The 51,643-nt window shown below is 71.2% G+C and carries 45 protein-coding genes and 4 pseudogenes; 22 read left to right on the top strand and 27 right to left on the bottom strand.

Annotated elements, in window-relative coordinates:
- The 4 genes and pseudogenes from SSQG_RS36325 to SSQG_RS36310 all read right to left on the bottom strand — a co-directional run.
- Positions 1-268: pseudogene (locus tag SSQG_RS36325) on the bottom strand (hypothetical protein); the annotation flags it as partial.
- A 116-nt stretch (positions 269-384) separates the two neighbouring features.
- Positions 385-2,739 (bottom strand): glycoside hydrolase family 65 protein, encoded by a 2,355-nt coding sequence (locus SSQG_RS36320; RefSeq protein ID WP_003994988.1) that lies wholly within the window; start codon positions 2,737-2,739, stop codon positions 385-387.
- Positions 2,736-3,465: pseudogene (locus SSQG_RS36315) on the bottom strand (HAD family hydrolase). The gene SSQG_RS36320 and the pseudogene SSQG_RS36315 overlap by 4 nt, the downstream one beginning before the upstream one ends.
- An 80-nt stretch (positions 3,466-3,545) precedes the next feature.
- Positions 3,546-3,941: a YybH family protein gene (locus SSQG_RS36310; protein ID WP_039934423.1), complete on the bottom strand. Its 396-nt coding sequence runs from the start codon at positions 3,939-3,941 to the stop codon at positions 3,546-3,548.
- Between the two features lie 68 nt (positions 3,942-4,009).
- On the opposite strand from SSQG_RS36310, the gene SSQG_RS36305 reads away from it, so the two are divergent.
- A complete protein-coding gene (locus SSQG_RS36305; protein ID WP_003994986.1) occupies positions 4,010-4,666 on the top strand; it encodes a nucleoside/nucleotide kinase family protein in 657 nt (218 codons plus the stop codon).
- A gap of 37 nt (positions 4,667-4,703) precedes the next feature.
- Here the strand turns inward: SSQG_RS36305 and SSQG_RS36300 are convergent, their stop codons facing one another.
- From SSQG_RS36300 to SSQG_RS36280, 5 genes are all read right to left on the bottom strand, one after another.
- Positions 4,704-6,422, bottom strand: a complete 1,719-nt coding sequence (locus tag SSQG_RS36300) for a hypothetical protein (RefSeq protein ID WP_003994984.1) — start codon at positions 6,420-6,422, stop codon at positions 4,704-4,706.
- Between the two features lie 2 nt (positions 6,423-6,424).
- Entirely contained in the window at positions 6,425-7,327 is a 903-nt protein-coding gene (locus SSQG_RS36295; protein ID WP_039934422.1) for a carbohydrate ABC transporter permease, read from the bottom strand.
- Positions 7,324-8,235 carry a carbohydrate ABC transporter permease gene (locus tag SSQG_RS36290; protein ID WP_003994982.1) on the bottom strand — a complete coding sequence of 304 codons (912 nt, stop codon included), beginning with the start codon at positions 8,233-8,235 and terminating at the stop codon, positions 7,324-7,326. The genes SSQG_RS36295 and SSQG_RS36290 overlap by 4 nt, the downstream gene beginning before the upstream one ends.
- Positions 8,236-8,352: 117 nt before the next feature.
- Entirely contained in the window at positions 8,353-9,681 is a 1,329-nt protein-coding gene (locus SSQG_RS36285) for an extracellular solute-binding protein (RefSeq protein ID WP_039934420.1), read from the bottom strand.
- Positions 9,682-9,954: 273 nt separating this feature from the next.
- On the bottom strand, positions 9,955-11,088 hold the full coding sequence (locus SSQG_RS36280; protein ID WP_003994980.1) for an ROK family protein: 1,134 nt from the start codon (positions 11,086-11,088) through the stop codon (positions 9,955-9,957).
- A gap of 264 nt (positions 11,089-11,352) precedes the next feature.
- Between SSQG_RS36280 and SSQG_RS36275 the strand changes: the two genes are divergently transcribed.
- The 3 genes from SSQG_RS36275 to SSQG_RS36265 all read left to right on the top strand — a co-directional run bounded on the left by SSQG_RS36275 (position 11,353) and on the right by SSQG_RS36265 (position 16,018).
- Positions 11,353-12,252 (top strand): N-acetylglucosamine kinase, encoded by a 900-nt coding sequence (locus SSQG_RS36275; protein WP_003994979.1) that lies wholly within the window; start codon positions 11,353-11,355, stop codon positions 12,250-12,252.
- Between the two features lie 139 nt (positions 12,253-12,391).
- Positions 12,392-14,305 (top strand): phosphatase PAP2 family protein, encoded by a 1,914-nt coding sequence (locus SSQG_RS36270; RefSeq protein WP_039934418.1) that lies wholly within the window; start codon positions 12,392-12,394, stop codon positions 14,303-14,305.
- 21 nt (positions 14,306-14,326) lie between these two features.
- Entirely contained in the window at positions 14,327-16,018 is a 1,692-nt protein-coding gene (locus SSQG_RS36265) for a phospholipid carrier-dependent glycosyltransferase (protein ID WP_003994977.1), read from the top strand.
- A gap of 72 nt (positions 16,019-16,090) precedes the next feature.
- On the opposite strand, the gene SSQG_RS36260 is transcribed toward SSQG_RS36265, so the two are convergent.
- Both SSQG_RS36260 and SSQG_RS42010 read right to left on the bottom strand, forming a co-directional pair.
- Entirely contained in the window at positions 16,091-16,492 is a 402-nt protein-coding gene (locus tag SSQG_RS36260; protein ID WP_003994976.1) for a DUF3662 domain-containing protein, read from the bottom strand.
- Between the two features lie 56 nt (positions 16,493-16,548).
- Positions 16,549-16,710, bottom strand: a complete 162-nt coding sequence (locus tag SSQG_RS42010) for a hypothetical protein (RefSeq protein WP_003994975.1) — start codon at positions 16,708-16,710, stop codon at positions 16,549-16,551.
- A gap of 167 nt (positions 16,711-16,877) precedes the next feature.
- Here SSQG_RS42010 and SSQG_RS36255 point away from each other — a divergent pair, with 167 nt between their 5' ends.
- The 4 genes from SSQG_RS36255 (at position 16,878) to SSQG_RS36240 (ending at position 21,550) form a co-directional block, all read left to right on the top strand.
- The gene (locus SSQG_RS36255) at positions 16,878-17,795 is read left to right on the top strand and encodes a MurR/RpiR family transcriptional regulator (protein WP_039934416.1); all 918 of its coding nucleotides are present in this window, start codon (positions 16,878-16,880) and stop codon (positions 17,793-17,795) included.
- A gap of 262 nt (positions 17,796-18,057) precedes the next feature.
- A complete protein-coding gene (locus SSQG_RS36250; protein ID WP_003994973.1) occupies positions 18,058-18,435 on the top strand; it encodes a hypothetical protein in 378 nt (125 codons plus the stop codon).
- A 48-nt stretch (positions 18,436-18,483) separates the two neighbouring features.
- Positions 18,484-19,050 carry an antibiotic biosynthesis monooxygenase gene (locus SSQG_RS36245; RefSeq protein WP_003994972.1) on the top strand — a complete coding sequence of 189 codons (567 nt, stop codon included), beginning with the start codon at positions 18,484-18,486 and terminating at the stop codon, positions 19,048-19,050.
- A 106-nt stretch (positions 19,051-19,156) separates the two neighbouring features.
- Positions 19,157-21,550: a GAF domain-containing SpoIIE family protein phosphatase gene (locus SSQG_RS36240; RefSeq protein ID WP_425315008.1), complete on the top strand. Its 2,394-nt coding sequence runs from the start codon at positions 19,157-19,159 to the stop codon at positions 21,548-21,550.
- 45 nt (positions 21,551-21,595) lie between these two features.
- Here SSQG_RS36240 and SSQG_RS36235 read toward each other — a convergent pair whose 3' ends face one another.
- The gene (locus SSQG_RS36235) at positions 21,596-22,084 is read right to left on the bottom strand and encodes a flavin reductase family protein (RefSeq protein WP_003994970.1); all 489 of its coding nucleotides are present in this window, start codon (positions 22,082-22,084) and stop codon (positions 21,596-21,598) included.
- Positions 22,085-22,151: 67 nt separating this feature from the next.
- Positions 22,152-22,856, bottom strand: coding sequence for a peptidoglycan-binding domain-containing protein (locus SSQG_RS36230; protein WP_039934413.1), 705 nt, complete (start codon positions 22,854-22,856; stop codon positions 22,152-22,154).
- 159 nt (positions 22,857-23,015) lie between these two features.
- Here SSQG_RS36230 and SSQG_RS36225 point away from each other — a divergent pair, with 159 nt between their 5' ends.
- Both SSQG_RS36225 and SSQG_RS36220 read left to right on the top strand, forming a co-directional pair.
- The gene (locus tag SSQG_RS36225) at positions 23,016-23,726 is read left to right on the top strand and encodes a TetR family transcriptional regulator (RefSeq protein ID WP_003994968.1); all 711 of its coding nucleotides are present in this window, start codon (positions 23,016-23,018) and stop codon (positions 23,724-23,726) included.
- A 153-nt stretch (positions 23,727-23,879) separates the two neighbouring features.
- Positions 23,880-24,293: a Zn-ribbon domain-containing OB-fold protein gene (locus SSQG_RS36220; RefSeq protein ID WP_003994967.1), complete on the top strand. Its 414-nt coding sequence runs from the start codon at positions 23,880-23,882 to the stop codon at positions 24,291-24,293.
- Positions 24,294-24,300: 7 nt separating this feature from the next.
- Here the strand turns inward: SSQG_RS36220 and SSQG_RS36215 are convergent, their stop codons facing one another.
- The 3 genes from SSQG_RS36215 to SSQG_RS36205 all read right to left on the bottom strand — a co-directional run bounded on the left by SSQG_RS36215 (position 24,301) and on the right by SSQG_RS36205 (position 27,349).
- Complete coding sequence (locus tag SSQG_RS36215; protein WP_003994966.1) at positions 24,301-25,650, bottom strand: Gfo/Idh/MocA family protein; 1,350 nt, start codon at positions 25,648-25,650, stop codon at positions 24,301-24,303.
- A gap of 64 nt (positions 25,651-25,714) precedes the next feature.
- Positions 25,715-26,101, bottom strand: coding sequence for a PPOX class F420-dependent oxidoreductase (locus tag SSQG_RS36210; protein ID WP_003994965.1), 387 nt, complete (start codon positions 26,099-26,101; stop codon positions 25,715-25,717).
- Between the two features lie 69 nt (positions 26,102-26,170).
- Complete coding sequence (locus SSQG_RS36205; protein ID WP_003994964.1) at positions 26,171-27,349, bottom strand: MalY/PatB family protein; 1,179 nt, start codon at positions 27,347-27,349, stop codon at positions 26,171-26,173.
- A gap of 24 nt (positions 27,350-27,373) precedes the next feature.
- On the opposite strand from SSQG_RS36205, the gene SSQG_RS36200 reads away from it, so the two are divergent.
- Both SSQG_RS36200 and SSQG_RS36195 read left to right on the top strand, forming a co-directional pair.
- The gene (locus SSQG_RS36200; RefSeq protein ID WP_003994963.1) at positions 27,374-28,369 is read left to right on the top strand and encodes a hypothetical protein; all 996 of its coding nucleotides are present in this window, start codon (positions 27,374-27,376) and stop codon (positions 28,367-28,369) included.
- 116 nt (positions 28,370-28,485) lie between these two features.
- Positions 28,486-29,826, top strand: coding sequence for a S1 family peptidase (locus tag SSQG_RS36195; protein WP_003994962.1), 1,341 nt, complete (start codon positions 28,486-28,488; stop codon positions 29,824-29,826).
- Positions 29,827-30,120: 294 nt separating this feature from the next.
- On the opposite strand, the gene SSQG_RS36190 is transcribed toward SSQG_RS36195, so the two are convergent.
- Both SSQG_RS36190 and SSQG_RS36185 read right to left on the bottom strand, forming a co-directional pair.
- Positions 30,121-30,306 (bottom strand): hypothetical protein, encoded by a 186-nt coding sequence (locus tag SSQG_RS36190; protein ID WP_039934410.1) that lies wholly within the window; start codon positions 30,304-30,306, stop codon positions 30,121-30,123.
- Positions 30,307-30,406: 100 nt separating this feature from the next.
- On the bottom strand, positions 30,407-31,567 hold the full coding sequence (locus SSQG_RS36185) for an ROK family transcriptional regulator (protein WP_039934408.1): 1,161 nt from the start codon (positions 31,565-31,567) through the stop codon (positions 30,407-30,409).
- A gap of 170 nt (positions 31,568-31,737) precedes the next feature.
- On the opposite strand from SSQG_RS36185, the gene SSQG_RS36180 reads away from it, so the two are divergent.
- From SSQG_RS36180 to SSQG_RS36165, 4 genes are read left to right on the top strand one after another with little or no spacing between them, the layout of a single operon-like run.
- Complete coding sequence (locus SSQG_RS36180; protein WP_003994959.1) at positions 31,738-32,703, top strand: carbohydrate ABC transporter permease; 966 nt, start codon at positions 31,738-31,740, stop codon at positions 32,701-32,703.
- 18 nt (positions 32,704-32,721) lie between these two features.
- Positions 32,722-33,639 carry a carbohydrate ABC transporter permease gene (locus tag SSQG_RS36175; RefSeq protein ID WP_003994958.1) on the top strand — a complete coding sequence of 306 codons (918 nt, stop codon included), beginning with the start codon at positions 32,722-32,724 and terminating at the stop codon, positions 33,637-33,639.
- Between the two features lie 10 nt (positions 33,640-33,649).
- Positions 33,650-34,993, top strand: coding sequence for an ABC transporter substrate-binding protein (locus SSQG_RS36170; RefSeq protein WP_039934406.1), 1,344 nt, complete (start codon positions 33,650-33,652; stop codon positions 34,991-34,993).
- A gap of 29 nt (positions 34,994-35,022) precedes the next feature.
- Positions 35,023-36,222 carry a Gfo/Idh/MocA family protein gene (locus SSQG_RS36165; protein WP_003994956.1) on the top strand — a complete coding sequence of 400 codons (1,200 nt, stop codon included), beginning with the start codon at positions 35,023-35,025 and terminating at the stop codon, positions 36,220-36,222.
- Between the two features lie 27 nt (positions 36,223-36,249).
- On the opposite strand, the gene SSQG_RS36160 is transcribed toward SSQG_RS36165, so the two are convergent.
- From SSQG_RS36160 to SSQG_RS36145, 4 genes and pseudogenes are all read right to left on the bottom strand, one after another.
- Positions 36,250-36,945, bottom strand: a complete 696-nt coding sequence (locus SSQG_RS36160; RefSeq protein ID WP_003994955.1) for a L,D-transpeptidase family protein — start codon at positions 36,943-36,945, stop codon at positions 36,250-36,252.
- A gap of 142 nt (positions 36,946-37,087) precedes the next feature.
- A complete protein-coding gene (locus tag SSQG_RS36155; protein ID WP_003994954.1) occupies positions 37,088-38,002 on the bottom strand; it encodes an SDR family oxidoreductase in 915 nt (304 codons plus the stop codon).
- A gap of 89 nt (positions 38,003-38,091) precedes the next feature.
- Positions 38,092-38,721: an MBL fold metallo-hydrolase gene (locus tag SSQG_RS36150; protein ID WP_003994953.1), complete on the bottom strand. Its 630-nt coding sequence runs from the start codon at positions 38,719-38,721 to the stop codon at positions 38,092-38,094.
- Positions 38,721-39,807, bottom strand: a pseudogene (locus SSQG_RS36145) (S-(hydroxymethyl)mycothiol dehydrogenase). The gene SSQG_RS36150 and the pseudogene SSQG_RS36145 overlap by 1 nt, the downstream one beginning before the upstream one ends.
- Before the next feature lie 157 nt (positions 39,808-39,964).
- Here SSQG_RS36145 and SSQG_RS36140 point away from each other — a divergent pair.
- Together SSQG_RS36140 and SSQG_RS36135 are read left to right on the top strand one after the other, a co-directional pair.
- Positions 39,965-41,719, top strand: coding sequence for an ABC transporter ATP-binding protein (locus SSQG_RS36140; protein ID WP_003994951.1), 1,755 nt, complete (start codon positions 39,965-39,967; stop codon positions 41,717-41,719).
- Between the two features lie 110 nt (positions 41,720-41,829).
- Positions 41,830-42,192, top strand: coding sequence for a nuclear transport factor 2 family protein (locus SSQG_RS36135; RefSeq protein ID WP_003994950.1), 363 nt, complete (start codon positions 41,830-41,832; stop codon positions 42,190-42,192).
- 13 nt (positions 42,193-42,205) lie between these two features.
- On the opposite strand, the gene SSQG_RS36130 is transcribed toward SSQG_RS36135, so the two are convergent.
- Together SSQG_RS36130 and SSQG_RS36125 are read right to left on the bottom strand one after the other, a co-directional pair.
- Complete coding sequence (locus tag SSQG_RS36130) at positions 42,206-43,204, bottom strand: CU044_5270 family protein (protein WP_003994949.1); 999 nt, start codon at positions 43,202-43,204, stop codon at positions 42,206-42,208.
- On the bottom strand, positions 43,197-43,745 hold the full coding sequence (locus SSQG_RS36125; protein WP_003994948.1) for an RNA polymerase sigma factor: 549 nt from the start codon (positions 43,743-43,745) through the stop codon (positions 43,197-43,199). Before SSQG_RS36125 ends, SSQG_RS36130 begins: the two co-directional genes overlap by 8 nt.
- Before the next feature lie 105 nt (positions 43,746-43,850).
- Between SSQG_RS36125 and ctaD the strand changes: the two genes are divergently transcribed.
- Positions 43,851-45,458: a cytochrome c oxidase subunit I gene (gene ctaD, locus SSQG_RS36120; protein ID WP_039934403.1), complete on the top strand. Its 1,608-nt coding sequence runs from the start codon at positions 43,851-43,853 to the stop codon at positions 45,456-45,458.
- Positions 45,459-45,463: 5 nt separating this feature from the next.
- Entirely contained in the window at positions 45,464-45,805 is a 342-nt protein-coding gene (locus SSQG_RS36115) for a hypothetical protein (protein WP_244299379.1), read from the top strand.
- A gap of 4 nt (positions 45,806-45,809) precedes the next feature.
- On the opposite strand, the gene SSQG_RS36110 is transcribed toward SSQG_RS36115, so the two are convergent.
- A complete protein-coding gene (locus SSQG_RS36110; protein WP_039934401.1) occupies positions 45,810-46,691 on the bottom strand; it encodes an NAD(P)-dependent oxidoreductase in 882 nt (293 codons plus the stop codon).
- Positions 46,692-46,841: 150 nt separating this feature from the next.
- Here SSQG_RS36110 and SSQG_RS36105 point away from each other — a divergent pair, with 150 nt between their 5' ends.
- Positions 46,842-47,831 carry a helix-turn-helix domain-containing protein gene (locus SSQG_RS36105; RefSeq protein WP_106434322.1) on the top strand — a complete coding sequence of 330 codons (990 nt, stop codon included), beginning with the start codon at positions 46,842-46,844 and terminating at the stop codon, positions 47,829-47,831.
- Position 47,832: 1 nt separating this feature from the next.
- Here the strand turns inward: SSQG_RS36105 and SSQG_RS36100 are convergent, their stop codons facing one another.
- Entirely contained in the window at positions 47,833-48,492 is a 660-nt protein-coding gene (locus SSQG_RS36100; protein ID WP_003994943.1) for a TetR/AcrR family transcriptional regulator, read from the bottom strand.
- A 146-nt stretch (positions 48,493-48,638) separates the two neighbouring features.
- Between SSQG_RS36100 and SSQG_RS36095 the strand changes: the two are divergent.
- Positions 48,639-49,890, top strand: a pseudogene (locus SSQG_RS36095) (YncE family protein).
- Here the strand turns inward: SSQG_RS36095 and SSQG_RS36090 are convergent.
- Positions 49,883-51,643 (bottom strand): cellulase family glycosylhydrolase (locus SSQG_RS36090; protein ID WP_003994941.1); only part of this gene is annotated, 1,761 nt, incomplete at its 5' end. The pseudogene SSQG_RS36095 and the gene SSQG_RS36090 sit on opposite strands and share 8 nt — an antisense overlap.

Here is a 51,643-nt window from a genome sequence, read left to right as displayed (position 1 = left end):
CCACGGGCGCCACGAGCAGGGACACGCCCCGGGAGCGCGGCGCGCTGAAGAAGGCCGCCGGGGTGTGGGGGGTGACCTGGCTGACGTAGACGATCTCGTCCCAGCCGAGGCCCAGTACAGGCCGGACCAGGACGAGCTGGGCGAGGGTGAAGACGGCGGCGAGCACGGCGAGCGGCCGGTTGCCGCGCGCCGTGCGGGTCGTGCCCGACCCGCGCGGCTGTTCGCGTCTTCGCCCGCGAACGAGGATGGCGTTCGCGCCGTCAGCCATGTTCCGCCCCTTACCCCGATTGACCCGATGATCAGAAATCCCGATCAAGCTAACCCGTCGGGTGGGGACGTGCAGGGCGGAATACGGCCAAGTGTCCGACTCGGGGGGGGTGAGGCTCAGCGGACGTTCGGGGCGCGGTGCGGTGGCTGGCTCGGGGCCGGTCGCTGGGGCGGTGGAGGGACGGGGCGGGAGACGGGGGTGTCCTCCCGCACCGTCACCTCGGTGCCGTGGTGACGGATCGTCAGGGGCGGGCCCGAGCGCAGGGTGTAGGTGGCCTCTCCGCCGGTCAGCTCGACCCGCAGGCGGCGGCCGAGGAACGCCACCGTGAACGCCAGACGGCTGAACTTCTCGGGCAGACGCGGCGCGAACCGGAGACCGCCGTCGGTGCACCGCATGCCGCCGAACCCGGCGACCAGCGCCATCCAGGTGCCGGCCAGCGACGCGATGTGCAGTCCGTCGCGGGTGTTGTGCTCCAGGTCTCCCAGGTCCATCAGCGCGGCCTCGGCCGTGTAGGCGCAGGCCAGGTCCAGATGGCCGGTCCGGGCCGCCATGACGGCCTGGACGCAGGCCGACAGGGAGGAGTCCCGTACGGTGATCGGCTCGTAGTAGGCGAAGTTGCGGGCGATCTGCTCCTCGTCGAAGTACTCCTCGAAGAAGCTGCCGCAGGTGTACATCGCCAGCACCAGGTCCGCCTGCTTGACGACCTGCTTGCGGTACAGGTCGAAGTAGGGGAAGTGGAGCATCAGCGGGTACTGGTCCGGCCTGGTGCGGGCGAAGTCCCAGCGCTGGTAGCGGGTGAAGCCGGCGTGCTGTTCGTGCACGCCGAGTTCCTCGTTGTAGGGGACGTGCAGGGCCTCGGCGGCGTCCCGCCAGGCGGCGCTCTCCTCCTCGTCGGCGCCGAGCCGTGCCGCCTCGTCGGGGTGGCGTTTGCAGACGTCGGCGGCGGCCAGCAGGTTCGCCCGGGCCATGAGGTTGGTGTACGTGTTGTCGTCGGCGATGGCGCTGTACTCGTCCGGTCCGGTGACGCCGTCGATGTGGAAGACGCCCCGGTCGTCGTGGTGGCCGAGGGAGCGCCACAGCCGGGCCGTCTCCACCAGCAGCTCCACGCCGACCTCGCGTTCGAACTCCTCGTCGCCGGTGGCCGCCACGTACCGCACCACGGCGTCGGCGATGTCGGCGCCCACGTGGAACGCGGCGGTGCCGGCCGGCCAGTACGCGGAGCCCTCCGAGCCCTCGATGGTGCGCCAGGGGAAGGCGGCGCCGCGCAGGCCGAGCTGGGCCGCGCGCTCCTGCGCGGCGGGCAGGGTGTCCAGGCGCCAGCGCAGGGCCTCGGCGGCCGCCGCCGGCGCGGTGTAGGTCAGCAGCTGCAGCACGAACGCTTCGGTGTCCCAGAAGGCGTGCCCGTCGTAACCGGAGCCGGTGAGTCCCTTGGCCGGTATGGCGCGCTGCTCGGCGCGGGCACCGGCCTGGAGGACGTGGAAGAGGGCGAAGCGGACGGCCTGCTGGATCTCCTCGTCACCGTCGAGCTCGACGTCGGCGCGCGCCCAGAAGTCGTCGAGGTACTCCCGCTGGTCCGCGAGCAGCCCCGTCCAGCCGCTGTGTGCGGCCGCCGCGAGCGCCGCCTCGACCTGGTCGCTCATCGCGGGCCGGGACCGGGCGCCGGACCAGCCGTGCGCGACCAGTTTCTCCACCCGAAGCCGCTCCCCCGGCTCCAGGACGGAGGTGACGGTCAGCCGGGCCACGTCCACGTTGCTCTCGCTGCTCGTCGTGGTCCGCTCGGGGCCGTCGACGACGTGATCGGCGGCCACGGCGACCCGGAGGCCGCTGCGGCGGGTGCGGTGGACCAGCCGCAGCCGGCTGCCGGAGGCCAGGTCCTCTTCCGGCTCCAGCGGCGACTTCAGCGCCATGGCGGCCCGCGGGTCACCGTCCGGCTCCGGCAGGCTCTCGTTGGCGACCAGTTCCGACTGGACGACCACACGGGTACGGCGGTCGACGGGCTCCACCTCGTACGCCACGGCGGCGATCGCCCGCTGGGTCAGGGAGACCAGCCGGGTGGAGCGCACCCGGACGGTCGAGCCCGCCGGTGAGGTCCACTCGCAGACCCGCTCCAGCACGCCCCGCCGCAGGTCCAGGGTCCGTTCATGGGTGACGAGCCGCCCGTAGCGCAGGTCGAACGGCTCGTCGTCGACCAGGAGGCGCAGCACCTTGCCGTTGGTGACGTTGATGGAGGTCTGGCCCGACTCGGGGTAGCCGTAGCCGGCCTCGGCGTACGGCAGGGGGTGCAGTTCGTGGACACCGTTGAGGTAGCTGCCGGGCAGGCCGTGCGGTTCGCCCTCGTCGAGGTTGCCGCGCCAGCCGATATGGCCGTTGGACAGGGCGAACACGGACTCGCTCTGCGCCAGGACGTCGAGGTTGAGTTCCGTCTCGCGCACGGTCCAGGGTTCGACGGTGTAGGACCGCTGTGCGATCACCGCGTGTCCCCCAGTTCGGCGAGGTCCTGCACCACGATGTCGGCGCCGTGCGCGTACAGCGCGTCGGTCTGTCCGACGCGGTCGACGCCGACGACGTATCCGAAGCGGCCGGCGCGGCCGGCGTCCATGCCGGCCAGCGCGTCCTCGAAGACGGCGGCCTCGTCCGGCCGGACGCCGAGGTCCTCGGCGGCGGCCAGGAACGTGTCGGGGCGCGGTTTGCCGGGCAGCTTGCGCTCGGCGGCGACCACGCCGTCGATCCGTACGTCGAAGAAGTGCTCGGCGCCGATCGAGCGCAGCACGTCCCGGCAGTTGGCGCTGGAGGAGACGATCGCGGTGCTCAGGCCGTGGGCCCGGACCGCCTCCAGGTAGCGGAGCGTGCCGTCGTAGGCCTCGACGCCGTCGGTGCGGATCTTCTCCAGGACCAGGTCGTTCTTGCGGTTGCCCAGCCCGTGGACGGTCTGTGCGCCCGGTGGGTCGTCGGGGTCTCCGTCGGGCAGGTCGATACCGCGGGACGCGAGGAAAGTGCGGACGCCGTCGGCGCGCGGGCGGCCGTCGACGTACTCGTCGTAGTCGCTCGCCGCGTCGAACGGCCGGAAGTCCTCGCCGCCCCGCTCGCGCAGGAAGGCGTCGAACATCTCCTTCCAGGCGGCCGCGTGCACGACGGCCGTCCGGGTGAACGACGCCGTCGAGGTCGAAAGAGGCAGGCGTGATGTCGTCGGAAGACATTCCTGCGTCATAAGGGACCGGTTCCCAAACCGGCGGCGTCCAGTGAGTGGCGCACGCCACATTCCCGGGGGCGCGCGGGGTCAGTCGTGCGGGAACGAGTGGTGTTCGTGCGCCACCAGCCAGCGGCCCTCCTCCTTGCGCAGGCCGAACGTCAGCCGCAGGCGCAGGGTGGGGCGTTCGGCGAGTTCCTCCGGGGTGCCGCAGCGCAGCAGGGCGTGCGCGTAGGCGGTGTCGGTGCCGGCGGTGACGTCGAGGGTGTCGATCTCGAAGCTCGCGCCCTGGGCCTGCCACTCGAGGAACGGGGGCCAGGCCGCCCGGTAGACGGCCAGCCCGTGGAGGCCCTCGTGGGGCGGCGGTACGTCGTACATGACGATGTCCTCGGCGTGGTCGGCGAGGACGCCGTCGAGATCGCCCCGGTGGACGGCTTCGGCCCAGTGGGTGATCAGTGCGCGGATCCGGGCTTCGTCGTCGGACACGGTGCGGCTCCCTTCTCCCCCCCTCCCCGTACCGGACGGCCTGCGCGCAGGGTGACACACTCTGCTGTGTGCCACTCACCTTCGACGACCTCGTCCACCGCGCCCGTGCCCTCCCGCGGGACGGCCGGCGCGCGATCCTCGGCATCGCCGGGTGCCCCGGCGCGGGCAAGTCGACGCTCGCCGAGCGCCTGGTGCGGGAACTGAACGGAACGGGCGAGCCGTGGGTGGCGCACGTCCCCATGGACGGCTTCCACCTCGCGGACGCCGAACTGGAGCGACTGGGCCGCCGGGACCGCAAGGGCGCGCCCGACACGTTCGACGCGGCCGGGTACGCGGCCCTGCTGGAGCGGCTGCGCGAGGAGTCGCACGACGAGCCGGTGTACGCGCCCGGCTTTGAACGCGTCCTGGAGCAGCCGATCGCGGGGGCGATCCCGGTGCCCCCGACGGCCCGCCTGGTCATCACGGAAGGCAACTACCTGCTCCTGGCCACCGGGGCCTGGCCCCGCGTCCGCCCTCTCCTCGACGAGGTGTGGTTCTGCGAGCTGCCCGAGCACGAGCGCGTCCGCCGACTGGTCGTCCGCCACGAGCAGTTCGGCAAGACGCACGAGGAAGCGGTGGCATGGGTGTCACGCTCGGACGAGCGCAACGCCCAGCTGGTCGCGACGACCCGGGGGCGGGCGGACCTGGTGGTGCCGGATTTGGCACCGCCGCGCGTCGAGCTCTGAACACACCGTGCACAGGAGGGGGCGCGGGTCGCCGGAGTCACACGACGGGTGCGCTCCGGCGGGCACGCAGTGCGACGGTCAGGGTGTGCGGGCCGTGTCCACCGATGTAGACGCGGTTCCCCGTCGTCGCGTCGGTGCCGCCGACCACGGTGTAGTCCTGCCCCGGGTCGTACCGCAGCACGTCGCTCCCGTCCGGCCCGGCCAGCGGTTCACCTGCCTCGACCTCGGCCTCGATCCGGATCTCGTCGTCACCGACCCGGTAGGTCATCGGCCCGGTCGTCAGGCACCAGCGCCCCTCGCCGATCGGTACGGCGCCCTCGGGCACGCCACCCGGCCGGAAGGTCAGTTCCAGGGCCCAGGGCACCCGTGGTCCGCTGATGTCGATCCGCAGGTCGGCGCCGTCCTCCCTCAGGTCCACCTCGACGCGGGTCGTGTGGGAGACCTCGTCCCGTGGCCGGTCCGGGAAGGCCATCGCGGCCGAGAAGCGTCCCTCGTCCGCCATGTGGTAGGCGCCGTCGTCGCGTCGCCGGTCGGGCGGCAGCGGCTGGTAGTAGGCGGCCGTGAGGGTTTCGGTGAGCCGGTACCGGTGGTCGGCGTCCTGGTGCACGGCGGCGGCGCGGAACGGGCCCAGGTCGAAGAATCCCCGTGAGAGGCGGACCGCGTCGAGGACGGCGTCGCCGGCGAACAGGCGCAGGAAGGTGGGATTGCAGGCGAGTCCCGAGCGGATGCGCCGGTGCTCGGGCACGTCGGAGCCGCCGTACACCACCGTGTGCGCGGTGGCCGAGGCGCGTGCGGCGAGGCGCGCGGTGGTGAGGTACCGGTCACGCGGAAGTGTCTCCGCGGCCGGTGCCGGCAGGACGTGGCACAGGTCCGGGGTGAGGATGCTCTCGGCGAGCAGGTCGGGATCGTCGATGCCGCCGGCGGCCGCCAGCAGCGCCGCCCGGCTGAAGTCGCCCCGGCCGGTGCGGATGGCGAGCAGCCGGTAGTGCGGCAGGTAGGGCGCCAGCGGGAACGGGTGGTTCTGGTCCTGCCGCCGCGAGAGGACGGTCTCCACCGTGCCGTCCGGCCTGATGAGGTCCAGGGTCGTGGCGAGATTGCGTTCCACGGCGTCCAGCAGGTCGGCGCGGCCGAGCACACCGGCCAGCAGCAGCAGCGACGGGTTGGACACGTGGGCCGCGTAGTTGGCGCTCCGTTCCGAGTACAGGCCCTCAGCGTCGATGTCGACGCCCTCGGAGAGCCACTCCTCGACGCGGTCGAGGAGCCGGTCGTCCGGGAACGACCGGTGCAGCCGGGCCAGCGCCGCGCACAGCTCCCAGCGGTGGTTCGGAGTGTGTATCCCACCGGTCAGGAGACTGCCGGAGGCGGCACCGGCGATCTCGGCGAGCGCAGCCGTCACGTCGTGCAGTTCCGGCCCCGCGCCGGCGGCGAGGACGTGCGCGTCGCACACGTCGTTGACGGTGAACGCGGAGTCCGGCGGTGACTGCACGTTGTCGCCGCCGGCGAAGAGGCCGGTGGGTGTCTGCGTGGCCCGCAGGGCGCGGAGGTGGGTCGTCGCGGCGGCGACGGCCTGCCCGCTGCCGTGCAGTGCCGAGTCCGGGGACCGGTACGCCGCGACCAGAGTCTTCACCCGGCGCGCCAGAGCGCGGTGGTGCAGGCCGGCGGGTTCCTCGTCGGGGCCGTCCGCCAGTGGGACGGCCAGCCGGTCCGCGGCGCCGGCCACCGCGCGGACGAACTCGTGGTCGAGCGGGAGGGGCACGATCAGTCCTTCAGTCCGGCATTGATGTCGGCGCCCATGACGTAGCGCTGGAAGACCAGGAAGATGGCGATCAGCGGGATCATGGAGATGACCGACGCGCCGAGCAGGACCGACCAGTTGATGTTCTGCGCGCCGACGATGCTCTGGATGCCGATCTGCACGGTGAACTTGTTGGGGTCGTTGAGCATCAGCAGCGGCCAGATGTAGTCGTTCCAGCGCCACTGGAAGGACAGGATGGCGAGGGTCAGCATGATGGGCCGGGAGAGCGGCACCATGATCCGCGCGAAGATCGCCAGTTCGCGGGCGCCGTCGATGCGGGCGGCCTCCACGAGTTCGTCGGGGACCGTCAGGAAGAACTGGCGGAACATGAAGCATCCGGTCGCGGTGAGCACGGCCGGGAGGATGATGCCGGCGAACGAGTTGTAGAGGCCGAGGTTGCGGACCACCAGGAACTCCGGTGCGAGCATGACCTCGCCCGGCAGCATCGTGGTGGCCAGGATGCAGAGGAAGAAGGCCTTGAGCCACCGGTTGTCGTACTTGGCCAGCGCGTACCCGGTGCAGCAGCTGACACCCACCGTGAGGATCGTCGTGATCACGCACACGATGGCCGTGTTGATGAAGTACTGGGAGAAGTTGGCGCTGTCCCACGCCGCCTCGAATCCCGACAGGGTGGGGTTGTGCGGGACCAGCGTCAGCGGATAGGAGAACAGGTCACTGGCCGGCTTGAGGGAGCTGAGGATGAACCACAGCACCGGCAGCCCGTACAGGCACGCCAGGATCCACAGCAGTGTCGTCGCGGGCACCGCCCGCCGGAACCCGCCGCCCGCCGTCTTGCGGGGACGCTGCCTGGGAACGGGCTGCTTGGCGTCGGCGTCGAGCGGGCGTGGCATGTCTGTGGTTGTCATCGGTTCTCCACCCGCCGGTTGACGATCAGCTGGATGATCGCCACGGCCATCAGGATGAGCATGAGCACGAACGACGCGGCGCTCGCGTAGCCGATCTGGCCCCGTTTGAAGCCGGTCTCATAGATGTACTGGACGAGCAGGTTGTTCGAGGTTCCGGGCCCGCCGTTGTTGAGGGCGACGAACACCGGGTATTCCTTCATCGCGTTGATCGTGTTGAGCAGGATGACGATGAACGAGGTGGGCGCGATGCTCGGCAGCGTGATGCTGATGAACTTGCGCCACGGACCGGCGCCGTCGAGCTCGGCCGCCTCGTAGTACGACACCGGGACGTTCTTGATCGCCGCGATGAACAGCAGCATCGTGAATCCCGTCCACGCCCAGGCCGCCGCCATCACCACCACCAGCAGCGACAGGTCCGCGTTCGACTGCCACGGGACGGCGCCTCCGCCGAGCTCCTCGATGACGTAGTTGACCAGTCCGAAGTTCTCACCGAACAGCCACCGCCACAGGACACCCACGACGATGGGCGACAGCAGCCACGGGATGAAGAAGATGACACGGGCGATCGACGAGCCCTTGGCGTGCTTGTTCACCACCAGGTTGGCGGCGAGCAGCGAGAGCGCGAAGTTCAGCGGGACGAAGAGGACGGTGTACAGCAGCGTCCGGCTCAACGCGTCGTAGAACGTGGAGTCCCCGAAGAGGTGGGAGTAGTTGTCCAGTCCGACCCACTGGAACACCCCCACGCCCGTGTAGTTCGTGAAGGAGTAGAGAAGCCCGATCACCGCAGGCCAAACGAAGAACAACGCGAAGAGCACGACGTTGGCCGCGATGAGGACGAGCGGCGCAAGGGTGTACTTGCTGCGTCTCCTGGGCGGGCTCGCGGACACGTCCGGGGCGCGTTTGGTCATCTTCCTGACTCCGTGCTGGTGGAAGGGATTGCAGAGGGGCTCACGCCACGAGCCCGGCAACGAAGGGCGCGTCCGGGCCGGGCGGCGGCGTCTCGCCCCGCCGCCCGGCCCCGCGGCCTACGAACCGCCGCCGACCTGCTGGTTGTAGCCGGCCACGATGTTCTCCAGGGCCTTGCCGGGCGACTGCTGGCCGTTGATCGCCTTGCCGAGCTCCGTCTTGGTCGGGTCCTCGGTGATGCTCTTGCCCTTCAGCACCCACTGCGTCTGAGCGTTGTTGAAGTAGCCGGAGATCGGGGCGTAGAGCGGGATCGACTCGTTGTACAGCTTGAACGCCGCCTGCGCCGCCTCGGAGGTGAAGGGGTACTTCGGGTTCAGACCGTTCTCGACAGGCAGGAATCCGGAGGCCTCGCACAGCGTGCGATAGTTGTCCGGCTCGTAGACCCAGGACAGGAACTTCTGCGCGGCGGTGGCCGCGGCCTCGTTGTTGTTGAAGCCGACCATCATGCCGCCGCTGTTGACGTCGCTGGCCTGCACCGGCTGGGCGGGGGTCGGGACGCTTGCCCACTCGAACTTCTTGATGCTGTCCGCGAAGGCGGCCACCTGCCACACGCCGGACCAGTAGGCGACCACGTCACCGCTCTGGAACATGGCGGCCGGGTCGGCGCCGCTGGTCCACACCGACTTCGGCATGGTCTTGTTGTCGTTCCATCCGACGAAGGTGTTGACGGCCTTCTTCGTCGCCGCGTCCACCGAGAACTTGCCGGAGGAGTCCGCGTGGACGTACTTCCCGCCCATCTCGTACACCATGGCGCGCAGCCGGGAGGGCGACTGGTCGAAGGTCAGCGAGTACTTGGCGTCGGTCTTCTCGCGGACCTTGTTCGCCGCCTTGATGAATTCCGTCCAGGTCCAGGTCTTCTCGGGCGAGGTCGGGAAGGAGACGCCGGCCTTCTTGAACAGCGACTTGTTGATGAACATGCCGGACGCGGTGACGTCCGAGGGGATGGCCAGCACCTTCCCGGACGAGTCCTTGGCGAGGAAGTTGGCGTTGATCTTGTAGCTCTTCTTGTCGGCGATGGAGCTGAGGTCGATCAGCTTGCTCGACCAGATGGGGTCCAGCGCCGGCACGGCCGCCACGTCGGGCAGGGAGTTCGCCTGGGCGGCGTTGTGCAGCTTCGTCGTGTAGCCCTCGTAGGGGATGTTGACGAGCTTGACGGTGACGCCCTTTTCCTTCTTGTACTGCGCCACCAGCTTCTTCCAGCCCGCGTCCTGCCCCGGAACCGTGGAGATCCAGAACGTCAGCGACTTGGAGGTCCCACCCGAGTCGGAACCCGACCCGCAGGCGGAGAGCAGAAGAGCACCTGCCGAGGCCACGGCAGCGAGAGGAACCACGCGGCGTATACCGCCGCGGCCGAGACGGCGGGAGCGCCGCACACCCACACTGATCATCTTCGATCCCTTTTCTTCGTAGCGGAAGAAGCACGGCGCCAGCCGAGGCGGCACGGGTGCATATTGCAGGAAATTTCGCTTCCCGGGGGCACGGCCTCGCCCGGCCGCGTCACCTTGACGGGTGGAGTCCCCGGCCATGACGGCCGACGTCGCACAAGCACGCCCTCGTGCGGCTGCCGTACTTCGCGTACGGGCGGGAGGCTCACCCGGAGTCGGCGTCCCGGCCAACTCAGAAAGCGCTTGTCCGGACATTGGCAGATCGAGTCGGAGCCGTCAATCCTTCGCCCCCGCAACCTCGGTCACGGTTTGGACTCCTCGGGAGACCGCGAGCCGGGCGGCGCCCACGACGGTGCCGAGGTCGCCGACCGTGCTGCTGACGACTTCGGTGGGCCAGCTCAGCCGGGCGAGCTCGGCCCGGACGCCGGGCAGGAGCTGCGGGTACGCGCCGGTACTGCCCCCCAGCACGACCAGCCCCGGGTCCAGTACCGCGGTCACGGCGGCGGCCAGCCGGCCCACGTCCACGGCATGGCGTTCGACGACGGCGCGGGCGGCGGCACGGCCCTGTCCGGCGAGTGCGAAGAGCTGCTCGGCGGTGCCGGGGCACGGGCCGTCGGCATCCGGCCAGGCCTCGGCCGCGCGCCGCAGCAGGGAGCGTGCGCCGATGTACTCCTCCAGGGCCTCGTGGCGGGGTTCGCGGCCGTCGTCCCACGGGTAGGGCAGCCGGGCCAGCTCACCTGCGGCGCCGTTCGCACCGCTCAGCACCTGGCCGCCGACGACGATGCCGAGGCCGATACCGACGCCGATGCGCAGGTAGCCGAAGGTGCTCCGCCCCCGGGCGGCACCTTCGTGCAGTTCGGCGAGGGCGGCGCAGTTGACGTTGTTCTCGAGGTGGACGGGGACGCCCGGCGGCAGCGCGACGGTCACGGCGTCGAAGACGGGACCGGCCTTCGCGGTCGCCGGACGCATCCCGGCACCCTCCTTGCGCGGCGCGGTGACGTCACCGACGGCCACGACGATGGTCCGCAGCGGGGCGTCGGCGGGCAGCGCGTCGAGCGCCTCGCGCACGACGTCGGCGGCGTCCGCCCGGGAGCCGGTGGCCTCGGCGAGCAGCGCGCCGTCCAGGGCGCAGCCGCGGACCCGGGTGAGGGCGGGGCCGAGATCGACGGCGAGCACGGCCCCCGCGGCCGGCCCGAGTCGATAGACGGCGGCGTTGCGTCCCGTGCCGCTGGAGGCGGTGCCGGAGTGCGCGGCGAGCCGGACGCCCTCCAGTTCCGCGACGGCGGCCGACACCGTCGGCTTGGACAGGCGCGCGAGGCTCGCGAGTTGCGGCCGGGTCGCCCGGCCGGCCTCGGCCAGCACGGCGAACACCGCGCCCGCGCTCTCGGTCAGGCGGGGGGCTCTTGCCACGTCAGGTTCCAACAGTTCCCCCACACGGGTAACGGGCCGCGCGCTCCCGGGTCGATCGTCTCGGATCGTCTCCAGTGGACGCGGCGAAGGGATTCCTCTTGACGCACTGTACTTCGTTAGTTAACTTCCTAACGAAGTACACGGTACTCGCCTGCCGTGCTCCGCCAGAAGCCCGTCCCGGGGCTTCCCGAGTCATTCAACTGCCCGTCCTTCAGGCACGGTTCGCCCGCCGTCGCAGCCCAGCGCAACGACGAAAGAGGCTCCGTGCAGGACTTCGCGCCCCTCGTGATCGGTATCGACGTAGGCGGCACCAAGACGCATCTCCGCGCTTTCGTGGGCGACGTCCCCGTGGCCGACCACGTCCGTGCGAGCAGCGGCTGGCGGCCGCACGACCCGGTGACCGCCGCCGGGTGGCTGGCCGCGCTGGTCGCCGACGCGCTCCCGGCGGGCGCCCGCCCGACCGCCGTGGCCGTCGGCGGGCACGCCTGCGAGACCCCCCGCCAGTGCGCGCAGATACGCGACGCGCTCCAGCTGCACTTCGACGCGCCCGCGCTGGTGGTGGGCGACGCGCAGCTCCTCGTCCCCGCGGCCGGACTGGACAAGGGTGTCGGCCTGGTCGCCGGCACCGGCTCGGTGGCGGTGGGGCGGCTGCCCGACGGCACCGCCGTCCAGGTGGGTGGCTGGGGCGCGGTCCTCGGCGACGAGGGCGGCGCCGCCGGTCTCGTCCGGGAGGCGGCACGGGCCGTGTGGGCGGCCCACGACCGCGGGGAGCGGCCCGACGCGCTCGCGCTCGGGCTCGTCGCCGCGCTCGATGTGCCCGAGGTGCCCGCGCTCGGCGCGGCCTTGGAGAAGGCCACGGATGTCTCAGCCGAGTGGGGCCGGCACGCTCCCGTCGTCTTCGCGGCAGCCGCCGACGGCTCCGCGCTCGCCCGGACCGTGATCGACGAGGCGGGCCGGTCGCTCGCCGCGCTGGTCACCCGGCTCGCCGACCGGGGTGTCGCGGTCGACGACGTGGTCGTGGCGGGCGGCACGGTGCTGGCCCAGTCCGAGCTGTTCGACGCCTTCACCGACGCCCTGGCCGAAACGGTGCCCACGGCCCGCGCCAGGCCCCTGCGGGTGCCACCGGTCGAGGGTGCGGTGACGCTGGCGCGCTCGCTCCTGTGAGCCGGGGCCGCGCGTTCACCCGCGGGTCACGTCCCGGCCGCCGACCCCTCGTCGACGGGACACCGCTCGGCCTTCGAATCAGGCAAGATCGCACGACCCCACCCGGCCGCAGGCCGCAGAACTGAAGAGAGGCACACCCATGCCGTCATCCGCCGGGCACCACTCCCCCACGCTGAACCGGAGGGGTTTCCTCAGAACCTCCCTGGGCGGCTCGGCCGCACTGGTCGCCGCGCCGACCCTGGTCGGATGGCTGGGCGCCGCGGACGCCAAGGCCGCCACCGCTCCCGCCGCGTTCGTCGACGACTACAGGACCAACGTCCTGCCGAACCTCACGCCCGAGACCAACGCGGTGGTACGGATCCTCGGCGGCATGGCCGAGGTGTGGAAGACCGGCGCCGCCTGGAACACCGGCACGCCGCTGAGCCCCGAGGTGCTGCGCGCCAACATGCGCTACTGCGCCCGGGTCACCGGCGCGCGCACCGAGGCACAGGCGCGGGAGGCGTTCGTCTACGACCGCCAGCACCAGAGCTACGCGATGATCGCCGGCCTGGGCCCGCTGTCCGACCTGTACAAGGCGGGCGCCAGAGCGGTCACGTCGATCACCGCCGCACCGGACACGACTCCCCCGACCACGATCAGCGACTCCGTGCCGGCCGACGCGCCCGCCGGGTCCGCACTGGGCGCCGGTTCCCACACCTCGGACCTGGGCCAGGTGGCCAAGCTCGTCGACACCGTGCGCGGCCCGTTCGCCTCCGGGAACCCCGGCAAGTACGCCTTCCAGTACCCGCGTCCGTGGCGCATGAACGAGGACAGCGAGGTCGTCGACACCGGCCGCACGGACGAACTCGGATACCCGGTGTACGACTCGGACGTGGTCGTCGTCAAACAGCTGCTGCGTCAGCGCAGCACCTCCCCCGTCGACGACGGCGGCTTCCCCAGCGGCCACACCAACGCCTTCCACCTGGCCGGTCTGGCCCTGGCGTACGCGGTGCCCGAGCGGTTCCAGGAGCTGGTGACGCGGGCGTTCGAGCTCAGTCACACCCGGATCATGTCGGGCATGCACTCCACCGTCGACGTCATCGGCGGCCGGATCATGGCCACCGCCCTGACGGCGGCGACCCTGGCCGACCCGGCGAACGCGGAACTCAAGGCGGCGGCACGCGCCCAGGCGCTGGCGTACTTCACGCAGAGGACGGGCACGACGGCGAACACGCTGTACGACTTCGCGCACTCGGACGCCGGTGACGCGTACGCCGACCGTGAGGCCAACGCCCGTGCCGTCGCGCCCAGGCTGACGTACGTCCTGCCCCGCCGCGGCCGCAAGGACCCGCTCACGGTGCCGAAGGGCGCGGAGGTGCTGCTGGAGACGCGGTTGCCGTACCTGAGCGCGGCGCAGCGGCGGGAGGTGCTGCGCACGACCGCGTTGCCTTCCGGATACGTCCTGCTGGACGGCTTCGAGCAGTGGGGCCGGCTGAACCTGTTCGCCGCGGCGGACGGGTACGGCGCCTTCGACCAGGACGTCACCGTGACGCTGGACGCGGCGGCCGGGGGCTTCCACGCGGCCGACAGCTGGCGCCACGGCATCGAGGGCGAGGGCGGCCTCACCAAGCGCGGCACCGGCACGCTCACCCTGACCGGCCACAACCGCTACCACGGCGGGACGGTCGTCGCGGACGGCACCCTGGTCGCCGCCTCGGCCAACGCCCTGGGCGAGGGCGACGTCCAGGTCACGGGCGGCACGCTGCGCGCGGACAAGGTCCTGCGGGTGCGCGGCTCGTACGTGCAGGAGGGCGAGTCGACGCTGGAACTGCTGCTGCGCGGGAGCCACGGCCCGGCGCTCACGGTGGGCCGACGGGTCCTGCTGGGCCGGGGCAGCGTGCTGTCGCTGCGGCTCGACGCCCAGCGGCCTCCGGCCGCGGGGACGACTCTTTCCGTCCTGTCGGCTCCCGCGCTGCGCGGCCGGTTCGACCGTGTCGAGCTGGACTCCCCGACGCTGCGGGCCGTGCCCGAGTACACCGCTGACGGTCTGTCGGTGCGACTCGTGCGGCGATGACGCCGTGAGCGGCGGGGGCTGATGCAGAGTGGGTCCATGAGGGACCTCTGGATCGCTCCCGCCCTCCCCCGGCCGGCGTCGCTCCCGCCCCCGTCACCGGCGGGGGCGGGAAGGCGGTCCGGCAGACGGTGGACGGTGCCGCTCCTCGTGGCCCTGCTGCTCGCGCAGATGGCCTTCGCGATGGTGACCACCGCCGTGCGGCAGACCCCGACGATCGACGAACCGGTGTACGTGGGCGCGGCCGCCGAGTACACGCACGAGCACCGGCTGCGCCACAACCCCGAACATCCGCCGCTCGGCAAGCTCGTCATCGGCACCGGGGTGGCCCTCGCGGATCCGCACATCGGTCCGTCCGTCACCGGCGACCAGGGCGCGGTGGGGCGGCATCTGCTCTACGAGGCGGGCAACGATCCCTGGCGGCTGATGCTGTGGGCCCGCCTCCCCGTGATCACGCTGACGCTGCTGTTCGGGCTGGTCGTGTTCGCCTTCGCCCGTGAACTGGCCGGGGTGACGGGGGCGTTGGCCGCGCTCGCCCTGTACTGCTTCTCCCCCGACGTCATCGCCCACGGCTCGCTCGCCACGCTGGACGTGCCGGCTGCCGGGTTCGTGGTGACATCGGTCTGGCTGCTGTGGCGGGCGCGCCGCAGCCCCCGGCCGCATGTGCCGCTCGCGGGGGTGGCCCTCGGGGCGGCCCTGGCCACGAAGATGAGCACGCTGCCCGCCGTACCGGTGCTGACGGCACTGGCCGCCGTGTCGGTGTGGCACGCCACCGGGGACGACCGGCGCCGAGCCCTGGTCCGGGCGGCGACCGGCGCGGCTGTCGTCTTCCTGGCCGCCGTCGCGGTCGTGTGGGTCACCTACCTGACGGTCGATCCGAAACTGCGCTGGACTCCGGAGCAGCACGTGCCCACGGTGCACGGACTTCGCGGTGCGCTGGTCGACCTGATGCCGTTCCCCGAGGCCTACCGGGACGGTCTGCGCATCCAGCTCGGGCTGGAGAACCGGCCGTGGCAGGGGTTCCTGTTCGGCCGGTTGTACTCGGGCTCGCTCTGGTACTACCTGCCGGCCGCGCTGCTGGTGAAGACGCCGCTGGGCATGCTCGTCCTGTGGGCGGGGGGTGCGGTGGCGGTGGTCGCGGTCCGGCGGCTGCGGCCGGCGGCGCCGTATCTGCTGGCCGCTCCTCTGGTGCTGCTGGCCGCGGCCATGCAGGGGGCACGGGATTTCGGCACCCGCTACGCCGTGTTCCTGCCGCTGTTCCTGACGGTGGCGGCGGGCTGTGTGCTCGTGGTGCGGCGGTGGTGGGTCTCCGTCGGGGTGGCGGTGCTGGTGGCGTTCGTCGCGGTCAGCTCGCTGCGGACGTTTCCCTTCTATCTGCCGTATTCCAACGAGGCGTTCGGGGGGCCTGCCAGGACCCGGGAGTTGTTGCACGACTCCAACGTGGACTGGGGGCAGGATCTCGGGCTGCTCGCCGCGCGGTTGCGTGAGCGGTATGCGGGTGAGCGGGTGTGGCTCGTGTACAAGGGCAGTGGTGTGCCGTCGTACTACGGCATCGAGGCGCGTGATCCTCGCAAGGTGCCGGCGGGTGAGGTACGGGGGCTGTTGGTGGTGTCGGATTCGGCTGCTGCGAAAGCGACGGGGCGGCTGGCCGAGTTGATCGGCGGCAGCCGCCCCGTTGACGACATCGGGCATTCGATCACGGTGTATCGCCGTTGAGCGTGCGCTCGTTCGCCGTCCGCGGGTGCGGTGTGGCGGGTCGCGCAGTTCCCCGCGCCCCTTTGGGGTGCTTCAGTGTGCGGCGTGGAAGAAGCCGTCCACGCTCACGTGTTCCATCACCCTGCTCGCCACGCGGTAGCGGCCGTCGGGGATGTCGGGGCACCTCGCGACGTGTACCGCGAGCGGGCCCGCGAACTCGTAGCCCTTGCGCTCCGCGTGGCGGGACAGGCTGTCGGTGAGGGCCTGTCCCACGTCCGTGCCCTGGCGCGACAGTTGCTCGTGCACCTCGTCGGCGAGTTCCACGTCGTAGGCGTTGGGCACCATCACCCGGCCCGCCCGGCACACCACGGCGTTGTCGTCGCACTCGCGTCGCAGGGCGTCGAGGACCTCGACCGGCTCCTTGTCGAGGACCCGCGCCCAGAGGGCCTCCCATCGGTTTTCCAGAGTCTCTTCCAGCGCACTCAGCGCGCCCATTGTTGTCTCACCTGCCGGAAGCGTCGTCGGTTCGGTCGGGGGCGGCCAGGGGCGCGCTAGTGCTCGTCGTAGTCGTCGGGCCTCACCTCCGCTTCCTCCAGGGCCTCGCGCATCGTGCGGCCGGTGGCGCCCGGCGCCCGGGACCGGTCCTCGTCCTGCTGGTCCAGGGCCACGTCCGTGGTCTGTGTCTTCGGCCGGTTCTCCTCGGGGACGGTCATGAAGACGGCTCCTCGTCGTTGGTGTCGGGATCTTCTGCCGCGGCGGGTTCCCGCCCGGCGCACGGGTATCCACCGGCCGGGCATCTCATGTGCCGTGCGCAGAAGCCCTGGTCACCACGGTGCGTGAGCTATGTTGAACGTCCGTGGGAGACGAAGGAGGCGCACCGGTGCCATCGCCGCAGCAGGCACGCGCACAGGCATCCGCGATCACCTCGGGGAAGGCTGCCCCGGAAGCGGAGGTCTCCCCGTCCGCCCAGCTCAGGACGCTCTTCGACCGGCCCCGGCTGTCCCCGGGGCAGCGTCGTATCGCCCAGTACCTGATCGAGAACATCACGGAGGCGGCGTTCCTGTCGATCACGGATCTCGCGGACCGGGTCGGCGTGAGTCAGCCCTCGGTGACGCGTTTCGCCTCGGCGGTCGGCTTCAGCGGCTATCCGGCCCTGCGGGAGAAACTCCAGTCGATCGCGCTGGGCACCCTCGCGGGCGGCCCGGCGGAGGAGATCGAGGGCAACGAGTTGCAGGCGGCGGTCGACGCCGAGATCGAGAACCTGGAGAACCTGCGGCGGGACTTCGCCGACCCGAGCCGGGTGATCGACATCGGCCGCAAACTGTCCTCGTCGATGCCCCTCACGGTCCTGGGCCTGCGGATCTCCGTCTCGCTCGCCGAGTACTTCGCCTACGCCTCCCGGCGGATCCACCCGGACGTGCGGCTGGTGACGCGGGGCGGCAGCGTCGCCTACGACGCGCTGCTCCAGTCGCGTGAGGCGGGCGGCACCTGGGTGCTGGCGTTCTCGATGCCCCGGCACGCCCAGGAGACCCTGACGGCCGTCCGGGTCGCGCGTGGCGCCGGCCTCAAGGTCGCCCTGATCACCGACCTGGCGCTCGGGCCCCTCGCGGACGAGGCGGACGTCGTCTTCGCCACCGGGACCGGTTCGCGTCTGGTCTTCGACTCCTACGCCGCCCCGGGCGTGGTGTGCGCGGCGCTGCTCCAGGCCATGACGGACGCGGATCCGGAGCGCACCCAGGCCCGGCTGGAGGAGTACGAACAGGTCGCCGACCAGCACCATTTCTTCCTCAGGGACTGAGCGGCCCGGACAACGGCCACAGACCGGGGCCATCCACAACAAAGCGCGCATGAATGTTTTCATGCGCCTTGAAAACCGGATGGCATATATAAATACTGCTCACGGATCGCGACCCGGTCGTTTCCGGATCCGTTCCGCACCCGTGGAGGCCGGGTCCTACCCGCTCCGGCGTCACGGGTGTCCGTGGCGGCCCCGGTCATCCCCTAGGCCGGGGCCGCCCCGACCCGTCGTCCACCCTCACGACGCCGCACACCCGGAAGCGATGATCATGCCCCTGACGTCCACGCGCATCAGCCCGGACTGGCCCTGCCAGGTCAAGACCCCCGGGAGCTACGACTGGGAGCGCTCCGCGGCCAAGTGGCTGCGCGAGCTGGTGCCCGCTCGCTACGCCGGATACCCCGTGTTCGTCCGCCACCCGGTCCTGCTCGCCCGGCACGCCCAGATCCAGGTCCAGAACGAGATCCGGGTGGCCCGCACCGCCCTGCAGACCGCCCGCGCCGACCTGCCCGGACTCGGCCTCCACGAGGGGGTCATCGAGCACACGATCAAGCTGTACGCGGCCGAGGTCATGCAGCTGCAGCACATCGCGCGCAGTGTCCGGGCCGTCACCCGTGCCCTGGTCGAGGCCAACCGCCCGTAAACGGCCGGGGCGGGCATGAGCCGCGCCACGCGTGGCACACGTGAGTGAATGAGCACCACCGAAGTCCGCCGCGGCGAGCCGGTGACCACGGTCCTGACCTGGCAGGTGCGCCCCGGGCGGGAGCAGCAGTTCGAGGAGTGGACGCACGGCATCAGCCGCTGCGCCCGTCAGTTCCCCGGCAACGAGGGCGTCTCCTGGCTGACTCCCGAGGACGGCCACCGCTACCACGCGGTGCTGCGCTGGTCCGACCAGCACCGGCTGGCCGCCTGGCTGGAGTCAAAGGAGCGCGCGCACTGGCACCGGCGGATCGAGGACATCGCCACCGAGGTCAGCAGCGAACGCCAGTCCACGACCGGCATGGAGACGTGGTTCAGCCTGCCCGGCACCGCGGTGCAGGCCCCGCCGCGCTGGAAGATGGTCCTCACGACCTTCCTCGGCGCCTACCCCTTCGTCCTGCTCATCCAGTGGCTGGTGACCCCCCGGACCGCCGGCTGGCCGCTGCCGTTGCGGGCCGCCGTGTTCCCGCTGGTGCTGCTGCCGGTGCTGACGTATCTGGTGATGCCGCGGCTCAGCCGGCTGCTGCGGCTGTGGCTGTATTCGCGCGACGGCCACTGACAGGATCCGCGGTACGGATGTGACCGGCGGGGCCACGGTGATGCGGGGTGAGATACGGGCGCACATGGCGCTCTTCGAATCGGCACGGGTGTGCAATGCTCGACGCGTGACGAGCGAGCGCGTGACACCGGTGGAGCCCCGTGCCGCACCGGACCTGGTCGAACTGGCCAAGATCGTCGCCCGGCAACGGGCCGAGATGGACCGGCTGCGCGACCAGGCGGCGACATCAGCTGTCGTGGAGCGGGCCAAGGGTGCCGTGATGGCGCTGACCGGGTGTCCCGCGGACGCGGCGGGAGAGCGACTGCGCCGGCGGGCCAAGGCGGCGCGGCGCACCCTGCTGGAGGAGTGCTGGATCACCCTCGGCACGCTGGCCCCCACGGCCCACGGCCCGGGCAAGGCTGCCGACGGCGCCGGAACCGCCACACCCGACTTCTGGTCCGACTGGCCGGCGCAGGCCGCGCCGGACGACGTCGCCCCCGCCCTCGCCCGTCTCGGCCAGGCCCTCGTTCGGGTCATGACACCGCAGGACCTCGCCCGGTGTCTGCTGGAGCATCTCGCCGCGGACCTGGCGGCGGACGCGGTCATGATCTACGCCCGCAGGCCCGACGGCGGCCTCGAACTGACCGGGCACGCCGGCATCGACGACAAGCTGGCCGCGCAGTGGAGTCAGGTGCCGCCGCTGAGCGGGATCGCGGCGCTGGACGCGCTGCGGTCGGGCGAGCCCCGCTGGCTGGAGGACTTCGCCGCGGACGCGGAGCGGTACCTGCTGATCGGCGATCCGCCCGAGCGGTGGCGGTCGCGCGCCTGGCTGCCCGTGCTCGTCGGGGACTCGGCCGAGGTCTGCATCGGCGTGCTGCGCGGCCGGGCCGAGCCGTTCACCCCACGCGACCGCGCTCACCTGCGGGGCGTCACCGGGCTGTGCGCCGGCCGGTTGCGCGCCTTCGACGCCCCGGCCGAGCGGTCCGCCGACGCCGCGACGGACGCGGTGCAGGCCTTGTTCGAGGCGCTGCCGGTGGCGGCGATGCTGCTCACGCCGCTGCGTGCCGCGTCGGGCGCCGTCGAGGACTTCCGGGTGGAGGCCGCGACCGATCAGGTGGGCGAACTGCTGGGCCGGGCCGGCGAGGCGCCGGCCGGGCGGCGCCTGCTGGAGTTCCGGCCGGCACTGGTGGCCGAGCCGCTGTGGCGCGGCTGTCTGCAGGTGCTGGCCACCGGGCAGCCGTACGAGGGCGAGCGGTTCGCGCACGAGGAGGTCGTGGCGGGCGTCGCGGAGCTGTTCACGTACACGGCGCGGGTGGCGCCGCTGGGCGACGCGCTCGTCGTGTCGTGGATCCGGCACGGTTCCTCCGACCGGCAGGAGCACCGGCTGGCGGACATCCAGCGGCTGGGCAACCTCGGCTGGGCGAACTGGAACCTGGCCACGCGGGAGGCCTCCTGGTCGACCCAGGTGTTCACCATCGTCGGCCGGGACTCCGCGCGGGGCCCGGTGCCGCTCGACGAGCTGCCGGAACTCGCGCTGCCCGAGGACACCCCGGCGCTGACCCGCGCCGTCAACGAACTCGGCCAGGAGGGGCGGCCGTTCGACATTCCGTTCCGGATCAGGACGAGCGGGGGGATCCGGCATCTGCGGCTCGTGGCCGAGGCGGTGTCCGACCGGCACGGCACACCCGTCGAGGTGCACGGCTTTGTACAGGACATGACCGCCCGGCGGCGGGCGGAGCTGGCCCTGGTCGAGAGCGAGCGGGCGATCCTCACCCAGCACGACGTCCTCCAGGCCGAGCGGACCCTGGCCTCCCTGCTCCAGCACGCGCTGCTCCCGCTGGCCAACCGGCCGGTGCACCTGGCCGGGCTGCGCGTGGAGGTCGCCTATCTGCCGGCCCAGTCGGGTGTGCATGTCGGCGGTGACTGGTTCAGTACCATCGAACTGCCCGACGGGGACGCGCTGCTGGTGGTCGGGGACGTCGCCGGGCACGGTGTCGACGCCGTCGCCACGATGGCGCAGCTCCGGTTCACCGCGAAGGGCATGGTCATCACGGGCTCGTCGCCGACCGGCGCGCTCGCCCGGCTGAACACGCTGCTGCTGCACTCGCGCGACTCGCACACGACCGCCACCATGGTGCTGGCCCGCTACAGTCCCCGGCAGCGCCGTCTGGTGTGGGCCCAGGCGGGGCACCTTCCGCTCCTGCTGCTGCGGGACGGCGAGGCGCGGTATCTGCGCCGCCCGCGCGGGATGCTGCTCGGGGCGACCACCACGCCGGTCTACGAGGAGGCGGAGTGCCGGCTCGAACCGGGCGACCGGCTCATCCTGTTCACCGACGGCCTGGTGGAGCACCCTCCGGAGAGCATCGACCGCGGTCTGGAACGTCTCGCCGAGGCGGTGGCGGCCCCGCCCCACGACGGGCCCCGGTCGCTGGGGCCGCTGCTCACGCAGCTGCTGCCGGAGGTGCGGCGGGACGACGTGTGCGTGGTGGACGTCCGGGTTCCCGAGGTTCGGGAGCAGTAGGGCGGGCAGCACCGGGCGCCGGCGTTCGAAACGCGGGGCGCGAGGTCAGTCGACCGGGTGACCGGGTGTGATGTCGACGGCGTCGGAGAGCCGCAGCAGGGGCCCGTCGTGGGACTTCCGTCCGCCCCATTCGACGGGGTCGAGGACGAAGCCGACGTGGTCGCCGCCGCCCGCGCGCGTCACGATCCGGCCGACGAACCAGGCCGGCGCGTCCTCCAGGACGAGTGCCCCGCCGTACGCCTCCCGCAGCCGCACGCCCTGGAACTTGTCCGTGTCGTCGCCCGTGTGCCCGCCGAACAGCTCGGCGAGATCGTGCTGTTCGCGGCCGAGCAGATGCACGGCGAGGACCCCGGCGTTCCGGGCCACCCGGAAGGTGTGGTTGAGCTCGGACAACCACACCACGAACCGCACGGGCCTGAGCGAGCACTGCGAGGCGAACCCGACCAGACAGCCCGCCCGTTCACCCGCCGCGACAGCGGTGACCAGGCACATGTCGGGGTTCAGCCGGTCGATGAACTCGTCCATGCCCGCCATGTTCGCATCCCTGCCGCACCCGCGCGGCCGACGCGCACCGCGGGAGCGCCCCCGGGTGCGACACCGGTCAGCCCGACACCGGTGCCGTGCGGGACTCCAGCGCGGCACGTGTGTCGTTGCCGTAGACGCCGGTCTCGTCGCCGCGGATGCCGTACCAGAGCTGGAAGCGGGCGACCGCCGCGGTCAGCGTGGGGTCGTAGCTGCCGCTGGTGGCGCCGTCGCGGTAGACATCCGGAATGCGCAGAAGGCGCTGCTGGAGCTCGGTCACCTCGGGGCCGGTGGCCCCCTCACGGAGCGTCCCGGCGCCGTCGGGGTCCACCGGCGCCGACGCCGACGGTGTGGGAGTGGGTGTCGGTGTGGGTGTGGATGCCGGGGTGGGGGCGGACCGGGTCGGCCGGGGGGCGGGGGCCGCTTCGTCGTCCGTGTTCCCGCCGCGCAGCAGCAGCGCGCCGCCGAAGCCGATCACCGCGGCCGCGAGGACGGCCAACGAGACAGCGGTGCGGCGCGCTCCGGATCCGGCGCGTCCGACACGGCCGTCCCCGTAGCGGCGGGTCGAGCGGGCGACGGGCGGAAGCTCCTGCGTCAGTTCCTCGGAGCCGGCCGGTGGCCCCGGCAGCTCCACAGGTTCGTAGCCGCCCGGCTCCCGGTCTGTCTGCTGCTGGAACTCCCGCATCAGTTCCGCGAGGGCGTCGGTGCGGCGGGGGCGCAGGACGCGGATGGGTTCGAGGGCCGTGCCGTCGTGCGGCTGCCGGGGCTCGGACGGTGTCGACACGCTGCTCTCCTTCCGTCCGGGCTCGGGGGCGCCCGTCGTCGCGGTTCGTCCTGCCGCTAGATACGCGGCTGCCGCGCCAGATATTCAGAGGGAACTCGGTTCCTCCCCGAGAGTGCACTCAGTGCCGTCGTGGGCCCTCCGGGTGCTACGTTCCAGACCATGAGCTCCGACAAGGCCGGCACGGGGAACGGAAAGCCATCCATGCGGGACGCCCTGGTGACGGCGGCCTTCCGGCTGTTCCTCGAGCGGGGGTACGAGCAGACCACCGTCGACGACATCGTGGCGCTCGCCGGGGTCGGACGGCGCTCCTTCTTCCGCTACTTCCCCTCCAAGGAGGACGTGGTCTTCCCGGACCACGAACGGTGCCTGGCCGACATGACGGCCTTCCTCGCGGCCGGCACGGGCGACGAGGAGCCCGTGCGGCGGGTCTGCGACGCGGCCCGGCTCGTGCTGCGGATGTACGCCGAGAACCCGACGTTCTCCGTGCAGCGCTACCGCCTCACCAAGAAGGTCCCCGGGCTGCGCGCCTACGAGTTGTCGGTGGTGTGGCGCTACGAGCGGGCCCTCGCCGACTATCTGCGGCGGCGTTTCGCGGCCCGCCGGGACGGCACCTTGCAGGCCGACGTGATCGCGGCCGCGGTGGTCGCGGCGCACAACAACGCGCTGCGCTCCTGGCTGCGGTCACACGGGCAGGGCGAGGCGAGCGCCGCGATGGACCACGCGCTGGCCTACGTGCAGTCCGCGTTCGGCGACGCTCCGGCGCCCGCGGCACAGGAGCAGCCGGAGGACGTGGTGGTCGTCGTCTCGCGGCGTGGAGCACCCCTGTGGCGGGTCGTCCAGGAGATCGAGTCGACGCTGGGGCGGGCCTGAACGGTCCGCACATTGAGGGTACGGAGTGCCTTTACGAGTGGCACTGAGTGCCATACGCTGTGCTGCGTGCACGGTGGCACGGCGAACCGGGCACGCGTGTGCGCGGGTCGCCGCGTATGCGGGATTCCGGCCGAGTGCAGGGAGTTGACCAGCGTGTACCACCACCCAGGAAGCGTCGCTCAGCAGGCAGCCGGCTCCGCGACGGGGCTCCTCGCCCCGAAGGGACCCGACTCGGACGCCATCCTCTTCCAGCGCTGCACCTGGTGCGGCACCGCCATGTTCCACCGGCTGCTGTGTCCGGTCTGCCGGGGCAGCGAACTGCGCACGGAGCGCAGCGAGGGCACGGGCACGGTGCGCCACTCGACGGTGGTGCACCGCAACACGCCCGCGGCACGCAACGTGTCCCTGATCGAGATGTCCGAGGGGTTCGTCGTGCGCGGCCGGGTCATGGGCCCGCCGATCGGCATCCACAGCGGGGACCGGGTACGGCTGTCCACGGCCAAGGACCCGGTACGGGGCGAGCCGGTGTTCCAGCTGCTGGACGAGCCGTACCGAGCCTGGAGCTGACTCCCTCTCAGGCGCTCTTCCCGCCCGCGATCAGGTCGTCGGTGCGCACCGGCCGTCCCGTCTCGAAGCTCCGGTTGGCCGCGAGGCCGACCGCAAGGGCCAGTGCTCCGTCGCGTTCGGTGGCCGTCGGGTGGGCCGCGGCGGCGGTGTCCGCCGGGCGGGTGGGGTCGGCGGGTCCGAACAGCGCGTCGAGCATGCGCGGGTCGCCACCGCCGTGGGCCTCGTGGGCGACCGCGATCGGCACGTCCACCGGGGGCTGCCACAGCGGGCGCAGGGTGAGGCGGGCGCCGCCCGCGTGCTCGGCGGCCGTGTCCCCGTGCAGGGCGCCGGCGGTCGACGTGACGCGGGTCAGGGGCGGCTGCCAGCGGCTCTCCTCGACCTCCAGCTCCAGCCGGCCCGCGCTGCCGTTGAACATCACCCGGTAGCCCTCCCAGGGGGAGTAGGCGGTCAGGTGGTACGTCATGGTCGCGCCGCGTGCGTAGCGCACGAGGACGGACATGTCGTCCTCGATGGTGATCGGTCCGTCGAAGACGTTCCGGTCGCGCAGGTAGCCGTCGTCGTGTTCGGCGTCCAGGTAGAGGGCGCGCAGGGTGTCGTTGGCCGCGAGGTCCAGGGCGAAGGGGTCGTCCGCGGCCGGTTCGGCGCCGTGGGCGCGGTCGTAGTCCCGGCGCAGTCCGTGCCGCTCCCCCGCCGCGCGGCCGTAGAAGCCGAGCCGTCCGTAGCCGAAGGCCTCCCGGGGCTCGTCGCCGAGCCACCAGTTCACCAGGTCGAAGTGGTGCGAGGACTTGTGCACCATGAGGCCGCCGCTGCGGTGCTTCTCGCGGTGCCAGCGGCGGAAGTAGTCGGCGCCGTGCCGTACGTCGAGCAGCCACTCGAAGTGGACCGACAGCACCTCGCCGATCGCGCCGTCGGCGAGCAGGGCGCGGACCTTCTCGTGCACGGGATTGAAACGGTAGTTGAAGGCGACGGTCAGGGAGTTGCCGGTCTCACGGACGGTGTCGAGGATGCGGGCGCAGCGCTCGGCGTCGACGGTCATCGGCTTCTCGGTGACGACCCGGCAGCCCGCCTTCAGGGCCGGGACGATGTAGCGGTCGTGCTCGGCGTCGACGGTGGTGACGACGACCTCGTCGATGTCCTCCTTCACGAGCAGGTCGGTGAAGCGGTCGGGTTCCCACGCGGTGGCGGCGGGCCGGCCGGCGTCGGTCAGCAGCCGGTTGTGGAAGGCCATCCGGGTCGGGCTGGGGTCGCACAGCGCGGCCACGAGGTGGCCGGGGCGTTCGGCGAGGCCGCGGGTGAACAACTGGGCCCGGTGACCGGTGCCGACGACGGCTGCGCGCAGGACGGGAGTACGGCTCATGACAGGTGGCCTTTCCCGGGGACGGGCCGCCCACTCCCCGGGGGCGGAAAGCGCTTGCTGAATCTCAGGGAGCGAGAACGATCCGCACGCCCACGGTGCCGTCCGGGCCCCTGCGCAGCCGGCTGCCCAGCAGCGTGAGCCGGCCCGCGAGACCGTACTTGCGGGCGATCAGCCGCCGGTAGCGGGCGGTGGTGGCCGGGTCACAGATCTCAGCCGTCGCGGGCACCTGCTCGCCGGTGGGGTTGCCGCGCAGGTCGCAAGGGCCGACGAGGACATCGGCGCGGTTGCGGATCCGCTTCACCTTCCAGGATTCGGCGGCCGTCCAGACGCCGAGCGCGTCTCCGTCGCGCACCACCCAGACCGGCGTGGCGACCGGCGTACCGTTCCTGCGGTAGCTGGTGACCAGCAGGTACTTCCCCGCGCCCAGTTCGTCCAGCGCCGTGTCGTCCATGGCGGCAGTCTACGAGCGGGTCGCACCGGGCGGGGGTTCCGGGGCCGCCGGTTCAGTCGAGCGCCGCCGTCAGTCGAGCGCCGCCGTCATCCGCCGTACCGCCTCGGTGATCACCTCTCGCGAGGTCGCCAGGTTGAGGCGGGCGTGGCCCGCTCCCCCGGTACCGAAGGGGAGGCCTGAGTTGAGGGCCACCCGGCCGCGGTGCAGGAAGGCGTCCGCCGGGTCGTCGCCGAGTCCGAGGGCGCGGCAGTCGAGCCATGCGAGGTAGGTGGCGTCGCCGGGCCGGTAGCGGACCCCGGGCAGGTGCTCGGCCAGCAGGTCCGCGAGCAGCCGCCGGTTGGCGTCGAGGCCGCTCAGCAGGGCGTCCAGCCAGGCGCCCCCGTCGCGCAGGGCGGCGGTGTGGGCGATGATCCCGACGTGGCTCGGGCCGTGCCCGACCTCCTCGGGCATCCGGGCCAGGTCGGCGGCGGCGCCGGGCCCGGCGATCGCGAGGGCGGCCTTGAGCCCGGCCAGGTTCCAGCCCTTCGAGGCCGACATCAGGGACAGGCCGCGCTCGGCGCCCGGCACGCTCAGGTAGGGCACGAAGTCCGCGCCGTCGATCACGACCGGCGCGTGGATCTCGTCGGCGACGACCCGCACGCCGTAGCGCTCGGCGAGCTCGGCGACGGCGGACAGCTCCGCGGCCGTGTGCACGGTGCCGGTCGGGTTGTGCGGGCTGCACAGCAGATAGGCGGCCCGGCGTCCGCCCGCGACGCTCTGCCTGAAGGTTTCCTCCAGGGCCTCGGGGTCGATGCGCCCGTCCACGCCGAGCGGGGCCTCGACCACGCACCGGTCCATGTGCCCGACGAAGTCGTAGAACGGCGGGTACACCGGCGAGTTCACCACCACCGCGTGCCCCGACCCGGTGACCAGTTTCAGCATCTCGACGACGCCCAGCATGACGTCGGGCACGATCGCGGTGCGCTCCACGGCGAGCCCGTCCCAGTCCCACCGCTTCTCGGCGAAGGCGGCCAGGGCCTCCGCGTAGGCGGTGCCGGCGGGGTAGCCGGTGTCGCCGAGGCCGAGTGCGTCGGTGACGGCGCGCACGACGGGCTCCGCGAGCGGTACGTCCATCTCCGCCACCCACACCGGCAGCACGTCCGCCGGGTAGGTGCGCCACTTCATGCTGGTGCGGCGGCGGAGGCGGTCGAGCGTGAGGGCTTGCAGAGGGTTAGGTTCACCGGACGTCTCGTGCGGGATCCTGGTCATGAGCACACGATAGGGGGCTGTGCAGTGAGCGGGAATCGTGCGGACGGGGAGCGGGGCGAGGCGGCGGGCCCGTTCCTGGAGATCGCCTGCGACGAGTCGGGGTCGGACGGCGAGAACCTCACCGGCGGGAACACGGACGTGTTCGCACACGCCGGTGTGTCCCTGCCGGAACCGACGGCGGCGGCGATCGTACGGGAGATCCGGGACCGGATCCGCTCACCCGCCGAGGAGTACAAGGCGAACCATCTGCTGCGGGAGAAGTACCGGGTGGTGCTGGAGTGGCTGCTGGCGCCGCACGGGCCGGTGCACGGGCAGGCGCGGGTGCATCTCATGGAGAAGACGTACTTCGTGGTGGACCGGGCCGTGAGCCTGCTGCTGGACGACCCGGCCGGGGCCGTCACCCTGTTCCGCGTGGGCCGCCGGACGGTCGGGGAGGACGGCTGGCGGGCGTTCCTGGCGGCGGCCAACCACCTGCTGCGGGTCCGCCACGACGGGGACCCCGTGGAGACCTTCTACAGCACGGTCGACGCCCTGCGCCGCGCGCACCCCGGGACGGACGCGGCCGAGATCCTGGAGCGGCTGGCCGCGAGCCGGCCCCGTGCGGAGGCCTACCGGGCTGCGTTCCTGGACGGGCCGCCCCTGATCCCCGTCCTCAACCCGCTGCTCCCGGCGATCGTCCGCACGGCCGTGCTCTGGAGCGGCGACGGGCGGCCGGTCCGGCTGGTGCACGACCGGCAGAACATGCTGACGCCGGACCGCATCGCGTGGATCGAGGAGACGGCCCGGCGGGCCGGAGCCCGCCTCGACGGGGTGCGGCTCGTCGTCGCGCGGGACGACACCCGGGTGCAGGTGGCGGACTTCCTCGCGGGGATCGCCCGCAAGATCGCCTCGGACGAGCTGAACGGCCGCGGTGACCCGGCGCTCACCGCCCTGCTGCGGCCCTACGTCGACCCGGCCTCGGTCTGGGGTGACGTGCGCAGCCGTGCCCTGCTCGCCGCCCCGCCGGCCGGTCGGTGGTGAAGAGATCACGCGCGCGCTGAACGCGGCGCGCCTGAGGCCCGTATGGGAAGAGGGCACTCAACTCAAGGAGTGCCCCGTGGTGTTCACACCGCGATGTTCGGGTTCGGGAGCCATGCATGAGGCACGCACGACGACGGGTCGTCCGGCGAGTGACACGGCTGGCGGCCGTCGGCGGACTCCTCCTCGGAGGAGCGATGGTCACACAAGCCGTGGCGAGCGAGCCCCCGGACCCGACGATCGGCCTGCCGTACTCCGCCGGGGCCGCCACCAGCAAGGGCACCGACCTCGTGTCCAGCCTCGGCACCTCCCGTACGGCCGGCAACTGGGTCGACTCCGCGGGCAAGCCGGTCGTCGCCGTCACGGACGAGGAGGCCGCCGCCGAGGTCAAGCGCGCCGGCGCCCGGGCGAAGATGGTGCGGCACAGCATGAGCGACCTCAAGTCCGCCGCGGCGACGCTGCGTTCGGCGCCCAGGGTGTCCGGGACGTCCTGGGCCCTCGACTACAAGAACAACCAGGTCGTCGTACGCGGTGACAGCACCGTGTCCGCCTCCGACTGGTCGCGGATGACCGAAGTCGCGGAGGGCATCGGCGGATTCGTGCGCATGGAGCGCACCGAGGGCACGTTCACCCCTCGGCTCAACGGCGCGCTGCCGATCCTGTCGACCGCCGGGCGCTGTTCGGCCGGCTTCAACGTGACCGACGGCAAGAGCGACTACATCCTCACGGCCGGGCACTGCGGGCCCGACGGTTCCGTCTGGTTCGCCGACGACCGGGGCCGGGACCAGGTCGGGACGTCGCTCAAGGGGAGCTTTCCCGGCGACGACTACTCGCTGGTGAAGTACGCCGGTGGCCGCGCCGGCAAGGGCGCGGAAGTGGTGTCGGTCGGTGACGGCGAGGGCGTGCGGATCACGGGAGTGGCCGATGCCGAGGTCGGGCAGAAGATCTTCCGCAGCGGCAGCACCAGCGGGCTGCGCGAGGGCGAGGTGACCGCGCTCAACGCGACGGTCAACTACCCCGAGGGGACGGTCACCGGCCTGATCGAGACGAACGTGTGCGCCGAACCCGGGGACAGCGGCGGCCCGATGTTCGCCGACGGCATCGCGCTGGGCGTGACGTCGGGTGGCAGCGGGGACTGCACGGCGGGCGGTACGACGTTCTTCCAGCCGGTGACGAAGGCGCTGACCGAGCTGAACGTCAAGCTGATCGTGTCCAAGCAGGCGGGTGGCGCCGGACCCGCGCGGTCGGCCTCCCAGGGCACCGCGTCGCCCGGCTCTTCGGCACCGGTGACGGGCGAGGGCGTGTCGAGCCTGCTGACCCGTCTCACCGACCCGCGCAACGTCGGCCCGGGAATGCTGGTCATCGCGGGCAGCCTCGTGGCCCTGGTGGCGACCCGGTGGATCCGTGCGGAGCAGGACCGCAAGGCGTACCGGCAGTACTACTCGGCCACTTGGGGATGATGTCCGCGTGCCCGGGGGCGGACGCCGCCGGACGCCGCCGCCGGGTGTCCCGCTCAGGCCAGGGCGCCCGGACGGTCGCCGAGGACGAGCACTGCGCACAGCACCGACAGGGCGACTCCGGTGACGGCGCTCACGGGCACCACGACGCTCTCCCCCAAGCTCCGTGCTCGAGCGAAGCCGAGAGCTTGGGGGACGACGATGCCGTAGACGACGACCGAGGAAGTGCGAGAAGGGCACCCATTCGGTCAGGGGTGCCCTTGGACGAGGGTCCGATGTGTCAGCGGTGTACGACGCTCAGGCGGCAGGCGCCGACTGCGGCACCGCGGCGGCCCACTCCAGGACGAGCCGCTGGTACTCCTCGCGCTGCTCGCCGCTCAGTGTCCCGCCCGACCGGCGCCACAGGGCACGGATCTCCTCGTTGACCTCGTCAGCCGATCGCTCGGATGAGGTTTCAACAGTGGTGGACATACTGTGAAGCATACGATCCCGAGCGTGAAGGCGATGTGAGTAATCACGAGCCAAACGGGCATTCCGGACAGTGTTACTGATCACGTCCATCTCCCGGTAAACGTGAGGCTGTTCACGCTTCGGCCGATCCCAGGACCAGCACCTTGATGGCCAGGACGGCCGCGCCGCGCGCCCAGTCGTGAAAATCGGACACCTTGGTCTCCAGATCGACGGGAGCCGCCAGCGGGTGCCGCTGGTCGCGGACGGTCTCCTCGACCGTCTTGCCGGCCACGTCCATCAACCCGACCCCCTCCCCCGCGAGCAGGATCTTCTGCGGCATGACGAAGTTGCAGATCTGCGCGACGAGTGTGCCCAGAGCCCGTGCCGCCTCCTCGACGACCCGGGCCGGCATGGGATCTTTGGCGGCGGCCAGCGCGAGGATCTCCTCGTAGGTGTGATCACGGCCGGTGGCGGCCTGGATCTGGTAGCGGATACTGGGGATGGTCAGCATGGAGACGGCGTTGCCGCGCCGGCCGTCCGGCGTCAGCGGACCGTTCGGGTCGACGATCCAGTGGCGGCCAAAGCCACGGTCCTCCTCCGCGAACGGCACGCGCTTGCCGCCCAGCACCAGCCCGTAGCCGAGTCCGGCGCCGATGGTGAGCACGACGAAGCGGTCCAGGCCGCGCCCGGCGCCGAACCAGGTCTCGGCCTCGACCAGGGCGGCGACGTCGTTCTCGACGACCACGGGCAGCCCGGTGCGCTCCTGGACGAGTTCGGCCAGCGGGACGTCCCGCCACAGCAGGAAGGGGGACTCGCCGACGACGGCACGGTCCTGGACGAACCCGCCGACCCCGATGCCGATCCCGGCGAGCCGGGGGTGGTCGCGAGCCAGCTCGGCGGTCATCTCCCCCAGCACGTCGGCGACTTCGGCGGGGTCGTGGGTGGTGAGCGGGCGGTCGTGACGGGCGACGATGTGGCTTCTGAGGGTGGTGACGACGCCGTAGACCGTGTCCTCGGTGATCTTGAAGCCGAGGAAGGACCGGGAGTCGGCGACGACGTCCAGCGGGGTCGAGGGGCGGCCCTGGCGCGCCTCCGCCGGCACTCCCGCCTCGGCCACCTCCACCAGCAGACCCGACTCGATCAGCGGCTTGGTCAGCCGGGTGAGGCTGCCGGCCGACAGGCCCAGCCTGCGGGCGAGTTCGGTACGCGACAGCGGGCCGTGGACCAGCACTTCGATGGCCACCGAGCGCTCACCCGTGCTCAGCGGCAGCCAGCTTGCGGCGCCTGCGGTCATGTGCGTCCGACTCCCCTCGGCTTTTTTTCGCACTAAAACCAACATGACCACTCTAGGACGATGATGGTTCCTGCGAAAAGATGTTTGCACGCCTCTTGACGCAGCAATTGTTTCGCACCAAAAGTAAGTCCCGCCAGAGGACGAGCCGCCGCTTGCGAGGGAGTCTCCCGATGACCATCGCCTCCAGCAGTCCTCCGTCGCGTCTGCCCGCGGGCGGCGCCTCGGAGCCACGGAGCAAACCCAGGACCCGGCGGACGGAGGTGGGCGAGACACGGGGCGACGGGCGACTGGCCGCGGTCTTCATCGCGCCGGCGCTGCTCGGCTTCCTGGTCTTCCTGCTCTGGCCGACGCTGCGGGGCATCTATCTGAGCTTCACCCGCTTCAACCTGCTGACGCCGGCGAAGTGGGTGGGCCTGGACAACTACGTCCGCATGGTCAACGACCCCATCTTCTGGGACTCGCTGAAGGTCACCGTCGAGTACGTCGTCATCAACATCGGCGTCCAGACGGTCTCGGCCCTCGCCATCGCCGTGCTCCTGCAGCGGCTGACCCAGTCGGCGATGCTGCGCGGGATCGTGCTCACGCCGTACCTGATGTCGAACGTCGTGGCCGGTCTCGTCTGGCTCTGGATCCTCGACACGCAGCTCGGCATCGGCAACGAGATCATCAGCGCCCTCGGCGCCGACCGCATCCCGTTCCTCGCCGACGAGACCTGGGCGATCCCGACGATCGCGCTCATCAACGTGTGGCGGCACGTCGGGTACACCGCACTGCTGCTCTTCGCCGGTCTCCAGGCGATCCCGAACGACATGTACGAGGCGGCCAGGGTCGACGGCGCGAGCGAGTGGCGGATGTTCTGGCGGATCACCATGCCGCTGCTGCGGCCAGTGCTCGCGGTCGTGCTGATCATGACGGTGATCGGGTCGTTCCAGGTGTTCGACACCGTCGCCGTGACCACCGCGGGCGGTCCGGCGAACGCGACCAACGTGCTCCAGTACTACATCTACGGCTCCGCCTTCGGGCGCTTCCAGTTCGGCTACGCCTCGGCCATGTCCGTCGCCCTGCTGGTCGTGCTGAGCGCGATCACCGTCCTGCAGTACCGGCTCACCCGGGCCGGCCGGACCGACCTCGGCTGACGGAAGGGAGACACCGCCATGGCTGCCGTGACGACAACGACGACCGTAGGACCGGTGCGGCGCAGGTTCCCCTTCGGGCGGGCCGCCGCCTGGACCGTGATGGGACTGATCGTCCTCATCACCCTCCTGCCGTTCTACTGGATCCTGCGCACCGCGCTCTCCACCAACGCGGGCCTGAGCGCCGACCCCACCAACCCACTGCCGGTGGACCTCACCACCAGCGGCTTCGAACGGGCCCTGGGCCTGCAGTCGGCCGAGGAGGCCGTCAAACAGGGCGGCGCGGGCGGCGGGCTGGACTTCTGGCGTTACCTGCTCAACTCGGTACTGGTCTCGACTCTGATCACCGGGTGCCAGATCTTCTTCTCCGCGATGGCCGCGTACGCCTTCTCGCGGTTGCGCTGGCGCGGGCGGGACAAGGTGTTCGGGCTGTTCCTGGCCGGGATGATGGTGCCGACCATCTTCACGCTGCTGCCGAACTTCGTGCTCATCAAGCAACTGCACCTGGTGGACACGCTCCTCGGCATCGCCCTGCCCACCATGTTCATGACGCCGTTCGCGGTGTTCTTCCTGCGGCAGTTCTTCATGAACATCCCCCGGGAGGTGGAGGAGGCCGCACTGCTGGACGGTGCCGGGAAGGTCAAGATCTTCTTCCGGGTGGTGCTGCCGATGGCGTCCACACCGCTCGTCACGCTGGGCGTACTGACGTACATCACCTCCTGGAACGACTACTTCTGGCCGCTGATGGTCTCCTACAGCGACAGCTCGCGGGTGCTGACCGTCGCGCTGGCCGTCTTCCGGGCGCAGACCCCGGCGACCGGCGTGGACTGGTCGGGGCTCATGGCGGCGACGCTGATCGCCGCGCTGCCGATGCTGGTGCTGTTCGGGTGCTTCGCCCGCCGCATCGTCAGCTCCATCGGCTTCACCGGGATCAAGTAAGGGGACTGTGATGCGAATTCGTACGCTCGTCGCGGCGACGGGAGCGCTGGCGCTGTCCCTGGTCAGCGGGTGCGCGCAAGGCGGCGCCGCCGGATCCTCCGCCCACACGGTCACGTACTGGCTGTGGGACGCCAACCAGCTGCCCGCCTACCAGGCCTGTGCGAAGGGGTTCGAGAAGGAGAACCCCGGACTCAAGGTCAAGATCACGCAGCTGGGCTGGAGCGACTACTGGACCAAGCTCACCGCCGGGTTCATCGCGGGCACCCAGCCGGACGTGTTCACCGACCACATCCAGAACTTCGGCCAGTTCGCCGATCTGAAGGTCCTCGAACCGCTCGACGACCTCGGCATCAAGAACTCCGACTACCAGCCCGGGCTCGCCGCCAACTGGATCGGCAAGGACGGCCACCGCTACGGCACGCCCAAGGACTGGGACACCGTCTCACTGTTCTACAACTCGAAGATGGCCGAGGCGGCCGGGCTCACCGCCGCACAGCTGAACAGCCTTTCCTGGAACCCGAAGGACGGCGGCACCTTCGAGAAGGCCATCGCCCACCTCACCATCGACAGGAAGGGCAAGCGCGGCGACGAGCCGGGTTTCGACAAGAACAACGTCAAGGTGTACGGCCTGGCCACGGGCGGCGGCGGCTTCGGCGACGGCCAGACGCAGTGGAGCCCCTTCACCGGCTCCGCCGGGTGGGACTATCTGAACAAGCCACGGTGGGGCACGAAGTACCAGTACGACAGCACGACCTTCCAGTCGGTCGTCAAGTGGTACTTCGGCCTGGCGAAGAAGGGCTACATGCCACCCCTGTCGGACTACAACATCCAGTCCAACCAGCAGAACACGCAGATCGCCGCGGGCAAGGCGGCCACCGCGTTCGACGGGGCCTGGATGATCTCCACCTACGCGGGGTTCAAGGGCCGGGACATGAAGACCGCCCGGACGCCCCTCGGCCCGGCCGGCAAGCGGGCGACCATGATGAACGGCCTCGCCGACTCCGTCACCAAGGCCTCCAAGAACAAGACGGGCGCCAAGAAGTGGGTGGCCTATCTGGCCTCCGACACGTGCCAGAGGGTCGTCGGCAGGTACGGGGTCGTCTTCCCCGCCACCGCGGCCGGGACCGAGGCCGCCGTCGCCGCCTACCGGAAGAAGGGCATCGACGTCTCGTCGTTCACCGAGCCCGTCGCCGACAAGAAGCACTTCCGGACGTTCTCGTACCCGATCGCCAGCTACTCGGCGGACATGACGGCGCTGATGCAGCCCGCGATGGAGGACATCTACGGCAACGGCAAGCCGGTCAGCAGCCTCGACGAGACCAACGACCAGATCAACCTGATCCTCTCGCAGTGATCAAACGACCAGTGAAGGGCAAGCCTTACATGACGTTCTCCATCGGCATCGTCGGCGCCGGACAGTTCTCGGGCCAGTTCGCCACGCTGTTCCAGGCCCACCCCGGCGTCGGCGACGTCTACGTCACCGACCTGCTGCCCGAGAGGGCCGGGCAACTGGCCGCCGCCCAGGGGCTGGCGGGCACCTTCCCGTCGTACCAGGCCATGCTGGAGTCCGAGGACGTCGACGCGGTCGCGATCTTCACGCAACGCTGGACCCACGGGCCGCTGGTGCTCCAGGGCCTGGGCGCCGGCAAGCACGTGTACTCGGCGGTCCCCATGGCGATCAGCACGGAGGAGATCGCGGCGATCATCGACGCGGTCAAGGCCACCGGGCTGACCTACATGATGGGCGAGACCAGCGAGTACAACCCGGCCACCGTGCACGCCCGCAACCAGATCGCCGAGGGCGCCTTCGGGCGGCTGTTCTACGCCGAGGGCGACTACGTCCACGACATGGACCTGGGGTTCTACGAGGCGTACCAGTACAGCGGCGGCGAGAACTGGAAGGCGACCGCGAGCTATCCCCCGCTGCTGTACCCGACGCACGCGGTCGGCGGGGTGCTGGGCGCCTGGAAGACGCACGCGGTCAGCGTGTCGGCGATCGGTGTCGTCGACGACCGGGGCGACGGCGTCTTCGACAAGGACATCAGCCAGTTCGGCAACGACGTCTCCAACGCCACCGCGCTGTTCGAGGTGGCGGGCGGCGGCTCGTTCCGCACGAACGAGTTCCGGCGGGTCGGCTACCCCTCGCACATACGCGAGTCGCGTTTCCGCTTCTTCGGTACCGAGGCCAGCATGGAACAGCTCGCCACGGTCGCCCTGTGGCAGGACAAGCAGGGCGTGACGGACATCAGCGAACTGCTGGAGCCCAAGCCCACCATGGCTCCCGACGACCCGTCGCTGCGGCACATCGCGCCGGAGCTGCGGGCGGCCTTCACCTCCGGGTCGGCGCCCGTGCACGACCGGGAGCGGCTGCCGAGGGAGTTCGACCATCTGCACAACGGCCACGAGGGCAGCCACCACTTCCTGGTGGACGACTTCGTGACCGCCGTCAACACGCGCACCCTGCCGTCGGTGAACGCGTGGGTGGCCGCCCGCTACACCCTGCCGGGCATCGTCGCGCACGAGTCGGCACGGCAGGGCGGGGTACGGCTGGAGATCCCGGACTTCGGGGACGCGCCCCTGTAGGGGTGCCTGCGAGCCGGGTGCCTGCGATCAGGTGCCCGGCTTGCGGCCGTACACGAAGACGTCGTCGCCCGTCTTCAGCAGCGACCAGTACTTCTTGGCGTCGGTCTTGGTCATGTTGACGCAGCCGTGCGAGCCCGGCGGGTTCCACACGCTGATGCCGACCGAGTGGAAGGCCTGGCCGCCGTCGAAGAACTGGCTGTACGGCATCGGCACGTCGTAGATCGACGAGACGTGGTCGATGTGACGCCAGTAGATCTTCTTCAGGCCGGTACGGGTCTCGTGCCCGTCGCGGCCCGTGCGGACCGGGACCGGGCCGTAGACGAGCTTCTTGCCGTCCTGGATCCAGCTCAGCTGGAGGGTCAGGTTCACGCAGGCGATCCGGCCCTTGTTCACCGGGCACGTGCCGTCCTTGTTGGGGTTCGTGCCGACGGCCTTCTGCTTCTGCATCAGGTCCATCACGCCCCAGGTGACGGGTCCGGCGTAGCCGGCGTTCGGGGAGATGCCGTGCTTGGTCTGGAAGGCGCGGATCGCCGTGCAGTCGGCGGTGGACTGCTTGCCGTCGACCGGACGGCCCAGGAACTTCTCCACCTGCTTCTGGTACGGGCCGGCCTGGGTGGTGCAGCTCGCGGCCTGCGCCGGCGTGGCGCCGAGCGCGAGGGTGAGCGGTGCCACCAGTCCGGTGATCCCGAGTGCGACGGCGCCCCGTCTGCGTACGTCCCCCATGGTGGTCATGCCCTTTCACGGAAGTGGTCACATGGTCTGCGATCCCTGCCAGCTAGACGGGCGGAGGACGTGTTCGGTTGTGCGGAAACCTCGCCTGGGACCAAACGGTGACATAGCTCACCCGACGGGCGATCGCGGTCTCTCAGCGGTAGCCGGTCGTGTCGGCCGGCTTGCCCGCGTCCTGGACCTCGACCAGGTAGCGCCAGGCGTCGGGGCGGCTGCCGTCGAGGTCGGTGAAGCCGTACGCCTGCGCGAGGCCGCCGCTGGACAGGGACTGCCCGTTCCAGCGCGCCCTGTCCGGGTCGGCGGCGAGCGTGGCCACGGCCCGGCCGACGTAGTGCGGGGTCTCCGAGATGGCGAAGTGCGGGACCTTCTCGAGGGCGTCGCGCCAGTTCTCCTCGCGTACGCCGAAGGCGTCCAGCATGATCTCGGAGCGGAGCCAGCCGGGGGTGAGGGCGACGGCGGTGGCGCCGCGCGGGCCGAGTTCGTGGCCGAGGGAGAAGGCCATGCGCAGCACGGAGGCCTTGGCCAGGTCGTAGAAGAAGCTGTTGCGGTAGGTGTCGCGGTTGTAGTCGGCGGTGCCGTCGGTGACCTCGACGACCAGGCCGCCGGGGTGGCGCAGCAGCAGGGGCAGGGCGTGGTGGCTGGTGATCGCGTGGGTCTCGACGGCGAGCCGGAGCAGGTGGAGGCCGTTGTCGAGGTCGTGCTCCCAGAGCGGGGTGTCCCACTCGAAGAGCTTCTCGCCGCCCCAGATGTCGTTGACGAGGACGTCGAGGCGGCCCTGCTCGTCCGCGATCCGGTCGACGAGGGCGCGGACCTGCGCCGGGTCGAGGTGGTCGGTGGGTACGGCGATGCCCTGCCCGCCGGCCGCGGTGACCAGGTCGGCGGTGTCCTCGATGGTCTCGGGCCGGTCGTACTCCGAGCGGCGGGCGCGTGTGCTGCGTCCGGTGACGTAGACGGTGGCGCCCGTCGCGCCGAGTTCCACCGCCATGCCCCGTCCGGCGCCTCGGGTCGCCCCGGCGACCAGTGCGACCTTGCCCCTCAGCGGAGCTGACATGTCCGACCTCCCGTGCCTTGGCTGCTTGTCGCTTCCACAGTGGCGGGGAAGCCGGACATCTTCTGTCGCCTTTTACCGGCGACACGCGGTCAGTGGCCCCGGGTGATCCATTCCTGGAGATGCGGGGCCTCGGCGCCGATGGTCGTGGCGTCTCCGTGGCCGGTGAGCACCTTCGTCGCGGGCGGCAGGGTGAGCAGCCGGTCGCGGATCGAGTCGATGATCGTCGGGAAGTGCGAGAAGGACCGGCCGGTGGCGCCGGGGCCGCCCTGGAAGAGGGTGTCCCCGGTGAAGACGGTCGCCAGACCGGGGTCGTACAGACACACCGCGCCGGGCGCGTGTCCCGGGGTGTGCAGGACCCGCAGGTCGGCGCCGCCCACCTCGATCGTCTGGCCGTCGACCAGCCAGGCGTCGGGCTCGCGGTCGGGGTGGGTCTGCTTCCACAGCGGCAGGTCGTCGTGGTGCAGCCAGATGGTGGCACCGGTGCGTTCGGCGAGGGCGGGCGCGGCGTCGATGTGGTCGTTGTGGGCGTGGGTGCACACGATGGCCGTGAGCCGGCGGTCGCCGACGGCCTCGGCGATGGCGTCGGCGTCGTGGGCGGCGTCGATGACGATCGCCTCGTGGTCGTCGCCGACGATCCACACGTTGTTGTCGACGTCCCAGGTGCCGCCGTCGAGGCTGAACTGGCCGGAGGTGACGAGGTGTTCGATCCGGGTGGTCATCAGAGCATCACCACCGAGCGCAGGACGTCACCGTGGTGCATCCGCTTGAACGCGTTCTCCACCTCGTCGAGCTGGATGGTCTCGGTGACGAACGCCCCCAGGTCCAGGCGCCCTTGCAGGTGCAGGTCGATGAGCATGGGGAAGTCCCGGGAGGGCAGGCAGTCGCCGTACCAGCTGGACTTCAGGGATCCGCCGCGGCCGAAGACGTCCAGCAGCGGCAGGTCGAGCTTCATCTCGGGGGTGGGCACGCCGACGAGGACGACGGTGCCGGCCAGGTCGCGGGCGTAGAAGGCCTGCTGGTACGTCTCCGGGCGGCCGACGGCCTCGATGACGACGTCGGCGCCGAACCCGCCGGTGAGCTCGCGGATCGCCTCGACCGGGTCGGTCGTGCGCGAGTTGACGGTGTGGGTGGCGCCCATGGTCCGCGCCTTCTCGAGCTTGCGGTCGTCGATGTCGACGGCGATGATCTTCGCGGCCCCGGCCAGGTGCGACCCCGCGACGGCCGCGTCGCCGACACCGCCGCAGCCGATGACGGCGACCGTGTCGCCGCGGCCGACGTTGCCGGTGTTGATCGCGGCGCCGATGCCGGCCATGACGCCGCAGCCGAGCAGCCCGGCCACCTGCGGGGCGACGACCGGGTTCACCTTGGTGCACTGCCCGGCCGCGACCAGCGTCTTCTCGGCGAAGGCGCCGATGCCGAGGGCCGGGGACAGCTCGGTGCCGTCGGTGAGGGTCATCTTCTGCTGGGCGTTGTGGGTGTCGAAGCAGTACCAGGGCCGCCCGCGCAGACAGGCGCGGCACTTCCCGCACACCGCACGCCAGTTGAGGATCACGAAGTCACCGGGCTCGACGTCGGTGACGCCGTCGCCGACCGACTCGACCACGCCCGCGGCCTCGTGGCCCAGCAGGAAAGGGGAAGTCGTCGTTGATGCCGCCCTGCTTGTAGTGCAGGTCGGTGTGGCACACCCCGCAGGCCTGGACGCGTACGACCGCCTCCCCCGGGCCGGGGTCGGGCACGACGATGGTCTCGATCCGCACCGCCTCGTCCTTGCCGGGTGCGATCACACCCCGTACTTCCTGCGCCATGGTGCTCCTTCGTCGGCCGGGTTCTCGTCCCTGCCGACCCTACGCGTGAATGATCGGTAAGGGGTGCGGATCGGCCACCTGTCGCTACGCGAAAACAGCAGGCCGGGCCGGTGGGCGCCGATAGCCTGTACCGTCCGCCCGACGCCGAAGGAGCGACGTGAGCATCGCTGAGACCGAGCCCGACACGCCCCCCTGGCGGCTGCTCCTCGGATACGTAGGGCCGCACCGCCGGTCCCTGGCCGTCGGCGCCGTCCTCTCGCTGGTCACCGGGGCGACCGGGCTGCTGCTGCCGCTGGTGGCGCGGGGCCTGATCGACGATCTGTCGCACGACCGGGCGATCACCGGAGCGCTGCTGGCGATGTCGGCGCTGGTGGTGACCAACGCGGCGGTGGGCGCGCTGGGTTCGTACGTGCTGCAGCGCACCGCCGAGTCGGTGGTGCTCGGCGCGCGGCGCGCCCTGTCGTCGTATCTGCTGCGGCTGCGGATCACGGCTGTGGACCGCAGCGAACCCGGGGACCTGATGGCCCGCATCACCTCCGACACGACCCTGCTGCGCGAGGTCACCACCGACTCGCTGGTCGGCCTGGGCACGGGCGGGCTCACGCTGGTGGCGACGGTGGTCATGATGGGTCTGGTGGATCCCGTGCTGCTGGGCGTCACCCTGACCGTGATCCTGGGTGCGGGCGTGGTCCTCGGGGTGATCGTGCCGCGCATCAACAAGGCGAGCCGGCAGGCGCAGGACGCGGTGGGCGTCATGGGTGCCTCGCTGGAGCGGATCCTCGGCGCGCTGCGCACGGTGAAGGCGTCCGGTGCCGAGCACCGGGAGGAGATCACGCTGCACGAGGCGGCGCAGGAGTCGTGGCGGCAGAGCGTACGGGCCGCCAAGTGGTCGGCGGCCGCGGGCAACACGGCGGGGCTGGCCATGCAGATCGCCTTCATCACGGTGCTCGCGGTGGGCGGCGCGCGCGTCGCGACGGGCGCGGTGGACGTGGGCACGCTGGTGGCGTTCCTGCTGTACGTCTTCTACCTGATGTCGCCGATACAGCAGGTCGTCGGCGCCATCACGCAGTACCAGACGGGCGCCGCGGCCCTCACCCGCATCCAGGAGGCGATGCGCCTGCCCGCCGAACCGGCGGCCGCGTCCGCCCCTCTCCCCTCCCCCGGCGCCCAGCCCGCCGCCCTCGCCTTCGACGACGTCCGCTTCCGCTACGCCGACGACCTGCCGTACATCCACCACGGGGTGGCGTTCGCCGTGCCCGCGCGGGGCATGACGGCGTTCGTGGGACCGTCCGGCGCGGGCAAGACCACCGTCTTCTCGCTGATCGAGCGGTTCTACGAGCCCGGCTCGGGTGTGATCACGCTCGACGGGCGCGACCTGGCCGACTGGGAGCTGCCCCGGCTGCGCGCCGCGATCGGCTATGTGGAGCAGGACGCGCCGGTCCTGTCGGGCTCGCTGCGGGACAACCTGCTGCTGGGCAATCCGGAGGCGGACGAGGACGCGGTGCGGCGCGTGCTGAAGACGACCCGTCTGGACGGCCTGGTCGCCCGGCTGCCCGGCGGTCTCGACACGCTCGTCGGGCACCGCGGCACCAAGCTGTCGGGCGGTGAGCGGCAGCGGGTCGCCATCGCGCGCGCCCTGCTGCGCCGCCCCCGGCTGCTGCTCCTCGACGAGGCGACCTCGCAACTGGACGCGGTCAACGAGGCGGCGCTGCGCGACACCGTCGCGGACGTGGCCCGGACGACGACGGTCCTCGTCGTGGCGCACCGGCTGTCCACGGTGACGATGGCCGACCGGATCGTGGTGATGGACGCCGGCCGGGTCCGGGCGGTCGGCACCCACCGCGAACTCGTGACCGGTGACCCGCTCTACGCGGAACTGGCGGCGACCCAGTTCCTGGCCGCGGCCGACTGAGTCGCGGTCCGGCTGCGCTTGCCGTGACCGCCGGGCGGGAGGACGCTCGGGAGTGAGGCTCCTCGCGGCCCGCTGCCGACCGGGTCGCGGCCCTTCGAAGGAGGTCCATCATGGGAACCGCGGCAGACCCCGCCTTCGACAGTGAGACACTCCGCCGGGGCGTGGAAGGACAGCCGGACATCCTGCTCTCCCTCTACGCGGACGACGCGGAGTTCCGCATCGTCGACCACACGACCCAGCCCAGCCACCCCAAGGTCCTGCACGGCCGGGACGAGATCGGCCGGATGCTGGAGGACGTCTACAGCCGGGACATGACGCACAAGGTGGAGCGGTGCATCGTCCAGGGCGACGAGGCCGCCTACAGCGAGAGCTGCGAGTACGCGGACGGCGTGCGCGTGCTGTCCGAGTCCATGATCTCGCTGCGTGGCGGAAAGATCACCGAGCAGACCCTGATCCAGGCCTGGGACGAGTAGCGGCGGGGCGTGCTCAGCGCATCCAGGCGCTGTACGACATGACGTCGCCCTTCTTGACGCCGTACTCGGGCTCGGCGGTGGTGAAGGTGCTCTCCAGGCCGAGGACGGCGCCGGTGACCGGGTCCATGATCAGCATGTGGCGGACCCCGGTGCCTTCGCACACGTACGCCTGACCGCTGCGGCCGAGCCGGTCGGTCACCTGGCCGACCGGCCGCAGCCCCTCGGTGCCGGCCAGGAGACGGGCGAGTGTCGCGGTCTCCCGGGCACCGAGGGTCCAGTGGTCGAGCAGCACACCGACGGCGTCCAGCAGTTCGGGCGTGGTCAGTGAGGCGTCGGTGTACTGAGCCTCCGTCAGGTAGGCGCGCAGCCGTGCGGGGTCGGCCGGCGGAGGGGAGTGGGGCGGGGCGTCGCTCCAGCTCGGCGGGTAGGTCCGGTCGCTGAGGACGTGTCCGTCGTCGACGAGGCGCGGCTCACCGCCCTCGTCGGAGAGGACCGGGCGGCCCGGGTACCTCGGGTCGGTGGCCACGACGAGTTCCGTGTGGCTGTCGTCGGCCCGCCAGCGGACGAGGCGCTCCTCGGGCAGGGTGATCGGGGGCTTGTCGTCGGACATGCCCATGCTCCAGGACTTCACGTGCGTGCCCTTGCGCAGGCGGGGCGAGCCGTCGGCCGCGGCCTGCTCGGCACGTTCGGCCAGCCGGTCCAGGGGCAGAGGGGTGGAGCCGGTCTGCACCACGAGGGGTCGCGGAGCGGCGACCGCCGGTGTGGTGCCGGGGCCGCTCAGGACGAGCGTCACGGCCAGGGCCGCGACGACGGCCGTGGCGGCGAGCCCCCAGACGAGCCGGGGCAGGCCCGGGCCGGGCAGCAGCCGGCGCGCAGGACGGCCGGGGGGCCGCTCCCGGAGCAGTCGTTCGAGTCGGCGCTCGGCCTCGTGGTCGAGGGGGCCGTCGCCGAAGCGGGGGTCGTGGGACGGCACCGGGTTGGCGCCGCGCAGCAGTTCGAGTTCGTCAGCCATGGCCGACCCCTTTCACGCAGTGGGTGTCCGCCGTGGCCTCGGGACACATGCGGTCGATCTCGGCCCTGAGGCGGCGTCGGGCCCGGTGCAGTCGCATGGCGGCGGCCCGTCTGCCGCAGCCGAGGGCGACGGCGACCTCGTCGACGGCGAGTTCCTCCCAGGCCGTCAGGCGCAGTACCTCCTGGTCGGCCGTGGAGAGCCGGGCGAGTGCCTCGTGCACCCAGGCGCCGGGTGTGTCGGCCTCCGGGCCCGCCGCGATGTGCCGTCCGTGGGCGGTGTCGTCGTTGCCGAGCCTGTCGACGAGCCGGCGGCGGCGTCCGTGGCCGCGCACCGTGTTGGCCAGGCAGTTGCGTGCCACGCCGTACAGCCAGGGCAGCGGGGAGGGCGGCAGGTCGGCCCGGCGTCGCCAGGCGACCGTGAACACCTCCGCCACCACTTCCTCCACCTCGCCGGTCCGCCCGTCCAGTCGCCGCGCGACATAGCGGCTGACCGCCCAGTAGTGCTCGCGGTAGGCAGCGGCGAAGATCTCGTCGTTGCTCATGTCCCGTTCGTGTCCGGCACCTTCTCGATCGTCACAGCCGTTTCCGTGATTCTCGTCGCGTCGTCGAAGTGTGACGCCCGGGCGAGGGGCGGACACAGGCGGGGCATGAGGCACCTCAAGTGGCTGACGACCACGGATCACAAGACGATCGGCACGCTGTACCTGGTCACGTCGTTCGCGTTCTTCGTCATCGGTGGCGTGATGGCGCTGCTGATGCGCGCCGAGCTCGCCCGGCCCGGTCTGCAGATCATGTCGAACGAGCAGTTCAACCAGGCGTTCACGATGCACGGCACGATCATGCTGCTGATGTTCGCGACGCCGCTGTTCGCCGGTTTCGCGAACTGGATCATGCCGCTGCAGATCGGCGCGCCCGACGTGGCGTTCCCCCGGCTGAACATGTTCGCCTACTGGCTGTACCTGTTCGGCTCGCTCATCGCGGTGGGCGGCTTCCTGACCCCGCAGGGCGCGGCCGACTTCGGCTGGTTCGCCTACAGCCCGCTCTCGGACGCGGTCCGCAGCCCGGGCATCGGCGCCGACATGTGGATCATGGGTCTGGCCTTCTCCGGCTTCGGCACCATCCTCGGCTCGGTCAACTTCATCACCACGATCATCTGCATGCGCGCCCCGGGCATGACGATGTTCCGCATGCCGATCTTCGTGTGGAACGTGCTGCTGACCGGTGTCCTGGTCCTGCTCGCCTTCCCGGTCCTCGCGGCGGCGCTGTTCGCCCTGGAGGCGGACCGCAAGTTCGGGGCGCAGATCTTCGACCCGGCGAACGGCGGGGCACTGCTGTGGCAGCACCTGTTCTGGTTCTTCGGCCATCCGGAGGTGTACATCATCGCCCTGCCGTTCTTCGGCATCATCTCCGAGGTCATCCCGGTCTTCTCCCGTAAGCCGATGTTCGGTTACACGGGTCTGATCGGCGCGACCATCGCGATCGCGGGCCTGTCCGTGACGGTGTGGGCGCACCACATGTACGTCACCGGCGGTGTGCTGCTGCCGTTCTTCTCCTTCATGACCTTCCTCATCGCGGTCCCGACCGGTGTGAAGTTCTTCAACTGGATCGGCACCATGTGGCGCGGAAGCCTGTCCTTCGAGACGCCGATGCTGTGGGCGACCGGCTTCCTGATCACGTTCGTGTTCGGCGGACTCACGGGTGTGCTGCTGGCCTCGCCGCCGATCGACTTCCACGTCTCCGACTCGTACTTCGTGGTGGCCCACTTCCACTACGTCGTCTTCGGCACCGTGGTCTTCGCGATGTTCTCCGGCTTCCACTTCTGGTGGCCCAAGTTCACCGGCAAGATGCTGGACGAGCGCCTCGGCAAGATCACCTTCTGGACGCTGTTCGTCGGCTTCCACGGCACGTTCCTGGTCCAGCACTGGCTGGGCGCCGAGGGCATGCAGCGGCGGATCCCCGACTATCTGGCGGTGGAAGGCCTGACCACGCTCAACACGGTGTCGAGCGTCTTCTCGTTCCTGCTCGGCATGTCGATGCTGCCGTTCTTCTACAACGTCTGGAAGACGGCCAAGTACGGCGAGCGGGTCACGGCCGACGACCCGTGGGGCTACGGCCGTTCCCTGGAGTGGGCCACCTCCTGCCCGCCGCCCCGCCACAACTTCGTCGCGCTGCCCCGCATCCGCAGCGAGTCCCCGGCGTTCGACCTGCACCATGCGGAGGTCGCGGCGGCGGAGCGGGAGCTGACGCTCCGGTGACCGCCATGGAGGGTCTTCCCGTGGACATGCGGGCGTTCCACAACGAGGTCGAGGGCCACCTGCTGGCGGCGGCCGCGCACGCGGAGGCCCGCGCGTCCGCCGAGCGCTTCGCCGCGCGGCTCGACTGGCTGACCGAGGCCCAGCGGCAGGAGGTGGAGCGGCTGTTCGCGGCGGAGCACCTCGAACTCGCCCGGGCCTCCTGGCGGCGGACCGTGCGGCGTGGGGAGGAGCTGCGGGACGAGTACGGGGCGGTGTACCGAGGCCTCCGCACGCGGCTGCTGGCCGGCCTGCTGCTCGGTTTCGCGCTGGTGGCGGCCGTGAACTTCGTGGTGCTGGTGTCGGGCTAGCCGCTCAGTCCCTCGGCGCGGGCCGCAGCACCTCGATCAGGCTGGCGTAACTGTCCTTTCCGTGGCCCTGGGCGCCGGCTTTCTCCATGGCGGCCCTGAGCAGCTCGGGCAGCGCGTTGTCGATCCCCCGGGCCGCCGCCGCGTGGATGAGGTGGTCGATGGCCGCGATCTGCACGTCGACCGTGGCGTCGTCGCCCGGGTAGTGGCCGGCGTCGACCTGGGGCGCGTAGGTGGTGAGGAGCCGGGCCACCGTGTCCAGCCAGCGGATCGCGACAGGTGTGAAGTCGGTCGCGGGGGTCCCTTCGGTGCCGACCAGGGCGGTGCCGTGCAGCCAGCCGGTCATGGTGGACCACATCAGGCCGAGGAGCGCGGCGTCGTAGAGGGAGGCGAGGCCCGGGTCGGTGCCCAGGTGGAGGGGGTCGCCGAGGGTCGCCAGGGTGGGACGGTGGGCTTCGAAGACCTGGCGGGAGCCGCTGTACAGGAGCATCACGGCGGGGTCGCCGACGCCGGGCGGCGTGGTCATGATGGCACCGTCGAGGTAGTCGACCCCGTGGGAGTGCGCCCACCGGACGGCCTCCTGGGCCTGTTCGGGAGAGCCGGAGGTGAGGTTGACCAGGGTTCTGCCCGCCAGGTCGCCGGCGACCGGGTCGAGGACGGTGTACAGCGCCTCGTAGTCCAGTACGCAGGCGATGACGAGCGGGGAGGCCGCGACCGCCTCCTGGGGTGTGGCGGCCAGGCGTGCCCCACGCTCGGCCAGGGAACGGGCCTTGTCCGGGGACCGGTTCCAGACGGTCGTCGGGTGGCCCCGGTCCAGGAGCGCGGCGGCCAGTGCCGAGCCCATCGAGCCGAGTCCGAGGACGGTGACGGCCGAGTGTTCTGCGTTCATATCCAACTCCTCGTCAGACGTTCACAGGTGACGTGTGATCACGTACGGCCCACGTTCGCAGCGTGCGAAGATCGGAAACAGTGACAGGGGTGACGGCCTCCACCAAATTCCTGCCATAGGCTGCGGACCATGAGTGCCGGTTCCGTCGCGGTGGTCGTGACCGAGGAGATCGGGGTCCCTTCGTGGGACCTGTACGAACTGAGCATCCCCTGCACGGTGTTCGGGAAGCCGCAGGCCGATCTGGCCGACCCCTGGTACGACCTGCGGCTGTGCGGGACCGGGGGCGGGGCGGAGGACGGCCCGCAGGGGCTGAGCCTGCGCACCCGGTACGGACTGGACGACCTGGTCGGCGCCGACACCGTCATCGTGCCGTCGGTGCCCGACCCGTGCGTCGAGGAGGGCATGCCCCTGCCGCCGGAGCTGATCACCGCGCTGCGCCGGGCCTACGAGGCGGGTGCCCGCATGGTGTCCTTGTGCACCGGCGCCTTCGCACTGGCCGAGGCCGGCCTGCTCGACGGGCGGCGCGCGACCGCCCACTGGATGCACACCGCGCAACTGGCGGAGCGTTATCCGAAGGTGGAGGTCGACGCGTCGGTGCTGTACGTGGACGACGGTGATGTGCTGACCAGTGCGGGGCTGACCGCCGGGCTCGACCTGTGTCTGCATCTGGTGCGGCGCGATCTCGGCGCGCACGTCGCCAACCAGCTGGCGCGCCGGATGGTGGTGCCCGCCCACCGGCCGGGCGGTCAGGCGCAGTTCATCGAGCAGCCCGTGCCGCTGGGCGACGACGAGGGGCTGGCCCCCGTCCTCGAGTGGGCGAGGGAGCACCTCGACCGGCCGCTGACGGTCGCGGACCTGGCGCGGCGGGCCGCGATGAGCCCGCGTACGTTCTACCGGCGTCTGCAGGCGGCCACCGGGGCGACGCCCCTGCAGTGGCTGCTCCACCAGCGGCTCGGACGTGCCCGGTCACTCCTGGAGTCGACGGACCTGCCGGTCGAGAGAATCGGGGAGCTGAGCGGTCTCGGCACGGCCAACAACCTCCGCCACCACTTCCTCAAGCACCTCGGGGTGTCGCCCGGCGGCTACCGGCGGGCGTTTCCCGGGGCCCGGGCGACCAGGGGCGAGCGTCCGCGCACCTGAGTCATCTCTGCGGGGCCCAGCCGGGCGGCCGCAGGATCCCCAGCAACTGCCGGACCAGTTCGTCGACGACCTCGTCCAGGGTCGCCTCGACCCAGCCGGCGCTCCAGTCGTGGAGCAGGCCGTTGACGCTGCCGATGAAGGCCGTCGCCGCGAGGCGGTAGTCGCGGGGCGCGGCCTCCCCGCGCGCCGCGGCGGCCTGGGCCTCGGCGCAGATGAGGTCGACCCAGCCGGCCCGGCGGGCGAGTCGCTGTTCCTCCAGGCGCGCACTGACACCGATGATCTCGACGAAGGTGATGCGGATACGGCGCGGATCGGCCGTGACGTTCGCGGCGTAGGCACGGAAGATCGCGGTGGCGCGCTCGACGAGCGGCAGGTCCGCCGCTCCGGCTGCCGCCTCCAGCACCGCCGACTCGGCCCAGTCGTTGACCTGGAGGTGCAACGCGGCGAGCACGTCCTCGAGGGTGCGGAACTCCTCGTAGAACTGACGGGTGGACAGCCCGGCGGCCTCGCTGAGGGCCGCGACCGTGGTGGAGCGGAAGCCCGGGGCGCCGCCGAACAGCCGGAGTGCGGCGTCGAGGAACCTCTGGCGCCGCTCGGCCTTGCGCTCCTCGGCGGTCTTGCCGCCGTAGCGGCCGGTCGGCGCTCTGAGTCTGCCCGGCACCGGCTCTCCCTTCGTGGTGCGGCCAACGCTCTTCGTTCGCACACCGATTTTGTCGTGCACGCGGTCTTGTGGAGAAGGCCGCCCCTTCCTTACTTTGCAGTAAGTTCATTCTGAAAGCACCTGTGTTCAGATTCCAAGGAGCAGTCATGCCTGCCTTCCGACGACGGCACCTGTGCTTCGCGGCCGCCGCCCTAGCCCTGACCCTCACCGTCCCCGCGACCGCCGCCCACGCGGACGCCCCGGACACCACCGCCGCACTGCGCGAGGTGCTGTTCGTGGGCAACAACTGGGAAGGCACCGCCGATGTCATCAGGTCCACCGGCGACTTCGCGAAGATCGGCCGGATCGACGTCGTCCCCGACAAGGACGAGCGGATGGCGGAGATCAACGCCGATCCGATCCGGTGGATCGCCTTCATGACGATCCGCAACAGCGTCGGCGAGGGTCACGACCAGTTCGTCGACGACATGTACTCCACGCCGGACGGAAAGTCGGTGGTGGTCTCCCGGCCGAGCTTCGCCGACGTCGTCTCGATCGATCTCGCGTCGGGGCGGCTCAACTGGCGTTTCCCGGTGTCCGGTTTCCGCGCCGACCACATGGCGGTCTCCCCCGACGGCAAGCGGGTCGCGGTGTCGGCGTCGACCGGCAACACGGTGCACGTGCTGGACATCGACACCGGCAGGCAGCTCGGCAAGGCGGCCACCGGTGACAAACCGCACGAGAACATCTTCACCAAGGACGGCAAGTACATCTACACATGTCGATCGGCGAGGTGGACACGCAGACCGACGCCCCCGTGGCTGGACTGGACGAAGGGCGACCGGCGCATCACCGTCATCGACGCGACCACGTACCAGCAGGTCAAAGTCATCGACATGCGCCAGCGCCTGACGCGATCGGTTCTCAAGGACTACTCCGACGCGGTCCGGCCCGGCCGTGTTCTCGCCGGACGAGTCCAAGCTGTACTTCCAGGTGTCGTTCTTCAACGGCTTCTTCGAGTACGACCTGGCCACCGACAAGATCACTCGTACGAAGACCCTGCCGAAGAATCCGGCGACCAGCGACGACCGCACCACGTTCGTCAACGACTCCCGCCACCACGGCCTCTCGATGAGCCCGGACGGCAGGAAGCTGTGCGTCGCGGGCACCATGGACGACTACGCCACGGTCGTCGACCGCGCCACCCTCCAGGAGGGCCCGCTCGTCACCGCCTCCAAGCCCTACTGGGCCACGGTCAGCGGTGACGGCAGGTCCTGCGTCGTCTCCGAGAGCGGCACCGACCGGGTCACGGCCATCGACTTCGCCACCGGCGAGAAGGTCGTGTCCGTCCCGGTCGGCGACCACCCGCAGCGCGTCCGGCTCGGCCATGTGACGACCGGCTGGACAGGCCCTAGGTGACCTCCTTCGCGGCCCACGCAGCCAGCTCGGAACGGGCCGCGTCCAGCAGGTCCGCCGAGGGAGCCGTCGCCCCGTTGGTCACCAGTGCGTAGTGCAGGACGCCCGAGTCCGGCGTGGTGAGCAGCAGGCGGCGGCTCCCGGTGCCGCCGGGCTCCTGGGCGACGCCGATCGGGGTCGCCGAGGTGTAGGCGGGTGGGGTGTGGGCCGTGCCCAGGTCGGACACGACCGTGGTGGACGAGGCCGCAAAGCTCGCCGGCAGGTGGAGCTCGGTGGGTGCCGGGCCGCCGTTCGAGCGCCACAGCAGCAGCCCGTACTGCCCGGACCCCACCAGCCGCCGCACGTTCGGCAGCGACTGGGGCACCGGATTCCAGGTCAGCGTCGTCGAGCCGTCCCGGGAGCGGTCCTCGTAGGTGAAGCCGACGGTCGTACCGGCCGTGGCGCTCGGGTAGAGGCGGTCCAGGAGCCGGGCGTCCTGGCGCAGCACGGGCTTGCCCGAGTCGTCGAGGCGTACGGCGGACAGGTCCTCGTCGTTCCAGGCGTCACCGGCGGTGAGCACCTTGTCGGGGTTGCCGTTCATCAGCTCGCGGTGGCGGCCGTTGTAGATGTCCCACTGCCACTGCGATCCGGAGAGCACCGGCCCGGAAGCCGCCGGGTCGGACCACCAGTCGGCCCCCTTGAGCCTTGAGTCGAGAGCCTGGTACATCGCCTTGAGGACCGTCGGCGCCTTGTCGGAGACATTGCCGGCCAGCGGGTGGCCGAATTCGCTGACCACGGCGGCCGTCTGGGCGGCGGACGCCCGGTCGCGGACCGTGCGGAAGTCGTTCGCGTACTGGCCGTCGGCGGCCTTGCCCCACATGAAGACCCCGGAGATGGCCTTCTGGTCGTAGAAGTGGGTGTTGAAGACGTAGCGGGGTCCGAGTTTCCCGGCGTCCAGCAGGCCGCCTTCCTGCTTCTGGAAGTCCAGGTTGGCGTTCCAGAAGAGGTTCGGCTCCACGAAGGCGGGCTTGTCCCGCCAGCCGGCCGCGTCCATGCGGGCCCGGAACCTCTCGTAGAAGGGCCACAGCACGTCCTTCTCCCAGGCGCGGCTGGTCTGCCCTGAGTCGAGGATGCCGGCGTGCGGCTCGTTGTAGGGGTCGAAGCCGGCGACGCCCTTGAACTGGTCGGCGCTCAGGTGCTGTCCGAGGTACGTCATGGTCTTCTCGGCGGTGGCGAGGAAGGCGTCCTGCACGCCGTGCGCGTTGTGCCAGAAGTCGTACGAGGCCCGCTTCACGGCCTCGTTCTGGGTGATGTTCTGTCCCCAGAAGAGGCAGATCCCGCAGGACTCGTCGGGGTAGTTCCCGGCCTCCACGGCCCACCTGGGTGCGCCGTCGCCCGTGTACCAGCTGTCTCCGTCGAACAGGTACCGGGAGTAGAGGTCCTGGTGGAAGTCGGGGTAGACGCGGATCCCGGCGTCGAGGAAGGCCCGCATCTGGTCGGTGGCCGCGGCCAGATAGGCGGTGTCCACCTGGCCGCGCTCGGGCTCGGCGTACGCCCAGGAGAGCAGGAAGCGGACGGTGTTGCCGCCGCCGAGGGCGCGCAGGGCGGTCGCCGACTTGCGGGCGTCGGCGACCGAGGCGAAGGGCAGGCCCTTGTTCTCGGCGAGTTTGGTCTCGCCGGAGACGTTGTAGCCGCGCAGCACGGTCTCACGGCCGAACTCGTCGGTGAAGCGGCCGCCCCGCACGGTGAGGGTCGGGTCGTCGAACCAGAGGGAGCC

It is taken from the genome of Streptomyces viridochromogenes DSM 40736 (genome assembly GCF_000158955.1).
GTDB classification, from domain to species: domain Bacteria; phylum Actinomycetota; class Actinomycetes; order Streptomycetales; family Streptomycetaceae; genus Streptomyces; species Streptomyces venetus.
Note: the sequence above shows the minus strand (reverse complement) of the source record. Positions and strands in the feature narration are given on the sequence as shown.

Bases quoted from the DNA above. Each gene is read 5' to 3' on its own strand.
- SSQG_RS36225 (WP_003994968.1), top strand. From the start codon at position 23,016: ATGAGCTCCGACAAGGCCGGCACGGGGAACGGAAAGCCATCCATGCGG.
- SSQG_RS36195 (WP_003994962.1), top strand. From the start codon at position 28,486: ATGAGGCACGCACGACGACGGGTCGTCCGGCGAGTGACACGGCTGGCG.
- ctaD (WP_039934403.1), top strand. From the start codon at position 43,851: ATGAGGCACCTCAAGTGGCTGACGACCACGGATCACAAGACGATCGGC.
- SSQG_RS36180 (WP_003994959.1), top strand. From the start codon at position 31,738: ATGACCATCGCCTCCAGCAGTCCTCCGTCGCGTCTGCCCGCGGGCGGC.
- SSQG_RS36150 (WP_003994953.1), bottom strand. From the start codon at position 38,721: ATGACCACCCGGATCGAACACCTCGTCACCTCCGGCCAGTTCAGCCTC.
- SSQG_RS36165 (WP_003994956.1), top strand. From the start codon at position 35,023: ATGACGTTCTCCATCGGCATCGTCGGCGCCGGACAGTTCTCGGGCCAG.
- SSQG_RS42010 (WP_003994975.1), bottom strand. From the start codon at position 16,710: ATGACCGTCCCCGAGGAGAACCGGCCGAAGACACAGACCACGGACGTG.
- SSQG_RS36265 (WP_003994977.1), top strand. From the start codon at position 14,327: ATGCAGAGTGGGTCCATGAGGGACCTCTGGATCGCTCCCGCCCTCCCC.
- SSQG_RS36175 (WP_003994958.1), top strand. From the start codon at position 32,722: ATGGCTGCCGTGACGACAACGACGACCGTAGGACCGGTGCGGCGCAGG.
- SSQG_RS36215 (WP_003994966.1), bottom strand. From the start codon at position 25,650: ATGAGCCGTACTCCCGTCCTGCGCGCAGCCGTCGTCGGCACCGGTCAC.
- SSQG_RS36155 (WP_003994954.1), bottom strand. From the start codon at position 38,002: ATGTCAGCTCCGCTGAGGGGCAAGGTCGCACTGGTCGCCGGGGCGACC.
- SSQG_RS36245 (WP_003994972.1), top strand. From the start codon at position 18,484: ATGAGCACCACCGAAGTCCGCCGCGGCGAGCCGGTGACCACGGTCCTG.
- SSQG_RS36270 (WP_039934418.1), top strand. From the start codon at position 12,392: ATGCCGTCATCCGCCGGGCACCACTCCCCCACGCTGAACCGGAGGGGT.
- SSQG_RS36210 (WP_003994965.1), bottom strand. From the start codon at position 26,101: ATGGACGACACGGCGCTGGACGAACTGGGCGCGGGGAAGTACCTGCTG.
- SSQG_RS36110 (WP_039934401.1), bottom strand. From the start codon at position 46,691: ATGAACGCAGAACACTCGGCCGTCACCGTCCTCGGACTCGGCTCGATG.
- SSQG_RS36260 (WP_003994976.1), bottom strand. From the start codon at position 16,492: ATGGGCGCGCTGAGTGCGCTGGAAGAGACTCTGGAAAACCGATGGGAG.
- SSQG_RS36185 (WP_039934408.1), bottom strand. From the start codon at position 31,567: ATGACCGCAGGCGCCGCAAGCTGGCTGCCGCTGAGCACGGGTGAGCGC.
- SSQG_RS36170 (WP_039934406.1), top strand. From the start codon at position 33,650: ATGCGAATTCGTACGCTCGTCGCGGCGACGGGAGCGCTGGCGCTGTCC.
- SSQG_RS36190 (WP_039934410.1), bottom strand. From the start codon at position 30,306: ATGCTTCACAGTATGTCCACCACTGTTGAAACCTCATCCGAGCGATCG.
- SSQG_RS36160 (WP_003994955.1), bottom strand. From the start codon at position 36,945: ATGGGGGACGTACGCAGACGGGGCGCCGTCGCACTCGGGATCACCGGA.
- SSQG_RS36295 (WP_039934422.1), bottom strand. From the start codon at position 7,327: ATGACAACCACAGACATGCCACGCCCGCTCGACGCCGACGCCAAGCAG.
- SSQG_RS36205 (WP_003994964.1), bottom strand. From the start codon at position 27,349: ATGACCAGGATCCCGCACGAGACGTCCGGTGAACCTAACCCTCTGCAA.
- SSQG_RS36235 (WP_003994970.1), bottom strand. From the start codon at position 22,084: ATGGCGGGCATGGACGAGTTCATCGACCGGCTGAACCCCGACATGTGC.
- SSQG_RS36115 (WP_244299379.1), top strand. From the start codon at position 45,464: ATGGAGGGTCTTCCCGTGGACATGCGGGCGTTCCACAACGAGGTCGAG.
- SSQG_RS36285 (WP_039934420.1), bottom strand. From the start codon at position 9,681: ATGATCAGTGTGGGTGTGCGGCGCTCCCGCCGTCTCGGCCGCGGCGGT.
- SSQG_RS36135 (WP_003994950.1), top strand. From the start codon at position 41,830: ATGGGAACCGCGGCAGACCCCGCCTTCGACAGTGAGACACTCCGCCGG.
- SSQG_RS36290 (WP_003994982.1), bottom strand. From the start codon at position 8,235: ATGACCAAACGCGCCCCGGACGTGTCCGCGAGCCCGCCCAGGAGACGC.
- SSQG_RS36130 (WP_003994949.1), bottom strand. From the start codon at position 43,204: ATGGCTGACGAACTCGAACTGCTGCGCGGCGCCAACCCGGTGCCGTCC.
- SSQG_RS36250 (WP_003994973.1), top strand. From the start codon at position 18,058: ATGATCATGCCCCTGACGTCCACGCGCATCAGCCCGGACTGGCCCTGC.
- SSQG_RS36125 (WP_003994948.1), bottom strand. From the start codon at position 43,745: ATGAGCAACGACGAGATCTTCGCCGCTGCCTACCGCGAGCACTACTGG.